Genomic DNA, 57,671 nt, shown 5'->3' with positions numbered 1-57,671 from the left:
CGAACTTTAACTTCCTCCGTATGTTCATTGAAATCAGAAGGGGCATTTTTTGAAAATGTAACAGAGAAATCTGCCACCTCTTCATTGGTCGAAATTTCAAAAACTGTCTTGGCAGTTTGTGTCAGTACACACTTTTCAGAGTGAAAATCAAGGAACGTAGAAAACTCATCACACATATGTTGAATTTGTTTGCGATGATTCCCCTCTACACCTTTAATATACGCAGTTTGTGTGCTTTTTTCACTAAATTCTCCTGCACTGATTTGATGATTGGGATAAGGCAACCTCAAGAGAATTTTCGCACGCCCATTTTGCAGTGCTACACTTTTCATTTTGAAAAACACTGTATCACTTTCACAATCTACAAACGTTTCAACTTGATATTTCTCACCTTTTATCGTATATTCTGAACGAACAATTCCTTGTTCTAATTCTAACATTTGCTCAATGTCAAAAATCTCTTTAGAGGTAATTTTTTCTCCGTCTACTCGTAATTCAAAAATAGCTAAATTGGCTCTGTGAGGATTTTTCCTCAACCATTCGTAAACTTCTTCATTCCCTTTGTGAGCATGAACAGGCAAGTGAACTACTCGTTCCTTGTAAGGATATTCGTCCAAAACTAAGTCCGAATAGCGATACGTTTTCCCGTTTTTATCAGGTGTAGTGTGCCATGCCCAATTGGATAGGGTACAAAGCGGATTGTGATGAACCAAAAATTCTTCATGCAATGTTTGAAAACCTGTCACGTCAACATTTATCGCAAAATCGCCATTCCCCACGCTTAACGGAGAAGTAAAATCTACTTCTGTCAATTTCGGATTCTGCCTTCTCACTCTCTCAATCATCTGCTATACTCCCTCGGAAAAATAGCTTGTTTGCGTTTTGGAATGAAATCGCTCGAACACTTTGTTCTGCTACGCTATAAGGCAATCGTCCACTTTCCACCCATTCTCCAACTAAACCACATAGCACACGTCTAAAATATTCATGTCGTGGATAACTGAGAAAACTTCGTGAATCAGTTAACATACCAACAAAATTCCCAAATAAACTTTGCTCCGCAAGCTCGGTCATTTGCCTTCTCATGCCAGAGTAGGTGTCGTTGAACCACCAGCCACTTCCTAAATGTTGTTTTTGGTACCCATTTCCATTTTGGAAACACCCCATGACGGTCAAAATACTTAGCCAATCGTTTGGATTTAACGAATACCAAATGCTCGTAGGAAGTCCTCCATTTTGTGCTGCAATATCAAGCATTTTTCCCATTGATTGTGTAATTTCACTCGCATCTCCAATCGCATCATAGCCTGTATCTGCTCCAAGTTTTTGATACATTTCTTGATTAAAATCTCGTGGAGAATTGAAATGCCATTGCATCACAATATTGTGTTTGGAATAAAGTGCCATTAATCGTTGGAATAATGAAAAATGGTACGCCTCCACTTCTTCCGCAAGCAATTCTTTTTTTAACAATGCTTTATTGAGTACCACATCTAGCTCAACACTCGACCAAGAACGTTTCAATTGTGGAATAGCACCAAAACCGTGGTCTGACAATTTACAGCCATTTTTTTTGAAAAAAAGCAATCGCTTTTCAAGAGCATTGACAACATCATCAAACGACTGAATTTCTTTTTCCGTTATTGCACTAAGTTTATCAATATAATCCGAGAACGTCTCCTTTTGCAACTGAAACGCTTTATCTGGACGAAAAGTTGGCAACACTTGAAAATTCTTTTCAAGTTCCTTTAATCGTACATGGTCTGCTAAATTATCTATCGGATCATCTGTCGTACAGACGACTTTCACACGGCTTTTCACTACTAAACTTCTCGGTCTAAATTCATCTTTTGCAAGCATTTCATTGCATTTTTCCCAGATTTCTTTTATATTTTCCTCACTTAGCACTTCATGAATACCGAAAAATCGTTTCAATTCTAAATGTGTCCATTCATAAATTGGGTTGCCTGCTGCTTTTTGAAGAGAACGGACGAAATAACGAAATTTCTCAAAATCCTCCGCCTCTCCTGTGATATACCGCTCATTCACACCATTTGCTCGCATTAATCGCCATTTATAGTGATCACCTCCTAGCCAAATATGTGTCAAATTACGATAAGGTTTGTTTTCTACCATTTCTTTTGGGCTTAAATGACAATGATAATCAATAATTGGAATGTTTTTTGCTACTTCGTGAAACAATTTCTTCCCACTTTCGTTATCCAACAAAAAATCTTCGTTTAAAAACATTTTATCCTCCTTCTTTCACTTCTTCTCCATTGATTGTAAGTTTGTTTACATTAATTGTTTTAATTCCCCGATTTTCATCGTGAAATAATCCTTTTGTTGCCTCGCTGTTCCATGTTTCAAGTAAATCTTCACTATTTGCAAGCGACCAGTCAAAATCGGTTATGTTCACTTTAGAAATTGGAGCTTCTGGTAAACCTACGATAAATGCTGCTGTACTACGAACATTACTTGCTTGAATGTTTTCGATCCAAACGTTTTGAATATACGGCGTTGTAGGCGTCTGTGCTTGCCTTTGAGGACTTAAAATCACTTCTTCTTCATGCGGTAACACACCCGGAGCAAAATACATACTCAACACAATTGGACACCAACAAGCGTTCATTTCCAGATTTTTAAGCCGAATATTTTCAATCGTTCCACCACGTCCACGCCTTGATTTTAATCGAACGCCACGCTGAGTTCCCTCAAATAGACAATTGTTCACCTCAACATTCTTTATTCCTCCTGCCGTCTCGCTACCGATTGCAATTCCTCCATGACTGGCAAGGATTTTACAATTTTCCACACGTACATTTTCCGTTGGCAAATTAATTCTAAGTCCGTCCGCACCAGAGCCAGATTTCAGCGTAACCGCATCATCACCCACGTCAAGCAAGCAATTCGTAATCCAAACTTCTCGACTTGAGTCAATGTCTATCGCATCAGTATTGATCGCATCTGCTGGATTATAAATCGTAAGATTGTTCAACTTGATGTTTTCACTATACACCGTATGAACCGTCCAAAATGGCGAATTTTGAATGGTAATCCCTTCAAGTGTAATGTTTTTGCTCTTCCAAAATTGTAGCAATGGCGGTCTGAGAAATTGTGTTGACGGTCTTGCACCACCACCTGTGCGACTAGCATAATCAGGATTTAATTTTGCCAAACGTAACTCATAGTCTTCTCGTGGTGTCGTTCGATCCTCTTGCTCAATCTCTGCAAATTTCTTCCACCAATTTTTTCCATTTCCGTCAATCACACCTTCTCCTATAATCGTGAGATTTTCCGCATTTTCAGCATAAATCAGCGGGTGCATGGCAAAACACTCTACCCCTTCCCAACGAGTCCAAATCGGCTCATAAAGCATTGGGTCATCTTGGAAAATTAGCTTACTTTCTTTTTCCAAAACAATCGTCAAATTGTCACAAAGAGTGATCGCTGTTGTTTGATACTCTCCTTTTGGAAAAATAAGCGTTCCACCGTTGTGTTCTCGAATACTATCAATCGCCTTTTGAATGGTGGGAAATTCTTCCGTATTATAAATGATTTCCACTAAATTCCCCTTTCTAAAAACTCAGTGTTTTTTATATTTTCTCCAAATAATTTTCTCGTGGTGTTACACCAAATGCCTCCGCTAATGCCCAGAGATTTTCGTCTGTAATTGTTTGTTTCACACCACCTTGAGCTTGCACGTAGGTATAAACTTCGGCTGCCTTTTCAGCAGTTTCAATCAAACCGAATACCTCGTCCATATCACGACCACTTCCGTACACTCCGTGATATGCCCAAAGCACTAAACGAGTGTTTTTCATTGCAGTTGCTGTCGCCTCACCAATCTCATTGGTACCGGGGATGAGCCACGGAAGAAGGGAGACACCTTCTGGAAAGACGACCAAACATTCCGTACACATTTGCCAAAGTGTTCTTGTCAATTCTTTTTCACATGGAGTGTGCGTAAATGTCATGGCAAGCAAATGTGTTGCATGGCAGTGCATGACGATTTTGTGTTCTTTATCAACGGACAATCGAGCGATATGACTCATAAAATGACTTGGCAACTCGCTTGTCGGCACTGCTCCGTTTTCTAACCCCCACAACAAATCTAGGTTTTTCCCATTTTCCTGCACACGAATCAACCCAATATTTTCCTCTGGTGCCAAATGTACGTTTTTAAAATATTTGCCACTTCCTGTTACTAAAAAATAACGATTTGCTAGTTTGCTGGCATCAAAAATTGTTGGAATCACACGTTTTACTTCCGTTAGATCCAAATATTTTTCTACGTCTTCTTCGTTCAATAGATAAGTAATGTTGCCTCCATTTCGCTCGTCCCAACCTTTTTGATACATATTTTGTGTCGCTTCTATCATTTCTTTGACAAATGGTGCTGTCAAGATATTTTCCTTAGACATTTAATTTTCTACTTCCTCTCTTGTAGATTGTACTTCTTTTTCATATTTTTTCACAATTTCATACCAATCCAACCCAACTGGCACGTGATTTATTTGACAGAAATAATCCCAAATCGCACCAAACGGTAAGTTTTTATATTCTTCAGTCAGAACGAGTCGACTGGTGAAATCAAACGACAATTCAACAGATTTCAAATCCTCCGTTGGTTCTAGTAATGCTTTTAACAAAGCCTTTTGCGTATTATGCACACCGACCACCCACGCTGCAACACGATTAATCGTGCCGTCAAAGAAATCAAGTCCAATCGCTGTTCTTTCAAGCAAATTGCCACGAACGATTTCCCGCATGATTTCTTGTAATTCATCATCCATAATCACCACGTGATCGCTATCCCAACGAACAGGGCGACTTACATGGAGCATGAGTTTATCTGAAAAAAGCGATAACGCTGAAATCTTATTGGAAATTACTTCTGTCGGGTGATAATGCCCCGCATCCATTAAAATTGTCTTTTTGCGAGTCAAACCATACCCCATGTAAAACTCGTGACTTCCCACCGTATAAGCCTCTCCACCAATTCCAAATACTTTCGACTCAATGGTGTCTACCGTCAAATTTTCGTCATATTCTTCTTCAAAAATCTCATCAAGCGACTCCATTAGCCGTTTTCTCGGTGAAAGCCGGTCAATTGGATTGTCTTTGCTAGAGTCTGGCACCCAAAAATTATTGTACGCAGGTTGCCCTAATTCTTTCCCAAAATAAGCAGCAACTTTCCTTGCTCTTTTCCCATGCTCAATCCAAAACGAACGAACACGATCATCTGGATGAGAAAGCGTAAAGCCGTCCTTATACATTGGATGACTAAAAAATGTAGGATTAAAATCCAATCCAATTCCTTGTTCTTTTGCCCAAGCAACCCATTTTTCAAAATGTCTCGGCTCAATTTCATTCAAATCTACTTCTTCATCCGTATCCACATAAAGTGCGTGTAAATTAAATTTGTGACGTCCCGGGATAAGTGAAAATGCCAATTCTGCATCTTGTCTTAATTGTTCAGGTGTTCTCGCTGCATAAGGATAATCTCCTGTCGACAAAATCCCTCCTGTCAACTCACCGTCTGGATTGAGAAACCCTTTTACATCATCTCCTTGCCAGCAATGAATGGAAATTTTGATTGCACTCAATCGCTCTAAAGCATTTTCCACATTCACTCCTATTTTTTCATACTGCTCTTTTGCATCTAAATATCTCTCCATTATTTTTTCTTGTGTCATTCCTTTTCTCACTTTCTTACATAATTTGGCTCAAAAACTTGAAGTTCTTGCGAATGAGCAATGAGCTTGCGAGCCTCATCTTTATCCTTGATTTCGCCCGTTGCTATCATCTGAACAGCTAAATTGCCAATTGCAGTAGCCTCGCTTGGTCCAGCGTAAACTGACAGGTCGAGCGTATCTGCTATCAATTGATTCAGCAATCGCACATTGCTACCCCCACCTACGATATAAAGAGCGTTGATTTTTTTTCCTAACACTTCCTCGATATGCCCGAGTTCTTTCTGGTAGCACTTTACAAGACTAGAATACACACAATTGGTCAGCTCGCCAATTGTTTTTGGCACTACTTGCCCAGTTTTTCGACATTGCTCCTGAATCGTTTCAATCGTATTTTCTGGATTGGTAAAAATTGGGTCATTGACATCAATGATTGAGGTAAAAAACGGTGTTTCTTTGGCAAATGTTGCCATTTGAGCAAAGGTGTATTTTCCATTTTCATACAATCGCTGAATTTCTTGCACAATCCAAAGCCCCATAATATTTTTCAGCACACGATACGTTCCATATGCTCCCCATTCATTTGTGAAATTGTAGTCATACCCTAATTCCGTCACGATTGGTGTGTTTGTTTCAATACCAATTAACGACCATGTCCCGCTTGAAAGATATGCCCAATTTTTCTCTGGGAAAATAGCTGGCACACCGACTACCGCACTTGCCGTGTCATGTGTTGCTACCGTTATCACTTTTGCTTTTGGTAAATCATACTCTTCTTGCCATTTGTCCAAAACTTCACCTAATAGCTCACCCGCACTTACTAGCGGAGGAAATAAATTTTCCTCTACTCCCACTTTCTCTAAAAGATGTGAGTCAAGTCGTCTTTCGTGAATGTTTAACAATTGCGTTGTCGAAGCATTCGTTTCTTCCAAAACCATTTTTCCACTCAAGACATAAGCGATATAATCTGGAATCAATAATAACTTATCCGCTTTTTCTAAAAGCTCACGTTCTTCGGTAAATAATTGATAGAGCGTGTTAAACTCCAAAAATTGAATCCCCGTCCGCTTATAAATTTCTTCTTTTGAAATGCTCTGGCAAAATTCTTCTATTTTATTTTGCGTACGTTTGTCACGATAGCTAATCGAATCCGCAAGACGCTCACCAATTTTATCGAGCAAGACATAATCAATTGCCCACGTATCAATTCCTATAAAACATTCCTCAATTCCTTGTCTTTTCGCTTTTTCCAATCCAAGAAAAATTTGCTGAATTAGAAAATCAAGTCCCCAACGTTCATGACCATTGACAAAAGAAAAACTATTTTTAAAACGATGAATTTCATTAATTGTAAGTTTTCCGCTTTCCACTTTTCCATGAATTAAGCGACCGCTACTTGCTCCGATATCAATCGCAATATAATCTCGCATAATTTCAACCTTCTTTGCTTTTCTGTTTCTAGCTATGAACGGCACGGCTCACTACCACAGACTTCAAACCGCCCCTCTTTGCTTTTCTTTTCACTCTTTATTTTACCTTTATCGAAATCGTTTACAATATTTTATATTTATGGATTTTGTATCAGATATACAGATGATAGATTTTTTCTTTTTTATTTACATTTGCCTACTTTTCTGTGATAAAATAAAAAAAACGTGAGTTCTATGTATATAAAAAGAGGGAGGAAACTATAATGCCATTACACAAAATTGCCGAAGAATATCTGCTTTCTTTTACCAATATCGAAAAAAAACAACGAGAAACAAAATGCTTAGTGCCAGATTTTGAACGATCCAAACTTGCCGCAAGCAATGAGAAAGATATTCGACTTTTAAATCACTTTTTCCTAAAAAATAACCGAATTTCGATTAGTAAACACAATCGTTTTGCCGATTATCCAGAACATAGTCATGAATTTTTAGAGTTAAACTATCTTTTAAGAGGACATTGCAAGCAAACCATTAACGGCGAGCCATTTGAGCTAAAAAAAGGGGATATTCTTTTATTTGACAAAAATTGTAAACACTCTATTTTCGCACTTGACGAAGAAGATATTTTGATTAATATTATTTTCCCGCAAGATAAATTAGATTTGGACTGGATGTTTAGTTTAAAGAAAGAAAACAATACACTGTTTCATTTTCTTATACAAGATTTTTCTTGTCATGCCAAAGGGAAATTCATTCATTTTAAAGCAAGCGAAAACGAAGATTTACAGGAAATTCTTTGCCAAATGATTAATAAATATTTCACAGATTCTGCTTTTTCCTACGATATTTTAAAATTTTATATCCCTATTTTATTTATGGAATTAATCGGAAACACACGCTACGAAATCGTTGGTGGCTTATGTAAGGAAACAAATAATGAAATCACTTTCCAATGCTTTAAATTTATTGAAGAAAATTATCAAGATTTAACCCTTGAAACACTCGCAAAACTCGTTGGTTACAATAAAAATTATTTGTCCAATTTCTTAAAAGTAAAAACAGGCAAAACATTTACCGAACTAATCAATCAAGAAAAACTTCGTCATGCCGTTTTTCTCCTTGAAACCACCTCACTTTCCGTTCAACACATATGTGACGCAACTGGTTTCAGTAGCAGAAATTACTTCTACCGAGTGTTCTGTGAACAATTCCAAATGACCCCAATGATCTACCGTAAACAAAAAAGAAAAGCGTAGTGGGGCGAGTTGAAGTCTGTGGTCGTGAGCCGTGCCGTTTACTTGAGACTAGGACAAAATTCAAAATTTAACCTAAATGAAACAATCTAACAATAGAAAAATCGCATGAAATCCACATTTGAGAAAATGAAATTTCTGCGATTTTTCTATTGTTGCTAGTTTTGTTCCAACGTACGCACTTTTAGAGCTTTTAAAGATACCATGAAGTATTCTATGGCATTTCAATCACTTCATCAAAAAGTTGCTTGTCTTTTTCCGTCAAATGATGTAAAACAGCTACGACTGTTTTATTCGTTTTGGATAAAATTTCAAGTATCTTTTGCGTGTTTTCATCATCCATTGCTGAAGTTGGCTCATCAACTATCAATAGTTCTCTATCAGAATATAACGCTCTGGCAATCGTGGTCAACATAGATTCGCCACCACTCAATTCTTGTGCTTGTTTACTTCTTAATTGTTCAAATTTCTCGCCAAAACATAGCTCACCAACTTTTTCCAAATGATCGTCGTTCTTTTTGTCAAATGAAATTATGTTTTCTTCCACACTTCCTTTGTATAACTTCACTTTTTGAGAAACATAGCCTGTTATTCCATTGAGGTTATTTGTGGCAAGTGAAACATCATCTACCTTAATATCTCCCTCAAAGCTTGCAATTTCACTTATGAGCAATTTCAATAACGTTGATTTCCCACTTCCATTTTTTCCTGTAATCAAATATTTTTTTCCTTTTTCCATCACAGAAGAAAGTTCGCCAATCGTTTTTTCTTGAAAATTGACCGATACATTTTCTAAAGTTATCTTTTCAAACGATTCTGCTTGTGTATTCTTCGTATTTTTCGAGAAAAGCAAAACGTCATTTTCTTTTCGGATTTCTTTTGTCGCATAAAGCTCCGTCAAAATATCTGACAACCAAAAAATCGGCGTTGTAATCGTTTCAACAGACTGCGTAATTGCCAAAAGTTCTGCAAAATCAAGCTCTTTTCTGCTAATTAACAGAAACCCTATCAACAAAAGTCCAACCTGAATACTCCAAAGACACGCATCATTTACCACTTCAATCACGCTTTGATAATGACGATTTTTGAAAAAATGATGACTCATTTCTTCATTTTCTGTGTGAAATCTTTTTGACAACCGTTTGCCAATACCAAAAATTTTCATCACTGCAACTTGCTCAAACACATCTTGCAACACATGGATAATTCCCTCTTGCGAATCATTGTAACGCTTTTGTGTCTGTGCAATTTTCTCCGCAAAAAACTTCGTTACCCCAAATGAAATACAGGTAATCACCACCAAAAACACCCAAATTCGCCAGTCAATATTCAAAATAACAATCGAACCAAGAAAAAAAGAACAGACAAAATAAAGCAAGCTCTCTATGGAACCTAAATAGTTACTGACGACAAGTGGGTTGTCTGTTGTAAAAATTTTGATGATTTTGCTTGTTGGGTACTTTTCCACTAATTCACTTAGCGAAAAACGTTGAAATGTTTTATACATTTGCTCATTCATCTTTTCAAGCGAAGTCGCAAAAAAGCGATTTTTTATAAATTGCGAAATGAAATTCATCCCCACAATACTCCCCAACACCAATAGATTCACAAAGAACAAATAGAAAAATGTTCCATTTTCATTTTTGATATAATCTGAGTCAAATAAGACAAGAAGTGAAAATACTGGGCGATAGCTAGCAAAGAGAATCGTAGCTATTAACCAGAGGAAGAGATATTTTTTGTTATTTTTTCGTAAGAATTTTAGCATTTTTTTACCCTTTCTTTAAAAATTGTTTCTATCATGAAATACGGATTGAAATTTTATCAAATTTTGTTTGTTGCTGTTTTTTATAAGGAAATCAAATTGCCTATTGAATGGGTGTTATCAAGAAAAATTCAAAGCAAAAAACGTTAGCAAGCAACGTAGAATCCTTCAAGTTTCTAATAGAGTTCTTTAGCCATGACAACAATATTTTCATGATGTCTAAAGGATCGAAACCCTTGCTTTTCCCAAAATTTTAATGCTTTTAAATTGTTTGTAATCACTCCTAATTGTACCGTTTTATAACCACTCAATTTTGCACTAGATAGGATTCCAGTCACAATTTTTGTCCCAATGTTTTTCCCTTGTTGTTCTTTGTCAATTAGCAAAAGTCCAATCCAAATAGTGTTTGGATCTGGATAGGATTCAATAACATCTACTACTGCCACTATCTTATTTTTTTGAGAAAGACAGAAGTATTGTTTTTGCTTAAGATCACAATTAGGTGGTAAAGCAGTTATATCTTTTATACTTTCTTCATAAGTTGCCTCACTGCCTTGTGTCAATAGAAAATAATCATGATTTTGACTATATATCTCAAATACTTTAGAAAAATTGTCATTAGTTATTTTTTCTATTTTGTATTCACTTAAAAAATGCCTTATTTTATGTAGCAACATCTGCAACGCTCCTTATACTAATTTAAAATAAGAACCTAACCATTTGTGATAAATGTGAATTTTTATCCTTTTTTGCAAAGAGCTTTACATCATTCGATACCCTCTATCATCTGCAATTTCAATCATTTTTCTTCCATCAATAGAGACAACTGAAAAAAAATTAATTTCCCTAAAATTGTTGGAATCCCTATATTCTGGAAAATCTGATGTTATCACGGATTGAAGAAGTTCCAAAAAATTTACTTGATAAAAAGAGGCTTTAAAAAATGTGCGATAAAATAGAAAGTTTTCTCCTTCTTCATCTACTTCTTTGTATATTGAAGTCTCATATGGCTGAATATTCTTTTTGAAAAAAATACTCAAATCCACCTCGCTTTTTTCTGTTGAAAAAATAATTTGAACTTCTTCATCAGAACGAAATAATTGATTCAATGATTCTTCAAGTAGATTTTTTCGTCTAATTAATTCAACCATATCTATTTCGTCTACCGGATCTGAAAAAGTTATAAGTGAACTTTTTCCAGATAAGTTCGATGAAAGTAAATTATAATTATTAGAATAAAGCTCCACTACATTCATTTTCCTACCACCGTTGCATTTCATCGTTCTTATATTATATTTACGAAAGATTTATCCCCCACTTAATGTATATAAATATAACAATAGCCAATATCAAAAGTGCAAAGAGCCAGATTCCAAGCCATTCTAATTTCGTGTGTTTTTTTCTCTTGTTTTGTTTACCGATTTAAAAATATCAATTATCCACACTCTCAACCACAAATAAAGTGAACCAATTAAAATAAGCAATATCAATCCTACCAATATCCACGCTAATATCATATCATAATCTCAATTCTATACAATCATTATTTTTTCACTAGATCTTTTTCTTCACTAATTGCCAATTAAATATTCCTGACAAGTACTTACTCTTAGAACGTGTTTACGGTTATCGAATCATAAAATTAAAAATGGAAGCTGTTGGTTGCCTTCTCGAAAGTTCTGTATAGAAAGCAACGACCTCTTTAGAAAGTTCTCCTTTCAAAGCTAATGGCGACAGTTCAAATTTTAATTGAAAAACAACTTTATCAAAATAAACATCCTTTTCTAAATCTAACAGATACTTATGAAGTAGCTTTTTTTCTACAACAGTTATACTTGGTTGAAGCGACAACGTCTTTATTTCTTCTTTTAATTGAGTATATTTATCTCTTTTTTTCATCATTTTTGATACAAGTCTCATTTTATTACTTCTTCCTCAAAAGATATCCCGTCCTCTACTGCAGTTCACTTAATTGATTCAATAATGTATTTCATCATCTTTTAACTGCTCTGCCCTTGCAACTAAAGAAGAATCGCCTCGAGGTAATTCCCCATATTTATTGTGCGATAAACCAATTATCGGCAATATAGCATTACTTCCAATAATAATCATGGCTATCTTAACTACAAATTTCTTTTTGTTCATAAAAAAATCCCCCCTAAATTTTATGAACAAATACTAACACGATTTCTCCGTAAATGAATAATAGAATGCTCAAATTTAAACTTACAATTTTGTAAGTTTCTAATTTCTTTTGGAACTTCATTTATGGGCATCTCTAAAAACTCTGGTTAAGCCAAAACTAGCACTTTTGGATAAGCGAGAGTTTTCAGAGTTCTCCAGATATTACTTTTTTATACACTTACAGTATAAGTCATAAAGATTTCTCTTTTGCGAATGTTCTTGGTACTTCAATTTTACCAGAGAAACTATTTTTTGTGCAAAAAAAATAGAAAAAAGTTGAGAGGAATAGATGAATTTTCTATTCCTCCCAACTTCTTTATTTTTACGCCTTCAAGAAACGTCTCATCGAAATAATTGACCCAAGAGAACCAATCACAATACCAATGATTGCTAGAAGTGGTGCTACTTGGAGGATAAAGCTATTTACAGACATAATTTTGTAGTCACTTTGTGCAAGAGTACGCATTAGAACGCTATATATTTTAGGGTAACCTAACACAACAAGTGCTACGGGGATAATCGCTCCAATCATGCCAATCCATGCTCCTTCAAGAAAGAACGGCCAGCGGATAAATCCATTTTTCGCTCCAACAAGACGCATGATTTGAATTTCTCTTTGACGAGAAATAATCGTAATCCGAATAGTATTGCTAATCAAAAAGACTGCTACAAAGAGTAAAAGTGCTGCTGCTGCAAAGCCCCAAAGTCGCACATTACTTGAAAACTTCAAAAGCTTTTCTGTTTTCATGCCACCATAATCTGCTTTTTGCACGTGTTCTAACGCACTTGCTTTTTTTGCAACCGCATCAATCACTTTCTGCTTATCTTTTTTACTATCCGGCTTCGTTGAAAGAATGAATACATCATAAAGCGGGTTAGCGTCCCCTTCAATCATTTTCCACTCTTTCCCCATTGCTTTCAATATCTTTTTGTATTGTTCATCTTTACTTGAAAATGTGACCTTTTCCACATTTGGAATTTCTTTCAATTCCTTTTCCAAGCTATCCATTTCCTTTTGCTTTGTTCCTGTAACAACATAGACATTCACATTCACGTCATTTTCTATGTCTTGGGCAAGGTTTTGCACATTTAATATTACACCCAAGAAAATCCCAACAAGTATTAGCGTAATCGTAACAGCACTCGTCGAGGCAAGTGTCATCCACCCATTACGCTTCAGGCTTTTTAAGGATTCACCTAAATGTCTGAAAAATGTTCTAATCATCGTAGCCATACTCTCCTTCGTGGTCATCGCGGACAATTCGTCCATTTTCTACTGCAAGCACACGGTGACGCAATGTATTTACTATTTGAGAATTATGTGTCGCCATCACTACCGTTGTACCTTGTAAGTTGATACGCTCCAATAAATTCATGATTTCCCATGAGTTCTCAGGGTCAAGATTTCCAGTTGGTTCGTCTGCAATCAACACTTTTGGTGTGTTCACAATCGCACGAGCAATCGCCACACGTTGCTGTTCCCCACCTGAAAGTTCGCTCGGAAACATCCGCACTTTGTGTTTCAACCCTACAAGGTCTAACACTTCCATTACACGTCGCTTGATTTCACGAGGCTTTTTACCAATTACTTGCATTGCATACGCAACATTTTCATAAACAGTTTTCTTTGGAAGTAATTTATAATCTTGAAACACCACGCCAATTTCACGGCGAAGTAGGGGAACATCACGATTTTTCACTTTAATTAAATCCCAGCCTGCAACGTTAATTTTCCCTTTGCTTGCCTTTTCTTCTCGGTACATCAATTTAATAAATGTAGATTTCCCCGCACCACTCGGGCCAACTACATAGACAAATTCTCCTTGTCTGATATTGACAGAAAGATTTCTAAGAGCTGTTGTGCCGTTAGAATATTTCTTTGCAACATCTTTCATTTCAATCATTGCCATGAGAGTAATTCTCCTTCTTGTAACATTGTTTTTATTTTTCCATTGAACCATTTTTCTGGCAAAACGTGTGCGTCTCACTCCGCATTTTCAAAGTCCTTACGATTATAGCACGAGTTTATATGTCTTGCACACTAGACAGATTACAGTTACATTTCAATTTCGTGAAAACTTCACTACCTTACAGTTGCATTTTCAAATACGCATCAATAAATCCGTCTAAATCTCCGTCCATTACAGAGTTCACATTGCCTGTCTCATAGTTGGTTCTATGGTCTTTTACCATAGAGTATGGATGAAACACATAGGAACGGATTTGAGAACCCCAGCCAATTTCAAGCTGTTCCCCTTTTAGACTTGCCGCTTCCTGTGCTTTTTTTTCCATTTCAAGCTGATAAAGTTTTGCTTTTAACATACTCATCGCTTGGTCTCGGTTTTTAAATTGCGAACGTTGTGCTTGTGATTGTGTTACAATCCCTGTCGGAATGTGGGTAATTCTGACCGCCGAACTTGTTTTATTAATATGTTGCCCACCAGCACCACTTGCCCGAAAAACATCCACTTTCAAATCGTCCGGATTGATGTCGATTTCCACATTGTCATCTAACTCTGGCATAATGTCCACCGAGCAAAACGAAGTGTGCCGTCTACTTGCTGAGTCAAACGGTGAAATACGCACCAACCGATGCACTCCTTTTTCACTACGAAGATAACCATAAGCATTATGCCCTTTTATCAAAAGCGTCACGCTCTTAATCCCCGCCTCGTCTCCTGCAAGATAATCGAGTGTCTCAACTGTAAAACCATGTTTTTCTGCCCAACGTGTATACATTCTAAGCAACATACTTCCCCAATCTTGACTTTCCGTTCCACCAGCACCCGGATGAAGTTCCAAAATCGCATTATTTTTATCGTACGGCTCATTCAAAAGCAAATCAAGCTCATAGCTTGTGATTTTCTCTTGCAAATGCTCCATGCGTTCTTCCAATTCCGTTTGTAAATCCTCATCATCATCTTCTTCTTGCATTTCAAGCATTAAAAAAAGTTCCTCTAGCTCATTTTGCATTGCCAAAAATGTGTCATACGTCATTTTCAACACATTGGTCGCATCAATTAATTTTTGAGCTGCCTCATTATCATTCCAAAAATCAGGATGACTCATTTCATGCTCATTGGTTGCAATTTCTTCTTCCAAATGGTCGAAGTCAAAGAGACCTCCTAAAACTTGTTATCGTCGAAGAAAATTCTCCTAGTTTTGATTTTATTTCTGAAAGTTCCATAATACAAATCCTCCGTTATTTTATTGCTTAATATTACCAACACTTCACTATACCATACTTTAAGGGATTCTTCATCAAAAAAAAGCCAACTCTCAAAATAAAATGAAAGTTAGCTTTTGCTTTATTTGTGATTGTTTAGTTGACTTCTTCTGTTTTTGATATATAATAAAAATAGAAAGAACGACCGATTAAAAGTCGGTGGCTTGGTATTTAGTCAATATAGACCGTTTAACCTGCCAAAGTTAAGAACGGTCTATTTTTTATTGCCTAATTTGATTAAGGCAACGACTAGGTTTAGCAACCCAACAATAAATGTTCCAAAAAGAAACATTAATTGAAAGGTCTCAACCACTGTCATAAATTGCTTTTCCTTTCTGTAAGTTCTGAGTGTTAGAGATTTCTCCCATAGGCACCACATCCTTTCAGATTGTACTAAGCCACCATTATTAAACTTTCGTTCTTCTACTAATCATTTTAATGTAAAAACTTTGATAAAACAAGCGTTTTCTTTTTGTCTAGCTGCGAGGGGCAGGTGTTGGGTCGCTGTTCGCAACAGCACTGGAAACTTCGTTTCCAGTAAATAAATGCTGTGGCTCACTACGACAAACTCCTGTTCGCCCCTCTCCGCTTTTCTTTTTGTCCAGCTACGAGGGGCTGAAGTCTGGCAACTGCTCACAATGTCGCTAGAAACTTACGTTTCTAGTAAATGAACGACAGTGTTCGCTGTTGCAGACTTCAAATCGCCCCTCTCGCTTTTCTATGTCTAGCTACGAGGGGCAGGAGTTTGGTCGCTGTTCGCAACAGCACTGGAAACTTCGTTTCCAGCAAGTAAATGCTGTGGCTCACTGCGACAAACTCCTGTTCGCCCCTCTTCGCTTTTCTTGACAATTGCCCTTTATTGTTTTTCAAGATAAAGTTTGTGCAAAGACGTGTAAAGCCAATACATCTCTTTTTCACCATAACCAATGTCCCAGAGAAAAGAATGTTGAATATTCGGCAATTCTTCTGTTACTATGCTACTTGAGTGAATGACCACATCATATTCTTCTGCTTTCTCAATTTGGAATGGTTCCAATTCTACAAAATTCAAGCGATTTAAAAAAACTTTCAAGTTGTTTTGCAAAATTGGATTGTTCTCTAATGCAATGCCTAGTTGCAATTTATTGATTGAGTCAAAATGAATCAAATACGGCAAAGTCATGTTTGTAAATCTACGAACAAAATGCCCTTGAGCAACCTGAAATTTTTCAAATTGTGGTTCTTTCAATGTTCGCTCGAAAAACTCCTTGTTTTTTTCAACTAATCGAATATATTCCTTGTTCTCTAAATTTACAGGAATCGTAAGCGACTCTAAATCTGGCAATGGATGTTCATAAACGTAATAGCTATACGCAATCGCAAGTAAATTCGCAGTTAAAACACGAAATTGATCTGGCGTCATTTGAAGTTTATTTTTATCAAAACTTTGTAAATATCTTTCGACTAGCTGAGTGACAACATGATTCTTTTGCTTTTTCAGGAAAATATCAATGATTTTTCCAATCATCACATCATTTACATCTGAATAACTATGCAAAATATAGACAAAGAAATAATAAAAATAAAGCTCATCCTCCATTTTTCCTTTCGGAATAAAAGGTAAATTGCCCAATATTTTACTTTCAAATAGCGGTGTTTCACTAAAAACACTAGAAAGTGCTACTTTTTTTTCTACAAAATGTCCCGTTTCCAAGCGAGCATTGGCAACGTAAAGACTCATCAAAAGTTGTTTGTGACCAATATAACTTTCTGTTTCATACCCAATTTCAATATTTCGCTGAAGCATTTGGTTCGCCAGCTCTTTATTGGCGAATTCTGGCGTGTCAATTCCACGTGAACCAATCCAAAAAAGGTAGCTAAAAATAATGCGAATCAACGCCTCTTCACCAATAAAATCAATCGGATTATAGTTGACTTTAATATCAAATTCCTTTAAAAAATCAATCAAATTTAGTAATTTACGATAAAGTGTCGACCGCCCAATGCCTTTTTCCTTACAAAAATCAATCACGTTGATTTCTCGACCTAAAAATACCGCCTCAATAAACTGATATGGCACCGTTTGTCGCCAAAGGTGAAAACGATATTTGTCTAGTTTCATTCTTTTTTCAGGAATCCTCACTTTTCCATTTCCAATTAATAATTTTTTCCATTGAGGATACATTTGCTCAATATCCTTATCAATTTCCCCGATTAATTTAGAAATTTGATGATAGGTCAGTGCGTGCTGCTCCGCAAAATAGTAAAGCTGATACTCGCCCGGCATAACCGTTGACAAAGAATGGAATACTTCCAATTTCATCTGCTCTGAATGCTCAAACATTAATTCATCAAAAAACATATTAGCCTCCAATCCTTTCTCTATTCTCGTTATCTCTATTATAAACAATTAAATTTTTTTTAACAATAGGGGATTTTAGAAGGTACTACCAAAATGGCAAAGGCAAGAAATATTCTGTTAAAAAACGAACGTTGTCATTTTGTTTTTCCTATCTTTTTGTATACTGTTCGCAAAAAAATCATAGAAAAGTTAATTTCTACGATTTTTTTCTTCGATTACTCTTGCGTTCTGCGATTGCGGTAAAGACTTGAGGAAACATAAAGATACCCCCAAATCGCACCGAAAACTTGTGGCACAAGCCAACAAACGACAAAAATAAAAACAAGCAAGTTAATCGTTGACCAACTATGTTCAAATAAATAATTTTTGTCTACTGTTGTTTCAAATATTACCGTTGTCACAAGTGTCAAACCATTTCCTAGTATCCAAGATTTTCTAGCTCTGATGATTTGAGCGAAAAACGCAAGGAAGAAGGTAATAAGTACAGATAAAACGAATCCTATCTCTAAAAAGTATGTATGTTCTATGTAAATGGCTAGCACTTCTGTTGGTAAAGAAAAACCTAACATCAACAAAAGTTTTAAAAGTATATGTTTCATATTTTGCACCTTTCTTCATTATAAAATTTAGTAGTTGTTTTTTTATGTGCTTGTTTCTTTTTTCTTTACGTTTTTTATAATATACCTATGTAAGCCAGAATACAAGTGTATCGCTCATTTGTTACTAAAAAGTAATAATTTCATTGTTATTTTACTGTTCATTTACCCCTCTATATTTGTTCTGTTACTTTTATCATTTATAGACAAACAAAAAGAAAACAGACCTCTTGTGAAATCTGCTTTCTTTTGAAATTCATTATATTCTTCTTTTTCAACGAAACTTCAATTACAAAATGAATATTTTCACAAAAACTTCATTTTTTCCACTCGCACTACCTTGTTCAAAGGAATCATAACGATACTTGTTACAAATGTCAAAAGAACTCCTTGAATTAAATTGAATGGGAGAACCATACCGATAATCCAATCTTTTAGTGTCATGCCGATTTTTGAAAGAGAAAAATTCGCAAAAACTTCGTACATTGGAATGGCATAGACATAGTTTAAAATTGCCATGGCAATCGTTAGAAGAACAGTGCCGAGGAAACCTCCGAGAATAAATCGTTTCATTGAGAAATACTCCTCGTTTTTTAGAAGGAACCAAATGGCTATCACGAAAATCCCCATTGCAATAATGTTCATCGGCAAACCGATCATTGTACCGACTCCTTCATTGAAAATTAGGAGTTTTAACACTGAACGGAGAATTAAAATCGCCATTGCAGAGGGAAGTCCTAGTATAAAGAGTCCAATTAAAATTGGAATAATGGATAAATCAATTTTCATAAAATCCCCTGTAAACCATAAGGGAAGCTGTAAAAACTGCATGAGCAATACAGAGATTGCAGAGAGAATAGCGATAAAAACAATACGTTTTGTTTGATTTTGGCTCATAGTAGAGTCCTCCTTAAATTTTAATCTCGTAAAAACGAGGGATGATTGTATTGTTCGCTCAGAATAATGGATACAAAAAAACCGTTCAACATAAAGAAGAACGGCTGAATGTACGTCAAAAAACGTAGAATTTGCAAAATACAAACTCTTAGCCATCTTCTTCCATCCAGACTATACTGTCGGTATCGGAATTGCACCGATTCAAACCAAACGGTTTCGCAGACTTTACTGCCGGTCGGGAATTACACCCTGCCCTGAAGACGAACATATTAAAATACAGATTTATTATAACACACTATCAACATCCGTCAAGTAAAAATTTCTTATAAGGAAAGCGAAGGTATGGCATTTAAATCTAAATTAGCAAAATTTCCTTTTTCTGCCTCGATAAATGCTGCTACACCAATCATTCCAGCATTGTCACCGCAAAGACGAATTGGCGGAATGATGAGTTTTACTTCTTCTTGCAATTGGGAAACTTCTTGCTCTAAGCGTTCACGCAAGCCCTGATTGGCTGCTACGCCTCCTGCTACGACTAGCGATTTTGCTGGGAATTTTTGCAAACATCTCATCGTTTTTTCTGCTAAAACATCAACTACTGCCGCTTGAAACGAGGCAGATAAATCAACTTTACTTAAAATTTCTTCACGTTGCTCAGCATTATGCACAGTATTGATAAATGCTGATTTTAAACCAGAAAAACTAAAATCAAAATTATCTTCGTTCATCATTGCACGTGGGAAATGAAAAGTGTCGTCTCCAATATGTGCCAGTTCATCAATTTCCTTGCCACTTGGGTATTTTATTCCCATTACACGTCCTACTTTGTCATACGCCTCACCTGCTGCATCATCTCGTGTTTCGCCAACAATTTCATATTTCCCGTCATTTTCCATGTAAACAAGCTCAGTATGTCCACCACTAACCAAAAGTGCCAAAAGTGGAAATGCCAATTTCGCCTCAACTTTTGCTGCATAAATATGCCCTGCCATGTGATTGACTGGAATAAGCGGTATTTGGTTTGCCCACGCAAATGCTTTTGCCGCACACACTCCAATCAATAATGCTCCAACAAGCCCCGGACCATACGTTACCGCAACCGCAGAAAGCTCCTCCGCACGAACATCCGCCTCCGAAAGTGCCTCATCAAGCAACAGCGTAATCTGCTCCACATGATGACGACTAGCAACTTCTGGAACAATCCCGCCAAAACGTTGATGACTCTTCACTTGACTCGCCACAACATTGCTTAGCAATTTCTCCCCATTTTCCACAACTGCCACACTTGTTTCATCGCAGCTTGTTTCAATAGCTAAAATCAATTTTCTCTCTTTATTCTCAAAAATATTCATTTACTTCTTCCATTCTTTGTTTAATTAAAAATTTTTTTTGGGATTTATAGCAATTTTTTCTGCATCACGATTGCGTTTTCTACTGGAGAATGGTAATAATTTTTTCGCTCAGATATTTTTATAAACCCTTCTTTTTCATAAAAAACACGAGCGATTTCGTTGCTTTCTCGCACTTCCAAAAATAATAAGACGGCTTGTTCATTTTTTAGTTCATTATATAAAACGTGTAATAATTGCTTGCCAATTCCTTTGGATTTTGCTTGATTTAAAACAGCAATATTGACAACTTCTGCCTCGTCCAGCACTTTTGTATAGCTCAAAAAACCTAGAATCTCCTCTTTATCCATATATAAAAGGTAGGTTTCATATTTAAAACTGTGCAAAAATTGTTCCTTTGTGTAAGGCGATGCCGTAGCAAAACTTTCGTTGGCTAAATTATATATTTTTTCAGCAAGAAATTCTTTTGTCAAATTGCTTTCATCAAGTGAGATAATCATGACAAATTCTCCAATGGATAAACCATTACCAAGCCATCTTCTTGACTTTCGTAATAATTTTTCATTATTTTTTGTGATTCAAAACCAAATTTTCGATAAATCATCTGTGCGTGCTTGTTTTCAAAACGAACTTCCAAGCTCATTTGACTCGCATGACTTCGTTTGGCAAAACGTTTCATCTCGTTTAAAAGAAAAGTTGCAATCCCCTTGCCTTGAAATTCCCGCTCTACTGCCAAATTCGTGATATGGGCATCCTTATTTTTTATTCGACAACCGATAAACGCAATTACTTTTTCTTCATGCTCCACAACTAAATATAAATGCGGAAGACGATTTTTCATTTCAAAAGCAAATGCTGAATGTGTCCAAGGAACATCACCGTCATAAACACTCCGCTCTACCGCAAGCATTGAGCGAATATCTCCATGTTCTGCCTTGCGAATCGTGCAAGTAAGATGTTTAAACTCACGTATTTGTTTCGTAAAAATTGTCTCCTTTGAAAATTGGATTGGAAAGAAAGATTTAAATTTTCTCCACATAATTTTCGTCCTCAAACGTCCCTTTCTGTCCGTTTTTCTCTAGCCATTTCTCCTCTGCCTCAACACGTTTCAAATAATTTGGCAAAAAGTTATGCACATCACTTGGAGTTTTTTCTGCCCCAAGTTTCGCCAAAATCGCTGCATGAGGAATATTTTGATACTCATCTTCCATTATTTCTGCATGAGGAAAATGTGCTAAAATTTCCTCTTTAAATCGGAAACTATCCCCTAAAAAGTACAATTGTTCATTTCCCCATTTGGCTAATTCATTCAAAAATTGTTCGACGGAAATATGTCTATCTTCCATTGGTTGCAGAACATTTATACCGTCTGTGTTGAAAACTCCAACATAAACGTTGTTCCTTCGAGCATCAATCATTGGGATTGCCAGTCCGTGAATGCTCAGCACATTGCACGCTAAAACTTCTAGTGTTGAAACCCCTACAAGTTCAATATTTAACGCATAGGCAAGTGTTTTTGCTGTCGTTACTGCAATCCGTATACCTGTATAACTTCCCGGGCCTACTGACGTGACAATACGTGTCAAATCTTTCGGTACCCAGCCAACCGACTGCAAGAGACGGTCAATTTCTGGCATAAGCGTAAGACTGTGATTTTTCTTGATATTCAATATACTCTCAGCCAACACGTGACCGTCTTCCCACAGAGCAACGCTCAAAGATTGATTGCTTGTATCCATTGACAAAATTTTCATAATGCACCTTTTTCTAAAATGTATGTTCTTAATCTCTATTTTACCAAAAAAAATTGGGAAAAGCAGTAGTTTTTAAGAAAACTATGCTTTCATACAAAAAAACTAAAGAAAATCAACCGTTCGCCGATTCTCTTTAGCTCTTTTCAAATTTCAGAGGTGCCCTTAACTAATCAATCGCACCTTCTTCAAGAGGTGTGGAAATTTCAATATCATTTACTTCGTCCACTTTAGGCTCGACAATTGTGTTAAAGCCGTCATGCGACAAGCGGTTGAAGAATGATTTACTTTCCATAATGACAACAGGACTTAATACTGCTAGAGCAAGCAAGTTTGGAAATGCCATGAGTCCGTTAAATATATCTGCCAATGTCCAAACTTGACTTACCGTAAGATAGGGACCGACAAAAACGGCGGCAATCCAGCAATAACGGAAAATTTTCGATGCTTTTTCGTTATTATTTGTCAAATATGCCAAACAACGCTCAGCGTAATAATTCCACCCAAGAATCGTAGAATAAGCGAAAAGTGCCAAGCAAAGAATTAAAAGGAATCCTGCTAACACGTGATTGATTGGCAAAGCATTTTGAAAAGCATAAATGGTCACTGCTGACCCTTGAAGTCCTTCTACTTTCCATGCTCCTGTCAATACAATTGAAAGTCCTGTCATGGTGCAGACAATAATCGTATCAATGAAAACTGCTGTCATTGACACAAGACCTTGACGCACGGGTTCATTCGTTTTCGCTGCTGCTGCTGCAATCGGTGCTGAACCGAGTCCTGCCTCGTTAGAGAAAATCCCACGTGCCACACCTTTTTGCATTGCAACAAACATCGCTCCTATCGCTCCACCTGTTGTCGCTTTTAAACCAAATGCAGAAGAAAAGATTTCTGCAAACGCACTTGGGATAGCTTTTATATTGAAAAGTATTACAAATAGACATAAAGCGATATACATTACCACCATAGCTGGAATCATTTTTTCAGATACTGAGGCAATTCTTTTTACTCCGCCAATCAAAACAAATGCTACACTTGCTGTAACGACAAGTCCTACAATAACAGTAATCCAACCTGTTTTCATTCCAAATAAATCAAAAGAATACGTCAATTCTTTGTCAAACAATCCTTGGAAACCTGTTGTAATCCCTGTAATTTGTGTAATCGTTCCAATTCCGAGCAATCCTGCTAAACAAGCGAAGAATGCAAATAATTTGGCTAGCCATTTATATTTTTCACCCATTCCTTTTTGAATGTAATAAAATGGACCACCAAGTGCTTTGCCGTTTTCAGTAAACACACGATATTTTATCGCCAATACACCCTCTGCAAATTTCGTACACATACCGACAAGTGCTGCCAGCCACATCCAAAACAATGCACCGGGACCTCCGACACAAATCGCAGTCGCCACTCCTACAATGTTCCCTGTTCCAATTGTTGCGGAAAGTGAAGTACATAATGCTCCAAAAGAAGAAATCTCTCCTTCACCGTCCTCCTCATTTGCCAACATATATCGCATCGCTAAAGGTAAACGGCGAAGTTGTAATCCTTTTAAGCGAATGCTTAAATACAGACCCAAGCCAATAATAATGAAAATCATTGGCAATCCCCAGACTTTTTCGTCGAACCATTCTAACCATTGTGTAATATTCATCGCATTCACCTTTTCTTTGATTTTTTATTTTTTATAATACCACGTTTTGCAAATTTAAACAATGAATTTTCTGAATGTTTTTGGTAAAAATAAATTTCGTTCGGTTTTTCGTGCAATGAAAAAAAGGAAACAACAGGGATGTCTGTTATTTCCTTTTCACGCTAGATACCTCTAGTCTTTTCTCAAATTTCTCAACAACTCATCAATTTTATTGCCATATTGAACGGATTCATCACGTTCAAAGATTAAGTCTGGAATTTTGTAAAGCGTTAAACGTAAACCTAATTCACGCTTGATTGTGCCTTTAGCTTTTTCAAGTCCTAACTGAGCTTTTTCGCTCTCGCTTGCAAGGTCTGAAAGAACGCTATAAAACACTGTTGCCTGTGATAAATCTCCTGTCACACGCACGTCTGTAATTGTGACTTCTCTCACGCGAGGATCACGCACACGCTTTTGAAGAATATCATTTACTTCACGTTGAATTTCTTGTGCTACACGTAAGGCACGAAAATTTGACATTTTCTTCTCCTTGTCTATTTTTATTTGCTTAGGGGTACCTCTAAAAACTCGCACTTATCCTAAATTGCTAGTTTTCCGATTTTCTTCGTCAGTCTCCTCAACCTTGTCTAGCTCCGAGGGGCAGAAGTCTGGCAACTGCTCACAATGTCGCTAGAAACTTACGTTTCTAGTAAATGAACGACAGTGTTCGCTGTTGCAGACTTCAAAACGCACCTCTCCGCTTTTCTTGTCACCACATAGTTTTCGTCGATTTCCTCGAAAATCAAAAAACTAGCTAATTTAGTCTTAAGCGGAGTTTTTAGAGGTGCCCTTAGAAAAAACATTCGCAAGGCTTTTTGCCTTTTACCTTGCGAATGTCACTTGTGAGAAATTAATCTTTTCTCTTGATTTCTTCCATAACAAATCCTTCAACTACATCGTCTACTTTCAAATCATTGAAGTTTTCGATCATAAGTCCGCCTTCAAAGCCTTTTTTCACTTCTTTTACATCGTCTTTGAAGTGTTTCAAACTTGCAAGATTTCCTTCGTAAATAACGACACCGTCACGAATGACACGCACGCCTGAATTTCTTTGGATATACCCGTTTATCACGTAGAATCCACCAATCGTGCCGACTTTCGATACTTTAAAGGTTTCACGAATTTGAGCTTCACCTGTAATTTTCTCTTCAAATTCAGGGTCAAGCATTCCCTTCATCGCATCTTCGATTTCTTCGATTACTTTGTAAATAATGCGGTGCAAACGAATGTCTACTTCATCCGTTTCAGCTTGCTGTTTCGCTTGTGGTGTAGGACGTGTGTTGAAACCAATGATAATCGCATTACTTGCCTCAGCAAGTGTTACGTCGCTTTCATTAATCGCTCCAACTGCCGAGTGAACAATTTTCACACGCACGCCTTCCACTTCGATTTTTTGCAGACTTGCAGAAAGTGCCTCTGCACTCCCTTGCACATCCGCTTTGATAATTACATTGACGTCTTTGATTTCTCCGTCTTTCAATGTATCAAAGAGGTTTTCAAGAGACACATGGCTTGCCACTTTGCGTTGTTCCATTACGGCACGTTTTGCACGTTCTTCCCCTGCTTGACGAGCTGATTTTTCATCTTCAAAGACAACAAAGTGATCTCCTGCTTGTGGTACATCGTTTAACCCTGTAATTTCAACTGGCGTCGCAGGTCCTGCCGTCTTGTCACGACGTCCACGATCATTCACCATTGTACGCACACGTCCGAAAGTATCTCCAACTACGATAGGGTCTTGCACACGAAGCGTTCCTTGTTGTACCAAAAGAGTCGCAACTGTTCCTTTTCCTTTATCCAAACGTGCTTCGATAACTGTACCAATTGCACGCATTGTAGGGTCAGCTTTCAATTCTTCTACTTCTGCTACAAGCAAAATATTTTCAAGCAATTCTTCGATATTTTGACCAAATTTTGCTGAGATGTTAACAAAAATCGTATCTCCACCCCATGCTTCTGGAATAAGCTCATACTCAGAAAGCTCTTGGATTACACGGTCTGGATTTGCTCCCGGTTTGTCGATTTTATTGACCGCTACAATAATCGGCACACCTGCTGCTTTGGCATGGTTAATCGCCTCAACCGTTTGTGGCATAACTCCGTCATCTGCAGCTACAACCAAAATCGTAATATCCGTAATACTTGCTCCTCTCGCACGCATTGAAGTAAACGCTGCGTGTCCCGGTGTATCAAGGAATGTGATTGGTTTGCCGTGAACATTGATTTGGTAAGCACCAATATGCTGAGTAATTCCTCCAGCCTCGCCACTTGTTACGCTAGATTTACGCAAGGTATCCAAAAGCGTTGTTTTCCCGTGGTCAACGTGTCCCATAATCGTCACAACTGGTGGACGCTCTGTCAATTTGTCTGGATCGACTGCCTCTGGTTCAAAGAATTTGTCAATATCCGCAATATCCACTTCAATTTTTTCTTCTGATTTCATGCCATAATCAATCGCAAGTAATTCTAGGGTATCTTTATCAAGTGATTGATTTTGTGTTGCCATAATCCCCATTAAAAAGAGTTTTTTCACGATTTCAGCAGGTTCACGTTTGATTTTCTTCGCCATTTCTGCGACTGTCATCCCGTCAGAGTAGACAAAGACCTCTGGCAATTCATGGAATTTACGTGCAGGAGGAGCAGGTTTTTGCACTTGTTGGTGTTGACCTTTCTTCCCTTTTTTCGCTTTTCTTCCTTTGAAGTTACTGTTTCTGTTGTCGTCCCAACGTCCGCCTTTATCATTCGTGCGATCGTTGCTACGATTATCACGACGACGATTGGTACGGCTGTCTTTTGTTTCTACTACTGGCACATCACTTTTACGTGCCTCACGTGGTGCATTTCCTCCACCTTGTGGACGATTGCCGTTTCCTTGAGGACGATTGTTGTTAAAACGTCCTCCGCCTCCTTGAGCTTGAGGACGATTGCTGTTGTAACCTCCTTGACGGTTGCCGCCTTGTTGGTTCGTGCGGCGGTCGCCTTGACCTTGTTGGTCACGTCTTGGTCTGTCATTACGACGTTCGCCTTGTTGTGTGCGAGCTTGACCGTCATTGCGACGTTCGCCTTGTTGCGTACGACCTTGAGTGCCTCCTTGTCCTTGAGGACGATTGCCATTGTAGCCTCCTTGGCGATTGCCGCCTTGTTGGTTCGTGCGGCGGTCGCCTTGACCTTGTTGGTCACGTCTTGGTCTGTCATTACGACGTTCGCCTTGTTGCGTGCGACCTTGACCGTCATTGCGACGTTCACCTTGTTGAGCGTTTGGATTGCGATCACGACGTTCAAAATTACGTTTTTCGCCACCACCTTGACGAGAGTCTCCTTGTGGTTTTCTGTTTTCACGCACTCCCTGCTCTTTCCCTTGCGAATGAGGGGCAGCTGGTTTTGGCTTTGTTTGCTGATTCAACTGTTTTTCTTCCTTTCGCATAGGCTTTTGCTCTACTTTTTTCGGTGCAGGTTTTGGAGAAAAGCTAGATTTGATTTTCGCTTCCTCTGAGCTGTCTACTGTGCTAGAATGACTTTTCACGTCAATTCCTAATTTATGTGCAGCCTCTACTACATCCTTGCTCGCTTGATTCATTTCCTTTGCTATTTCATAAATTCTTTTTTTACTCAATAAATTCACCTTCCACACTGACTAGAAGTTCTATCATTCTCTTCGCAAATCCTTTGTCCGTTACTGCAATGACTTTCCTGCTCGCACCAATCGCATTGCTTAATTCTTGGTGGGAAAAGAATAGATTATAGTTGACTTCATATGTCTTGCTTTTATCTGTTATTTTTTTTTTCGTGTTTTCACTTGCATCATTTGCTATAAAAACTAGTTTTGCCTTTTGTCTCCGAATTTCCTCTAGGACTAACTCCTCGCCTGTCACTAAATTGCGACTGCGTTGTGCCAAACCTAACAAATTCAGAACACGCTCCTTATTCATCATCCTTAAACAATTCCTTACGTGCTTTTTGATGCACTACATAATCATAAAGCTCTTGATAAAATTCTTGCGTAAGTTCTACTTCTAGCACTCTATCAAGGATTTTCTTTTTCTCTGACAATTTTACTTCGTCAGGCTCTAAGGCAATGTATGCTCCTCTGCCAGCCGATTTTCCAGTTGGGTCAATACTTACCACTCCTTCTTTCGTGCGGGCAATTCGTAACAATTCTTTTTTAGGAAAACTCTCGCCTGATACAACGGATTTTCTCATAGGGATTTTTCTTTGCTTTACCATTGGTCATTCCCCCTTAATTTACAAGCAACAATCCATTACTCCGTTTCAACTACATCATCAGCAGCTACTTCTTCATAAACTGTTTCATCCGTTGTTTCTTCGGCAAACAATTCTTCTGTTGCTTTTTTTGCATCATAAGCTGCTACACGCTCGTCATAACCTACTAAAAAGTCGTCCATGTCGCTTTCTTTTTTAATGTCAATTTTATATCCTGTCAAACGAGCTGCTAAGCGAACATTTTGCCCACGTTTCCCGATTGCAAGAGAAAGTTGGTGGTCAGCTACAAACGCTGTTGCCACACGATTGTTATCTGGTTCAAAGAAAATATCAATCACTTCTGCTGGATTAAGTGCGTTTGAAATGTAGACAAACGGGTCATCACTATATGCTGCAATATCCATATTTTCACCAGAAAGTTCATTGACAATTGCTTGCACACGACTTCCACGAGGGCCTACGACTGTACCAATTGGGTCAACATTTTCATCATGACTTCTCACTGAAACTTTCGCTCTATCTCCCGCCTCACGTGCAATGCTTACGATTTCTACCGTTCCGTCATAAATCTCTGGCACTTCCGCTTCAAACAATCGACGTAATAAATCAGGATGTGTACGACTTACATTGATTTGAGGACCTTTCGTTGTTTTGTTCACCTTGTAGACAAACACTTTAATGCGGTCATGCGGGTGGTAAACTTCTGTTGGAATCTGGTCTTTTTTCGTCATTACCGCTTCGATTTTCCCAAGATTGACATAGATAAAACGATTATCCATACGCTCAACCGTTCCTGTCATGACATCATTTTCATATTGTGAGTATTCATTGTAAATAATTGCACGTTCTTCCTCACGAACAGTTTGCACAATGACTTGCTTGGCTGTTTGAGCGGCGATACGCCCAAAATCTTTCGGTGTTTGCTCTAACTTAATCTTATCGCCCACTTCATAATGAGGATTTAACTCATGTGCCTGTTCAAGACTCATTTCTAGTTGGCTATCAAAGACCATATCGACGACTTCTTTTACTTGATAAACCTTAAAATCGCCTTTTTTCTCATTAAATGCTACCTGAACGTTTTGAGCTTGACCGTAATAACGCTTGTAGGCTGCAACAAGTGCTTTTTCAAGAGCCTCAATAACAAGCTCTTTTTTCACACCTTTTTCTTCTTCAATCGCATCTAATGCACGTAACATTTCTTTCGACATTGCTGTTTTACTCCAATCTGTTTTAGAATTTTATCGCTAAGCGTGCTTTGGCAATATTTTTTCTGTCAAATGTCAATTCTTTTTCTCTGGTTTTTATTTTGAATTTCAAGGTTAATTGTGTATCGGTAAACGAGATTAAATCGCCTTCGTACACTTTTTCGCCCTCAACAGCTTGATAAAGTGAAAGGTGAATGTAATTTCCAATCGCTTTTTCATAATCTGCCTCTTTTTTCAAAGGACGCTCTGCTCCGGGGGAAGAAACCTCCAGAAAATAAGCCTGCGGGAACGGGTCAGGGTCTAGCAAATCAAGTTTTCCACTCAACGCTTCGCTCACAAGTGCCGTCTCTTCAATATCAATGCCACCTACTTTGTCAATAAACACTCGAAGAAAATAATTTTTTCCCTCCTTGACATATTCCAAGTCCACAAGCTCGAAATCCTTCTCTTCTAAAATTGGCGTAACAAGCTCTGTTACTGTTTCAACAATTGTAGACAAATTTTTTACCCCCTTGCTCTCTACTAGATACACTACCGAAATATTCCTGTAAAAAGAGTGAGCAGAATTACCTGCTCACTCCGACTTAGTATCTTTACAATGCTTACTTTAACATAGAATACTTTGTTTTACAAGGAAATGGTTCTTATTTCTAAACAACTTAAAAAAATCATCTGTTTTTCGCCTTTAACGCTCGGTCTATTTCTCGTTTTTGGTCACGTTTTTTGAGTGTTTCTCGTTTGTCGTATTGTTTTTTCCCTTTGGCTACACCAATCAAAACTTTGGCAAAACCGTCTTTTAAATACACTTTTAACGGCACAAGAGTGACCCCGCTTGTTTTGACTTCGCCGATAAGTTTCGCAATTTGCTTTTTGTGCAAAAGTAATTTTCTCGTGCGAAGCGGGTCGTGATTGAAAATATTTCCTTGTTCGTATGGTGAGATATGCACATTCCACAGCCACACTTCTCCATTTCGTATGCGAGCAAACCCGTCTTTTAAGTTAATTCTTCCTGCACGAATGGACTTTATTTCCGTTCCTTTTAGAACAATTCCCGCCTCAAGTGTATCTAAAATCTCATAATCATGACGTGCCTTTTTATTTTGGGCAACGACTTTTCCTTCTCCTTTTGGCAATTTTTTCACCTCTTCTTATTTCTTCTTCCCTTTTTTCGCTACTTTTTTATAAAAGGGTTGATTTTTCTTTCCTTTTTTCTTTTGGAAATTTTTACCAAATTTCTTTGATTTTTTATGAAATGCTTTGAATTGAGCATTTTCTTTTTTTGTTTTTTCTTTGAGTTTTCGCTTTTTCCCCTCACGTCTCACTTGAGTTTTATTTTGATATTCAACAGGAGAAACCTCTTCACTTGATACAAACTCAAAATCAATTTCTCTGGTTGCCACATCAGCTTTTACCACACGTACCACGATTTTTTGACCGATTTTGAACACACGCCCTGTACGCTCACCCACAAGTGCCAAATGCTTTTCAATAAAATTGAAATAATCATCCTTTAATGCAGAAATATGAATCATTCCCTCAATCGTGTTTGGCAATTCAACAAAGAAACCAAATTTCGCTACGTTTGAGATAATTCCTTCAAATTCTTCGCCAATATGTGCCTGCATGTATTCTGCTTTTTTCATCGCATCCACTTCACGCTCGCACTCCACTGCTCTGCGTTCCATTTGGCTAGAATGTGTCGCAATTTCTGGCAACAATGCACTCCATTTATCCTGACGTTTCTTCTCTGTCGTTTCATTATAACTACGAATTAAGCGATGAACAAGTAAATCTGGATAACGTCTGATTGGGCTGGTGAAATGCGTATAAAATTCCGCCGCAAGTCCATAATGACCGTAATTGTACTCAGAATAACGTGCCTGCTGCAAACTGCGGAGCAACATGGTGTTAATCACAGCCTCTTCTGGCTTGTCTGCAACAGCTTGTAACACTTTTTGCAATTCTATTTGCTCCAAATGGTCGACCGTTCCATGAATCGCCACACCAAAAACACTTGCAAAATCAAAGAAACGCTCTAGTTTTTCCGCTTTTGGATGTTCATGCACACGATAAATAAACGGGAGATGATTTTCTGCAAAATGACGAGCAACTGTTTCATTGGCAATCAACATAAAGGACTCAATCAAACGCTCACCTGTTGCACGAGATCGAAGTAAAATATCTTGTGCTTTTCCATTTTCATCAACCAAAATTTTCGCCTCATGGTCATCAAAATTAATCGCCCCACGCTGTTGTCGCATCTCTTCCAAAATATGATGAAGATGTGCCATTTCCTCAAACATTGGCACAAGTGAGGCATATTTTGCACATTCTTCCTCATCTTTTTCATCAATAATTTTATTGACCGCCTCATACGTCATTCTCTCACTTGTCTGAATGACAGAAGGAAAAATTTCGTAGTTTACGACTTCTCCTTGTGCATTAATTTCCATTTCACAACTCATCGTCAACCGTGGAACTTTAGGATTGAGTGAACAAATCCCATTAGACAAACGGTGTGGAATCATTGGAATTACACGGTCGGTCAAGTAAACACTCGTTCCTCTGTCGCTTGCCGAAAGATCAATCGCTGAATTTTCCGTTACATAGTAACTCACATCTGCAATATGCACACCTAAGTGATAATTGCCATTCTCTTTTTTCCAAACCGTCACGGCATCATCAAGGTCTTTTGCATCCGCTCCGTCAATTGTCACAATCGTTTGACTGCGTAAATCACGTCTATCTTTCAAATCACTTTCGGCAATTTCATCAGGGATTTCATTTGCCATTTTCATCGTTTCTTCATCAAATTCAATCGCAATCCCATGAGAATGGATAATCTCTAAAATATCAATTCCCGGGTCATCAATATGCCCGATTACTTTCTTGACAATGCCCTCAAGTGCTGTGGAATACGCTTTTTCTGGATAATGTGTAATTTCAACAATCACCACTTCTCCCTCAACTGCACGAATCCCTTCAGCTGCTACATAGCAAGTGTATTTTGAGAGTTTTTTATCTTTTGGTTCGATATAACCATAAAGATCCGTTTCTCGCACTTCTTCATCGGTATAAGCGTGAAAAGCTCCCACCATTTGCGTTAACGCACGATGCTTTATAGCTACTACTCGCCCTTCTGCTCCTCGATCAGAAAACGGATCGCCGGGTTTGGTAATGTCAATTTCTACCACATCTCCGTCAAGAGCAAAATTGGTCTCGCCACCTGCAATAAAAACATCAGGTTCTTCTGGGTCAATTGTCACAAATCCAAAACCACGCTCATTTGCACGGAAAACTCCCTCAACAGTTACCGTTGGCTGTGGCAAATAGATTTTGCCTTTTTTATTGAATAGCACCACACCCTCACGTTCCATTTGGGCAACCGTTTGAACCAATTCTTTAAAATCACTCGCCTTATTCAACTGTAATGCCTGTGCCAATTCTTCCATGGACAAGCGTTTATTTACTTGTTCTAAATACTCTTTAATTTTTTTTCTTATCACGTTTTTCCTCCGTAAAGATTCTTTCTTTACTATATTCTATCATAACTAAAAAAGCTTGGGGAAACCCCAAGCCATTAATGTGCATCAATATACATCAATACAAATGCTAAAATTAACCAAATTGCTCCAAGAATCGCCGTTGTTCTTTGCATAACTGCCTCGAATCCACGAGCTTTCTGTTTGCCAAATAATTGGTCTGCTCCACCTGTAAAGGCACTCGCCGCTGAATTTTGCTTGCTTGGTTGTAGCATAATGGTAATCACAATAATGACTGAAATTACTAATAAACATCCTAAAATAATTGATTTCACTGTTTTAAATCCTTTCCCTGCTTTTCATTTACTTGTCCACATAAAGCAGCCTATTCTCAAATCACTCATTCTTTATCATAACATAAAATTGTCTATTTGACGAGGGAAACTGTTTTGATTTTGGAAAAAATTATTCTCCTCGCCAAAACTCCTCCAATACTTCACGCAGTCGCTCAGGTGTGCCTACTACTTCGTGCGGAAACCAGTGTTGTGGGAATAACTCTTGCACGTCACGTCTGGCAAAACGTTCGTCTATGAGCAAGACTACTCCTTTGTCTTTCATTGTGCGAATGACACGACCAGATGCTTGGATGACTTTATTCATCCCCGGGATTTGATAGGCATACAGAAAGCCTTGCTTGTTTTCTTTATCAAAATATTCTTTGAGTAAGGAAAGTTTCTCGTTAATTTGTGGCAAACCAATTGAAATAATCGCTGTGCCGATTAATCTATCGCCTTTTAAATCAATGCCCTCTGAAAAAACGCCACCAAGCACACAAAAAGCAACCGTTGTTTCACTAGGATTTTCTTGGAATTTGGCAAGAAATTGCTCACGTGCTTGTTCTGTCATCGCCACATCTTGTATGAAACTCTTCACCTCAGGATAACGTTCTTTGAACAACAGGAATGTCTTATCCATATACTGATAAGACGGGAAAAAGAATAGGTAATTCCCTTTCTTTGCATGAACAAATAAATACAAATGTTCTACCAAATCCTTCATCGAATTTTCACGATTGCGATACGTCGTAGAAATCATGCGGTCAATCATTACTTGTTGTCGCTCTTTTTCAAATGGACTTGGCAAAAGTAGCGTATAATCGCTTTTTCTACCACCCAAAAGTTTTTTATAGTAAAAAAGTGGAGTGAATGTTGCTGAAAATAAAATGCTCCCTTTTCCTTTTTCTAAAATTGACTGCAAAATTTCACTTGGATTTAAGCATAATTCGCTTATCAAAAGATCATCATTTACTTTTTCTACTGTTGTGACAAAATGCTCGTCATAAAATTCGCCAATTCTTTGATAGCGTAGACAGTCAAAAAATACTTGTAAAAATTCTTCTTGATGTTCAAATTCCTTTTTTTCACCAAGATATTCCCGACCTTTTTCAATAAATTCATAAATTGGATGAATCATCGACTCTGCTGGGAGCGATTGCGAATAAAAATCACTTGTCATTCTTTCATGAAATGAATCAAATACTCGCTCAATTTTTCCCAAAGGTTTCGACAAATGTTTCTCGTCAACAAACAATTTTCTCACTTTCCGAATGGCATTTTTACTCAACGTTGCTGAATACATTGACCTTGCTCGATCAATGAGATTGTGCGACTCATCTATTAAAAAAATACTTTCCGTCGTCTCGCCAGAAAAAAAGCGTTCTAAGGCAACTCGCGGATCAAATAAATAGTTGTAATCGCAAATAATGGCATCCACCCAAAGCGAAGTGTCAAGACTCAGTTCAAACGGACAAACCGAGTGTTTGCGAGCAATTTTTTCGACAACTTCTCTTTTTAATTCGTTGTTTTCCGTCAAAAGTTCCCAAACTGCACCGTTTCTCCGCTCGTAATAGCCATTGGCAAACGGACACGCCTCAGGAGTGCATTTGACTTCTTCCATAAAACAAATTTTTTCTTTTGCCGTAAGCGTGATACTTTTCATCTCTAAGCCTTTTTCTCTCAAGAGTGAAAACGTGTTTTCTGCCACCGTTCGTGTGATTGTTTTGGCAGTCAAGTAAAACAATCGCTCAATAGCAGACTCACTTTCAGCAAACCATTTTATCGCAGGAAACAAAGTGGAAATCGTCTTCCCCGTTCCTGTCGGAGCTTCTGCGTACAATTTTTTCTCCTCACGCAACACTTGAAAAACCGCTTTTGATAAATTCCGTTGTCCGCTACGCCACTCGCCAAATGGAAATGCCAAGGATTGTATCGACTGATTGCGTTCACTCTCCCAATCAACACGAAATTTCAACCATTTTTCATATTCGGAAAAACATTCTTGGAAAAATGAGGTTAATTCTGCCAATCCAAATGTCTGTTGCGTTCTTGTGATTTCTTCACTTGTCGTCTGAAAATAGGTCAACTGCAACGTAATTTCGCTTAAATTTTCCTCCAAGCAATAAAAATACCCATACACTTTGACTTGCCCCCAATAAAGTGCAAGTTTACTTTCTTCGATTTCAGAAAAAACGGTTTCACTCGTTTTGATTTCGTCAATAAAAATCTCTGTTTCGCTATGAACAATTCCGTCTGCCCGTCCTTCGATTTGCAGGGTGAAATCTTCTTGGTGAAACGCTCTTTTCAGCACTACTTCGCTTGCATAATTCTTTCCATACTGAGCAGTCATCTCTTTTTGAATTTCACGATGAATACGACTGCCCTCAAGTGCAGAATGAGTGCTAGTAGAACTTGTGCTATCTAGCGAACCTTTTTTCAAAACAAATTCTACAAATTCACGTACAGATATTTTTTTCATCTTCTCATCTCCAAATTTTGACTCAAGGTAGATTACCTCTAAAAATAAGGCTGGGACTTTTCACACTCATTTAGCAACAGTGGGAAGTTTCCACTATCGCAAATGAGTGTTTGTCCCAACCTCGTTTTTATAACACTTTTACAATCAACCAATAGGCAATTACAATTGCTCCGAGTGCAATACGATATTTACCAAACACAGAAAAATTGTGTCGTTTCAAGTAATCGACTAAGAACTTAATCGCAATAATCGAAATGAAAAATGCGACTGCACTCGCAATAAATAACACGAGTGTCTGTTCAACACTGAAAGAATTGCCTTTCAGTAAAAATTTAAAAATTTTAAGCCCGCTGGCACCAAACATAATCGGAATCCCTAGGAAAAATGAAAATTCCGTTGCTACGTAGCGAGAACAGCCAATCAGAATCGCTCCTAAAATAGTTGCACCACTTCGGCTAGTTCCCGGAATGAGTGATAGCACTTGGAACGAACCGATAATAAGTGCAGTTTGATAGGTGAGGCTATTCAATGATTTTATCAATGGCTCGTGTGTTTCATTACGTTTTTCAATGACAATAAATGCAATCCCATAAATAATCAAAGTAAATGCCACAACGACAAAATTATACAAATGTTCGTCTAACCAATCATCAAATAAAAGTCCTAAAATTGCCGCAGGAGCCGCAGCTACCACCACCTTAAACCATAATTGCCAAGTGTCATGTTTTTCACGCTCATTTTTTTGTGGGCTAAACGGATTAAGTTTGTGAAAAAATAGCACAACTACCGCCAAAATGGCACCAAGTTGAATGACAACGTTGAACATTGACATAAAGTCTTCACTTTCCTGCATTTTGATAAATTCGTTCACTAAAATCAAATGTCCCGTACTCGAAATCGGAAGCCACTCGGTAATTCCTTCGATAATGCCTAAAATAATGGCTTTCCATAGGTTTGCTATTAGCATTTTACTCTCCTTTACTTTGGTTAACTACGAGTTCCTCTGACGCTACGCTGAGGGGTGATTTCCAAATCCTTAAAAGTTTTCAAGAGTTCCTGATTGTCGCTAGTGTTTTTCAACAAACGAAGGAATTGTTCAGTATAATCTAGTGCATCACCTGTCATAGAATTTCTGAGTTTCCACGTTTCTTCGAGTTGCTCCTCACTCATGAGTAGCTCCTCTTTTCGTGTGCCAGATTTTTTGACATCAATTGCTGGGAAAATGCGACGTTCAGACAATTCACGTGAAAGTTGCAATTCCATGTTTCCTGTTCCTTTAAATTCCTCGTAAATCACGTCATCCATGCGACTTCCCGTTTCAACAAGTGCCGTTGCTAAAATCGTCAAGCTACCGCCTTCTTCAACATTTCTTGCGGCACCGAAGAATTTTTTCGGTTTGTAAAATGCTGCTGGGTCAATCCCTCCAGAAAGTGTACGTCCACTCGGTGGAATCACAAGATTATACGCACGAGCGAGACGTGTGATAGAATCCATTAAAATCACAACATCACGCTTATCCTCCACTAAACGCATCGCTCTTTCTAAAACCAGTTCAGCAACTTTTATGTGATGAATCGGTTCTTTATCAAACGTTGAAGAAACAATCTCACCTTTAATTGAACGCTCCAAATCTGTTACTTCTTCTGGTCTTTCATCAATGAGCAAAACAATTAATTCCACATCTGGATAATTTTCCGTAATGCCGTTGGCGATTTCTTTTAAAATGCTTGTTTTCCCAGCTTTTGGCGGTGCGACAATTAAGCCACGTTGCCCAAAACCAACAGGAGAAAATAGGTCAACCATACGTGTAGAAAGTCTGTTTTTCGCCGTTTCCAAACGCAATTGTCTCTCTGGGTAAAGAGCGGTAAGTGCAGGGAAGTGGTCACGATTTTTCGCTTCTTCTGGGTCACGACCGTTGACACTTTCTACTTGCATTAATCCATAATTCTTCTCTCTCTCCCTTGGCGGACGGACTTTTCCGCTTACCAAATCTCCCTCACGCAAACCAAAACGTAACATTTGGGAATTGGAAACATAGACATCTTCTTCTGATTGAGAATAATTAATTGGTCGAAGTAAACCAAATGATTCATAACGTCCTGTCTCTTTATTGCGTATTGTAATAACATCTAATACGCCTTCCATGACAAAAAAACCTTGTTCTTTCGCCTGTTCACGCAAAACAGCCAAACTCAATTCTTTTTTGTTCATCTTAGAATAATTGGTAATTTTAAATTCTCGAGCATAATTGTAAATTTCTTTTAGCGTTAGTTGCTCAAGCTCTGCCATTGTAATAAAATCAGCCATTTTCCACCTCTTTTTCTACTAAGCGAATATCTGCACCTAGTTTCGTTAATTTTTCAATAATATGGTCATAACCACGTAAAATAAATTCCACATTGTGAATGGTTGTCACGCCTTCTGCCATTAGTCCTGCGGTAACGAGTGCTGCTCCTGCTCTAAGGTCGCTTGCCACTACATCTGTTCCTTGCAGTTTATTCGGTCCCTCAATCATAATGTGATTGCTCTCCACCCGAATATTTGCACCCATTCTAGCAAGTTCTGGCACGTGATTGATGCGTTTTTCATAAATCGTATCCATTACCTCGCCCAATCCTTCTGCTTTTAGCAAAAGCGGGGTAATCGGCTGTTGCAAGTCTGTTGGAAATCCCGGATAAGGATAAGTTTTCACTTTAATCATTTTCAGTTTTTCAGCAGGTTTCACCGTGATTGAATCTTCACGAATGACCATTTCCACACCCATTTCTTCGAGCTTGGCGATGTAACTTTCCAAATGCTCGTAAAGAACGTTGTTGACGGTAATCCCGTTTTTCGTTCCTTGTGCTGCTGCAAGTGCGAGGTACGTTCCTGCCTCAATTCTATCTGGGACAACCGAATGACGTGTACCGTGAAGAGTTTCCACACCAGTAATGCGAATTTCATCTGTCCCTGCACCACGTACTTTTGCTCCCATGTTGTTCAAAAGTGTGGCTACATCAATAATTTCTGGCTCTCTCGCTGCATTTTCAATAATCGTACGCCCTTTGGCACGAACAGCTGCAAGCATGATATTAATCGTTGCTCCAACTGATACATTGTCCATGAAAATATGCGTTCCCACTAAACCGTTAGAATCCGTCCGCAAATACATTGCACCAAATTCATTATGCACATCTGCCCCTAGTGCTGTAAAACCTTTGATATGCAAATCAATCGGTCTAGGACCTAAATCACAACCGCCGGGAAGTCCTACAACTGCCTCGCCAAATTTCCCAAGCAATGCCCCCATAAAATAATACGAGGCACGAAGAGAATTAATTTTCCCGCTAGGCATTGGAATACTGACGACATTGGTTGGATCAATCGTTAAAACATCTCCCTCATGTGTGACACTTGCCCCCATAATCTCAATAATTTCTTTTAGACTATCTACATCTGATATATCAGGCACTCCCTCTAGTATAACAGGAGAGTCAGCTAATATCGCCGCAGGAATTAACGCTACCACAGAGTTCTTCGCTCCGCTCACCGTCACTTCCCCCTCCAGAGGTTTGTTGCCATGAATAATAATTTTTTTCATTGAAATTTCACTCTTTCAGAATTGTTGTTTATGTGAATAATTAAGGATACCCTAATACAAGTATTTGAAGAAAATCTTACTATCTATGATTAACTCTAAAAATTCTCGATTATTTCAAGTTAATAGAGCAACTATAAGAAAAAATTTCTAAACACTCCGATTTATCTTACCATATATTGAGCGGAAAGGGTACTATATTCTATAAAAAAGAATACCTAGCACCTAAACTAGGTATTCTGTTCTAACGTTTACACTTCTCTTTGTTTCAATCCTTTGACATACGTGATTAAACCGAACGACACCATGTAAAGTGCTAAAATCACCATGACAACCGTGTTGTAGCTGAGGTGGAGCTTATGCACGATGAAAGATGAAAGCTGATTGCCACTAAGTCCTGCAAATGCCCAAGCTGAAAGCACTAAACCGTGTACTGTTGAGATTGTACTCATACCGTAGTGCTGGTCAAGTAGCACTGGGAGAGTAGAAAAGCCTCCACCATACCCTGCATTGACAAGGAATAAAAGCATAAAAATACTCCAAAGTTCATATGGTGAAATCATGTGCATAATCAAATAGGCACCACAGGCAAAAATTGACATACTGAACAAAATTTTGTAGCTTGTTTCTCTAAATTTAAAGCGATCAGATACGCTTGAGAAGAAAAGACGTCCACCTGTGTTAAATGCCGCATCAACTGCCATAACTGTCGCAATCACACCAATAATGCTTGCCTCTGTAAAACCTTTTTCATGCAAAACAATTTTCAAGAAATCTTTTTCTTGTGAAATAAGTGCTAAACCACAGGTAATATTGAGGTAGAACATGAACCAAATTGGCAGAAATTCTTTTCGTTTCATCAAATCAAAGCGTTTCACTGCTGATTTTTTAGCGGAATAGACATATCCTTTCGGACGTTTGATAAGCACAAATGCAAGGAACATCATGCCTGCATAGAAGCACGCAAGAATGTAAAACATATTGACCAATCCAACTTTTGGAATCAAAATTTCCATTGCTGGTGTTGCAATTACTTTTGCCAGTCCAAATCCTGCAACCGCAATCCCTGTTGCTAATCCTTTATTGCCTGAAAACCAAAGCATTAAATTTTTCACAGGAGTCAAATAACCAACACCTAAACCGATACCCATTAAGACACCGAAAGAAAGATAAATACCTAGTAAAAAGTGTGTGGAAATGGAAAGTCCTGTCAAAGCAAATCCTAAAGTAAAGCAGAAAAGTGCAACAAGCGAAGAACGTTTGATGTCCTTTTCAACGAGTGGTCCCAAAAAGGCGGCACTCATTCCTAAAAAGAAAATAGCGAGCGAAAAGCCCCATTCGACCGTTGCCGCAGAGGTGTTGAACTCATCAGCGATTAGCTGTTTGTAAACACTCCAACAATACACACTTCCAATTGATACATGAATTAATAGTGCAGGTATCGCTGCACGAACCCATTTGTTTTCCATATAAAACGCTCCTTCTCTTTTTTCCTCTTGTCATTTCCAAGAGCAACCAAATGTTTTCTTACATTCTTCTTGACCCCAAAACGATAAAACCGTTTCAAATGTAATCGTTCACATTGTTATTATACTGTTTTTTTATTTATTTTTCAAAGAAAATATAAAATACATTTGAAGTATATAAGAATAAAGGTACCTCAAAAAAAATAAAAAACGCAGAAAGTCAACGTATTAAAACGGACGTCATGCGTTTTTAGGTTGAGATGAGGGCTGAGTTTTGGTCGCAGTTCGCAATGCCGTTTGTGACAGACTTCAGAACGCCCCGCTCGCTTTTCTTTGTCTAGCTACGAGGGGTTGAAGTCTGGCAACTGCTCACAATGTCGCTCGAAACTAATGTTTCGAGTGAATAAACGACATGGCTCACTGTTGCAAACTTCAAAACGCCCCTCTCCGCTTTTCTAATTCCCCACGGAGATGCCGGTTGTGCTGAAAATGGTATTTGTTATGGCATTTACTTGTTCTATGGCAGTGCCGTCTGCTATTTCTAGTTTGACAATCCATGCTGGAACGAAAACTTGTTTGTTGTTAACGGATAAAATGTTGACATACCCTAATTCACAAGAGGAGATTTTGGATTTGTTTGGGATTTTACTATTATTGTACAGGGTCGTAATCGCCTCTCTCATACTAATAAGCTCTTGCTTTTCACGTAGTGGTTCAATTTGTGACAAGTGCGTTTGAGTGTAGTGATTAAATTCCCAAGACTTGTCATTTTTTTTCAGCAATATGGTCATTTTACTTGCCTCGTCCATAAAAGGAAGTCCTTCATAACTTTGGGACAATAAAAGGCTTTGCTGAGTCCCTGTTTTCTCCTTTGTCTTTTTCAAAATGGTATAATCTTTTCCGTACAAAACAGCGTCCGTTGAGGAAAGAAAGCTCCCTAGAGCGTTACCTTCTAAATTTTCTTTTACCGTATATTTTTTATTCGATGTCACAGAAAATGTGTAATTTGTTGGAAAACTAACGGTTTTCCCGCTAAAAAAAGGATTCTCTCCGTCTGTTTCCTCTAACAATTGAAAATTTGTTGGCTCTGCTGAGAGATAGTAGCCCTTTTGTTTTTTTTCTAAAAGTGTCGGAAACCCAATCCCGTCTTTTTTCATACGTGCCTCTACCGATAGTGTCGCATTCATCTCCGTATTGTCACCTCCATTTTCCTTGTAAAGCAAGTAAAGGAAAATATCTAAAGCAAAAAAGGCGATTAAAAAGATTTGAATGATTCGTCTAAAATCCATTTACTTCTCCCCCTTTTGCAAATTTTCGAGTAAAACCGAAAGTGGCAACCATTCTTGCTTATAGTGGATAAACCAATTTGGAAGTAAGTCTACAATAGAATTGTTTTTGTTCAGCTCCCCCCAAGAATAGCCAATAACAAGGCTTTTTATTTCAGATTGCTTTGCTCCAGCGTTTTGAAGTTGTTTAATAACGTCCATTGTTTTCGGCAAGCGAATCATCTCATTCGTAGGAATTGGCACTTGCAATGTATCGACATTCGAGCGTAGAGTAATGGTTCTCCCCTCACCTGTTTCAAGTCCAAACGAAACAATCACTTTCCCTTGGTCAATTTGGGAAAACACGGGGTACCCTTCTACAAACGTGCGATAAATTGTTCCTTTTTCTTCTTTCGCAAAAAAGCGTAATTGCGGGAAGATATTCCCTAAATTTTGCACATATTGGAAACTTCCTTCGATTTCATTTTCTGAACGCTCCGTTCCTATAAATCCTTGAAAAGATAACTGACCGTTCGTTTCTTTTACGTCAAAGTTCTCATTGCTATCATTGACATAAGGCACTTCGACATCAAAAGTTGTATGCTTTACATTTTGGAAAAAAGCGTCACGAAACACGGTGTATGGCTGACTTGCGACGATATAGCTATATTTTTTCAGTTCAATTTGCTCGTCAATCGCATAGCGAACACCTAGAATTTCATGATTTTCACTTACTGGCAAACTTTTCAACTCTTTTGATTGAATAAGCGACTCAAAACTTTTTTGATTGATATTTCCTGCCACTTCTATATATTGCTTGGTTTCATCATTGACAAAGTAGACCATTCCATTTGAAAAATTGACCAGCACACGACGAAACCAAAAGGATTGCTCGCTATCGCTGATTTTTTTGATTTTCAGATTAAATGCCTCTTGATATTCGCCAAACAAAAATTTGTCCTCATAACGCAATTCCAATCCGTTCTCCACGTTCATCGTCTTTTGAAAATCATCATTGGTAGCTTTGTGAAATTTTATTTTCCCAAATTTGACATTGCTCAAAATCTTTTGAGCGTCACTCAACACATTTTCTCCTTGTATCCAACGCATTTTTCCGTCCGTACGTGAAATTAAATAAATCGGCAGAAACACCGTTTTTTCTGACAAAATCGAGTTTTCATCCTTTAGGTTTTCACTTATCGTTTCATCTGTCAAACTTTTTTCAGGATTGAACCAAATAAAATAGCTCAATACTAAAGAAATCACAATCAGGACAATTAAAAGTGCTTGTGAAATTCTTTCTGTTAGCTTACTCAAATTCATCCCCCCACTCTTCTTCGTATGGTTCGTAAGGAAGTGCAATGTAGAAAGTAGACCCTACGTGCAATTTCGAGTCCGCCCATATTTGCCCGCCATGACTTGTAACAACTTCTTTGGCAATGGCAAGACCGAGTCCTGTTCCTCCTTGCTTTCTCGCACGTGCTTTGTCAACACGATAAAAACGCTCAAAAATTTTCCCCACATCTTTTTTTGGAATCCCAAGTCCTTGGTCATGAATACTCAACAGCACATTATTCTGGGATTCAGTCAAACGAACGGTAATCATACCTCCGTCTGGCGAATATTTCAACGCATTGTTCATGATGTTATCAATCACCTGCATCATGCGGTCGGTGTCAATTTCCACCCACAAATCTTTCGGTGTAAACTCTCGCTTAATCACATACTTTTTCCCTGTTTCTTCTGAGTTTTTCATCATGTCAAAGCGATCCAAAACATAAGAGACAAAGTCATTAAAATTAATAAATTCTTTCTTCAATGTCGTATGTCCCGAGTCCATTCGAGAAAGATTGAGCAAATCGGTAATCATACGCATCATGCGGTTAGCTTCTTCTAGGCTAGTAGAAAGAAAACTTTCGGCGACTTCTTCATCTTTGTACGCTCCGTCACTAAGTGCTTCGAGGTAGCTTTTCATACTTGTCAAAGGCGTACGTAGTTCATGGGAAACATTGGAGACGAACTCTTGACGTTCACGCTCAATTTTCGTCTGCTCAGTCACGTCATGCAACACGACAACCAAACCTGAGATAAAGCCACTCTCACGGCGAATAATCGCAAATTCAACGTGCAAAGTGGAATATTCCTCATCACGACCAGCTACTTCTACTAAAATTTCAGGATTTTCTTCGAGAATTTGTCGCAAACTATATTTATCATCCAGTTTTAGCAAATCTAAAATACTCGTACCAATCACGGTATCTTTTTGCACATTTAGCAAACTCATCGCCATTTCGTTAATCATCATCACCTTGCCACGTCTATCCGTTGAAATAACGCCGTCGGTCATATGAGAAAGGACGGAATTGAGACGATTTCGGTCGCTTTCAATCGTTTCTTGTGTCATTTCAATTCGCTCGGATAACTGATTGAACGTATTCCCCAGCTGAGAAAGTTCGTCCTTCCCACGAATAAGCAATTTCCCAGAGTAATCCCCTCGTGTAATTCGCCCTGCCGCCTCACGAATTTCTTCGATTGGCTTAGTAATCGACTTACTGATGAGAAACGCCACCAAACAAGAAATAAGGCTACCAATCAAACTTGAAGTCAAGAAAATAACCGAAATTCCACGAATTTCCTTGTAAACCACTTCTATATCACTTTTCACATAAACAGCACCGACAATGGCATTTCCTGTTGAGGTAGTGACAGGCTGAACATTAATATACACACGACCTGCACCTTCTACGCTATCAATATGCTTAATCGCAAAATCGTTTAAATCACGATAATCATTTTTTTTGCCAATAATCGCTTGAGCGTTGTTCCCTGTTGCTGCACGAATAATCCCACGTTCATCTACCACACGCACTTCAAGCGTATTGCTCATCGGAAAAGAAGAAAGTTGCTTTTGAATTTGAGCGTCTACCTCATCTGTATGATTTTGCACGGAAAGATCATTGCTAATATTTCCTGCAAGTTGCTCCACTCGTGGATCAATTCCTTGCTTAAAACTTTCGATATTCTCTTTTTCCAATGTGTGAATAAAATAATTTCCGATTAATTCAATAGAAATAAGTAGTAGCAAAATGAATGCTACTACTATTTTGAAATTAACAGATTGGTAAAAGCGAATGGTTGATTTCATTTGGTGATTGCTCCTAATTCTTTGCCTGCTTTTAAGTCACTCTAAAAACTCGCACTTATCCAAAATTTTTTAGAAGTGTTCTTAATCATTCTCTGGGTTTCTCAAATAATACCCTACCCCACGTCTTGTCACAAGGTAGGCTGGTCTACTTGGGGTGTCTTCTATTTTTTCACGAAGTCTCCTCACCGTTACATCAACAGTTCGCACATCGCCAAAATAATCATATCCCCAAACGGTCTGAAGTAAATGCTCACGTGTCATCACTTGACCAAGGTGTTTCGCTAGGTAGTGCAACAATTCAAACTCACGATGTGTCAGCTCAATTTTTTCACCACGCTTAGAAACAATATACGCACTTGGATGAATGACCAATTCTCCTATCGTCAAGTCTCCTTGTGCTTCGTTTTCACTTTCCGCCTTGGTAATCGTATTGCGGCGGAGATTTGCTTTCACACGTGCCACTAACTCACGGTTGGAAAAAGGTTTGGTTACATAATCGTCCGCACCCAATTCAAGCCCTAGCACTTTGTCAATTTCCGAATCTTTAGCTGTCACCATGATAATTGGCATATCATAACTTTTACGCACTTCACGTGCCACTTCAAGACCGTCCATTTTCGGCAACATCAAGTCTAGCAAAATCAAATCTGGTTCTTCTTCTTTGACTTTCTCCACTGCCTCTTCTCCGTCAAAGGCAGTTACCACTTCGTACCCTTCCTTAGTCAAATTGTACTTCACAATATCACTAATCGGCTTTTCATCGTCTACTACTAAAATTTTTTTCATACGGCACCTCACTTGATTTTCTATGTCTAATTATACCCTAATCCCATGACTTATGGTATAGAGAAACTTCTAAAGTTAAGTATAACGTAACAAACAAAGAATGTCAGCCATTTTTCTTGATACCACAACATTTAGTTTGAGAAAAGACAATCAACCACAATATCTTGTGCTATCTCTTTGACAAACCGAGAAAATTTCTCTAAACTATATTTTGTATTCAAAGTAAAATTTTAGAAATGAGGAAAAAAGAATGGTAAAGGTATTTTCAAAAAATAATTGTATGCAATGTAAAATGGTCAAACGTTTTTTAGATGAGCGTGGTGTGGCATTTGTTGAGCATAATATTGATGAAGAACCTGAATATATCAACTATCTCAAAGAAAAAGGTTTCCAAGCAGTGCCTGTGGTTGAAACGAAAGAAACTACTTTTTCTGGTTTCCGTCCCGATCAACTAAAAGCATTGAGTGTTTAATGATGAAAATTGTCTATTTTTCTCTAACAGGTCAAACGAGACGATTTGTCAAAAAAACGGGACTTGACGCTTTTGAAATTACAGCAAGCAATTCTTTTACGGATTTTGATGAGCCGTATGTATTGATTGTGCCAACCTATGAAAAAGACGTGGTCACCCCCGTCTTTGATTTTTTGGAAAATGGTCGAAACGCTGAATTTTGTGCAGGCGTTGCTGGCGGTGGCAATCGAAATTTTGCAGAACTGTTTGTGTTCACTGCAAAAGACATTGCCAAAGATTACCACGTTCCACTTTTGTACACATTTGAATTTAATGGTACAGAAGAAGACGTGAAATACATTCAGAAAGTAGTGAAATCACTTGAGTCTTAATGAAATAAAAGAAGTAACTTATTTTAAGTTAAACAATGAAATTAACCGTCCTATAAATGGTCAAATTCCACTGCATAAGGACAAAGAGGCACTTGAGGCATTTTATAAAGAAAATGTAGAGCCAAATACAAAAAAATTCGCCTCTATTTCTGAGAAAATGGAATGGTTAATTGAACAAGATTATATAGAAAAACCGTTCATTCGCAAATATTCATCTACTTTTATTGAAAAATTGTATAGCTTTTTAGCTGAGCAAAATTTTCAATTCAAAAGTTTTATGGCAGCCTATAAATTTTACAGCCAATACGCACTGAAAACCAATGACGGTGCATATTATTTGGAAACAATCGAAGACAGAGTCGCATTCAATGCTCTTTATTTTGCGGACGGAAATGAAGAACTTGCACTTGATATTGCCAATGAAATGATTCATCAGCGTTATCAACCTGCTACTCCTTCTTTTTTAAATGCGGGTCGCAAACGTCGTGGAGAGCTTGTGAGTTGTTTCCTTATCCAAGTAACAGATGATATGAACTCTATCGGTCGCTCCATTAACTCTGCTTTGCAACTTTCACGTATTGGTGGCGGTGTAGGTATTTCTCTTTCCAACTTGCGTGAGGCGGGAAGTGCGATTAAAGGATACGAGGGTGCTGCAAGTGGTGTAGTTCCTGTGATGAAACTCTTTGAGGACAGTTTTTCTTACTCCAATCAATTGGGACAACGTCAAGGGGCAGGTGTGGTTTATTTGAGCGTGTTTCACCCTGATATTATCCACTTCCTCTCTGCGAAAAAGGAAAATGCCGATGAGAAAATTCGTGTCAAAACTCTTTCACTTGGGGTAACTGTACCTGATAAATTTTACGAGCTTGTACGAAAAAATGAATATATGTACTTGTTCTCGCCTTATTCGGTAGAACGTGAGTATGGCGTGCCATTCAATTACCTTGACATCACAAAAGAATACGACAACCTCGTTTTGAACCCTAACATTCGCAAAACGAAAATTCTTGCTCGTGATTTGGAAAATGAGATCTCTAAATTGCAACAAGAAAGTGGTTACCCTTATATTGTCAACATTGATACAGCAAACCGTGCCAATGCGATTGACGGGAAAATTGTAATGAGCAATCTTTGTAGCGAAATTTTACAAGTGCAAAAAACTTCCGTTTTAAATGACGCTCAAGAATATGTAGAAATGGGAACAGATGTCAGCTGTAATCTCGGTTCTACCAATGTGGTAAATTTAATGGACAGTAGTGATTTTGGTAAAAGTGTTCGCACAATGGTAAGAGCTTTGACATTTGTCACCGACTCCTCACAAATTGAGGCAGTGCCTAGCATTAAAAAAGGAAATAACGAGGCTCATACGTTCGGACTTGGAGCAATGGGACTTCACACGTATTTTGCAAAAAATCATATGTTCTACGGTTCTCCTGAATCTGTCGAATTTACAAGCATTTACTTTATGCTTTTAAACTACTGGACATTGGTTGAAAGCAAGAATATTGCCAAAGAGCGAAACCAAACCTTTGTAGGATTTGAACAATCTAAGTATGCGACTGGAGAATATTTTGACAAATATTTAACTGATGAATTTTCCCCTAAATCAAATAAGGTAAAAGAAATATTCAAAGATATTTTCGTGCCAACGGCTGAGGATTGGGCTGAGTTGAAAAAAGAAATTCAAACGCACGGTTTGTATCATCAAAATCGCTTAGCAGTCGCACCAAACGGTTCGATTTCTTATATTAATGATACTTCCGCAAGTATTCACCCGATTACGCAACGTGTGGAAGAACGTCAAGAGAAGAAAATCGGAAAAATCTATTATCCAGCGGCATATCTCGCAAATGATACAATGGCTTATTATACGAGTGCTTATGATATGGATATGCGAAAAGTGATTGACGTGTACGCTGCCGCAACGGAACACGTTGACCAAGGACTTTCTCTTACATTGTTTATGCGTAGCGAAATTCCTCGTGGGATTTATGAATGGAAAAGCGACACCAAGCAAACAACGAGAGATTTGAATATTTTGCGAAACTATGCGTTTTATAAAGGTGTCAAATCTATTTATTATGTACGCACTTTTACTGATGACGGCGATGAAGTTGGTGCAAATCAGTGTGAGAGTTGTGTGATTTAATCAAAACTAAGGAGACAAACAATGAGCAAAACTTACTATAAAGCAATCAACTGGAATGAACTGGAAGATGCGATTGATAAATCTACTTGGGAAAAATTAACGGAACAATTTTGGTTAGATACACGTATCCCACTTTCCAACGACTTGGACGACTGGCGAAAATTGAGCGAGGAAGAAAAAACTCTTGTCGGACACGTCTTTGGTGGCTTGACTTTGCTTGATACTGTGCAAAGTGAAACAGGAATGGAGAGCTTGCGACAGGACGTGCGAACTCCTCACGAGGAAGCTGTGCTAAATAATATTCAATTTATGGAAAGTGTTCATGCGAAAAGTTATTCTTCTATTTTTTCTACGTTAAATACCAAAAAAGAAATCGAAGAAATTTTTGATTGGGTACATGAAAATGAATATTTGCAAACAAAAGCAAAAATCGTAAACGAGATTTACAAAAATGGAACACCACTAGAGAAAAAAGTGGCGAGTGTCTTTTTGGAAACTTTCTTGTTCTACTCTGGTTTTTTTACACCTCTTTACTATCTTGGAAACAACAAACTTGCCAATGTTGCAGAAATCATCAAGCTCATCATTCGTGATGAATCTGTGCATGGCACGTATATTGGCTACAAATTCCAACTTGGATTTAATGAGTTACCAGAAGAGGAACAAACAACGTTAAAAGATTGGATGTATGATTTGCTTTATACTTTATACGAAAACGAAGAACGTTATACTGAGGAACTTTATGACGGTGTTGGCTGGAGTGAGGAAGTCAAAACATTTCTACGTTACAATGCAAACAAAGCTCTGATGAATTTAGGACAAGACCCACTTTTCCCAGATACTGCCAATGACGTAAATCCAATCGTCATGAACGGTATCTCAACAGGCACAAGCAATCACGACTTCTTTAGCCAAGTAGGAAACGGCTATCTTTTAGGCGAAGTTGAGGCGATGAAAGATGAAGATTATTTGATTGGACTTGAGTATATGAAGTAAAATCGTGAAGAACCATAGAACTCTCTATTTTGTAGAGTTGTATGGTTCTTCGTTTACATTCCCGTTTATTTTCCCAGTGTAAATAAAAGATGTGTAGGCTGCTCGCTTACACATCTTCATCATTATTTCTCCGTTACCACGCCGTTGGCATCACGTTCCACTTTCATATCCGCAACAGGCAAGTATCCAAGTTCTTTCACTGGACCATTTTGCACTTCATCACTCAAAATGTAATCAATGAATTTTTCAGCACTATCATTTTTTCCATTTGTATACATATGCTCATATGACCAGATTTTCCATTTATTATCTTGTACATTTTCTTCTTTTGGCTCTACACCGTCAACAGAAAGAGCAGTGATTGTTTTATCAAAGTAACTAAACGCAAGATAAGAAATTGCTCCCGGCGTTGTCGTAACAATTTGTTTCACTGTTCCAGATGAGTCTTGTTCTTGACTTTTCACTACTTGAATATTATCAAGTGCATATTTTTCAAAATTGAAACGAGTACCTGAACCTTCTGCACGATTGATCACTTGAATTTCTTGGTCTTTTCCACCAACTTCTTTCCAGTTTTTCACTTTACCAGCAAAAATATCTTTCAGCTGTTCTTTAGTTAAATTACTCACGCCAGCATCTTTGTTCACAACTGGTGCCACACCGACAACGGCTACTTTGTGGTCAAGTAAATTTTTGTCCTCGATTTTCTTTTCTTCTGCAAATAAGTCAGAATTTCCGATTGTAATTGCCTTACTTTGCACCTGCGACAACCCTAAACCACTACCGCCGCCTTGAACAGTAATATTTTCACCTTCTTTATACGTTTCTTTCGCCGCATCTACCAGTGGCTGAAGTGCAGTAGAACCTGCTGCGATAATTTTTTCGTTTGTAGCACTTGACGAACTTGACGTTGCCCCTTTCGGTGCATTGTTCACACAACCTGCCAATAACAAACTTCCTAACAAAACGGTTCCTAAGACTAATTTCTTCATCAGAATAATTCTCCTCTAATCGCTCTAAGCGTTTTTTATTTTTGTAATGATGTTTACAAAAACTATTCTAACGAATGAATATTAAAACCTTTAGGATTTTCGGTAAACTTTCGGTAAAACTTTGTAAAGTTTTGGTAAAGAGACAGCTAAAAACTTACACTTATCGTCAATTGATAGATTTCTGTTTTTTCTTTGTCACTCTCCTGCTCCTCGTTCTGGCAACTGCTCACAATTATATGCACTCCTTATCTATCCCAAAAAAACTGAAAATGCGGTTATTTCCAGTTTTTTAGGATAGAAACTTCATGCCTTCACATAAATTACGACATGAACGTTTTAGAAATACCATTAAATTTCCAATTTATTCATCTTTCTTACAGTCAAAGCATAAAAAAATACTGAAAGCGTAAGAAGGTAGATAATCCCTATCAAGAAAGAGGCTCTCGGAAAATATAAGTCTGTTTGCGTAATAACTCCGTAAACATCCAAATAACTATATGGGATAAAAGGACTAAACGTTTTCATCATCTCTGAATCCTTGATTAACGTGAAACCATAATAGGACACCAAGAATACTCCTAAACTTAATAATGTTTTTTTCAAGTAAGCACCTAGGAAAAGAAATAAGATACCTAAAAATAGTAGTACCACAAAATAGTAAGGAACATAAGAAATAACCAACTCTGGTGCTGAAATATATGAAAAATCAAGTCGGTAAATATCATTCCCTATGACTACTGGAAATTTCGACGTACCAAATCCATTTATCATTGCTTTACTTACGATAAGTAAACCTAAAGAAAAAATCAAAAATATCGCAGTACTAAAAAATTGAACAAACAACTTAGAATCTATAATTGTTCTTTTTTTCTTTCTTGTAAATGAGTAAAGATAAATAGTCGATTTCTCAAAATTATTTGTCAAAAAATCACAAAATAGAATCGAAAAAAGCATGATGACTATGAAATTGGAAGCGAATTTCAAAGTATCTTCTAAAGTTCCCCATGCAGTCAACGGGTGCATTATATCTTCGGTAATCGGAATCTTTTTTTCCACAAAACGAGCGATTAAAGCGTCATCTTTTTTTAGTTGCAAATATAATTTAGGATCCCTTTCCCTCAATTCTTCCAAGTTCTTTTTCACACCATTATTAGATGAAAGATTGTTCTTTTTATATTGCAAAATATAATACTCATTCCAATCCCCACGTCGTAGTGCTGTAATTTGATGATTCATTAAATCAAGTGTTTCGTCTTTCCATTTCAAATTCTCAAGACCTACTTCATTTCCTGACTCTTTTGCCAACTTTTTCTCTTTTTCTAAATTAATGGAGTAAATTCTTATCTCTTGGTCTAAAGAACCAATATAATTACTCATCATATCTTCTTGAGTAAATGACAAAGTGCTAAAATTAAATAAAAACAGAACAAGTAATAGACAGAGAAGGAGTGCATTTTTCATTACAAGAAAAGATTTCCATTCAAATTTCAATCTCTGTATCATCAAATTCCCCCATTGTTTTCTCTAGATAAAGATTTTCCAAAGAACGTGCTTGTGACATATCTTCTACTTTTTCTAAGGTGTTGTCATATAAAAAATAAACATCATCAGCTATCTCAGATATTTCTGTTAATTGATGAGAGGAAAGGAGAATGATTTTCTCTTTCTTTAATTTCATCAGTAGATTCATCGCTTTTCTTCTATTTTTTGGGTCTAGTCCATTTAAAATTTCATCAAAGATTAAAATCGGCACATCAAAACTGCACGTAAGAATAATAAGTAAAATTTGTCTCATTCCTAGAGAATAACTTTTCACTTTTTTCTTCATTAATTCTTCTGCTTGAAAATAATTGATTAATTTTTCCGTTCTTTCTTTCTGGCTTTCTAACAACAATAACAAATGTTCTCTACCTGTCAAATTTTCTATGAGAATACTTTCGTTTACAAAAAACGAGACCTTTCCAAATGAATCGTTTGTTGAAAAAATTTCCTTCTCATCAATGAAGATGTGTCCCTCATCTTTATGCAAAATTCCAGAAATTACTTTCAAAAGCGTCGTTTTTCCAATTCCATTTGGTCCTATAAAACATGCAATACTCGGTTTTTTTATAGACAGTGATAAATTACTAAACACGACCTGTTTTTTAAAAGATTTTTTGATATTTTTTACTGTAATCATCTGCTTCCTCCATATTCATTATATTTCTAATTTATTCATCTTCCTTACAGTCAAAGCATAAAAAATTACCGAAAGCACTAGAAGGTAAAGAACGCCTATCAAGAATGATTCCTTTGAAAAGGAGAAATCTGTTTGTGTAATGACTCCATAAGTATCTAAATAGTTATATGGGATAAACGGACTAATCACTTTCATGACACCAAAATCTTTGATTAACGTGAAACCATAGTACGATAATAAAAATAAACCTAGACTTACTAAACTTTTTCTCAAATAAGCACCTAAGAAGAGAAAAAACGTAATCAAGAATAGCAAGACTAGAAAGTAATACGGAATGTAGCGAAGCAATAATTCTGGAGATGAAATAAATGAAAAGTTCTTTACATCATTGCCGATTGCTATTGGATATTTCGATGTTCCCATTCCGTATATCGCTCCTTTTACTGTAAAAAGCAACCCGAAACATAAGACAGAAAAAATTACACTTGTAGAAAGTTGAATCAGTAGTTTAGAGATAATAATGCTACTTTTTTTCTTTCTTGTGAAAGAGTATAGATAAATATTCGATTTTTCAAATGAGTTTGTTAAAAAGTCACAAAATAAAATTGCAAAGAGCATGATTACTAAGAAATTCGAGCATTCAGATAGTGTGTTTGATAGCGTCCCCCAGTTACTTGCAGGATTTCCTATATTTTCGGTGATTGGGAGATTTTTCTTGATGAAATAATCTCGTTGAGCTTCAAGTTTTTTTAAATGTAAATAAAGTTTTGGTTCTTTCTCTTTCATAGGACTTATTTCTTTATCATCAGCTATTTCATACAATAATTCTTTTCTCTGATATTCTAGTTTATAATAAGTACTCCAATCCTCTTCTTTTAACACTTTGATTAGCTGTCGAGTAAGATCGTTAGCTCTTTCTGCAATTTCTATTGCTGCTATCCAGTGTTCATCCCCCGATTCGAGAGCTTTTTGTTTTTCGTCTAAACTAATAGGATTAAGTTCTAAGTCTTCTTTCCATCCAGCTATCAAATCTTCTTTAGTATCCAATGAAGGTCTTATCATACCAAATGACAAAAAAAACATCGCTGAAATCAAGAAAATCACTATAATATTCTTTTTTTCTAAAAATAATTTCCATTCAAAATTCAATCTTTTCCTCATTTTCCCCTCCGTTATTTTCATTTCAAAACACCCAATCGATTTGTTGCAAAATATTTATCTACACTATATCATATTTTGTTTATTCGCGGGATAGCAAAATAGCTCATTTTTTCGGTAAATCAGCTCATTTTTTTTACAAATGAACACTGCTCTTGACAAAACGTTTTCATTCTTGGTAATATGGGCACCTCTAAAAACTCACGCTTATCCAAAATTGCTAGTTTTCCGATTTTCTTCGTCAAACTCCTGAACGCCCCTCTTAGCTTTTCATCTGCCTAGCTACTAGGGGCTGGAGTTTTTAGAGGTACCTTATCTTATTTCCTCAGTCGCTACATCTTCACCAAACCATTTGATTGAGATTTTTTCAAATGTGCCGTTTTGAACTAATTCTTTTAAGGCTTCGTTTATTTTGTTGACTAATTGCCTGTCTTGTTTTCTTGCTCCTACTGCAAAATCTTCTGTTTCAAAGTCTCCAGAAAGAATGCGATATTTTTCTTTGTCGCCATCTTTTGATAAATAATAATCTGCGTACACTCTATCAATCAACAATCCTTGAATACGTCCGACACGTAAATCCATTAATGCCTCGTTAAACCCTTCATACAATACAGGCTCACCTTGAATGTATTGCTTCAAAATTTTCGGTTGACCATTTAGTACGTCTAGTCCGCTAGAACCATTTTGAGCTCCTAAAATTTTGCCTTTCATTGCTGAAAAACTTGTAATATCCGCACTTTTCATCGTGACAAGAACTTGCATATTTTTCATATAAGGCTTTGAGAAAGCAACTTTTTTCACACGTTCATCATTCACCGTATAACCGTTCCAAATCAAGTCGATTGTCTGATTGTTTAGCTCATTTTCTTTCATATTCCAATCTATTGCTTGAAAATCAACTTTTATATCATACAAATCAAAAACAGCTCTCGCTAAATCAACGTCAAAACCTGTCAATTTCCCATCTTTTTCCTGAAAGCCCATTGGCACGAACGTATCATCTAAGCCAACAATCACTCGTTTATTTTGTTCAATTCTTGCCCATGAATTTCCTTTTTCCTTTACACGCACTCCTTGACAGGCAGAAAGTACAAGCAATAAGGCAAGAAAAGAGAGCATTTTCCTTAGTTTTTTCATTTTCCACCTCTATTCCTTTAAAGCCTCGACTTTGAGCATTTTATCACTAATCTTTTCAGCAAACTCAAGGTCATGCGTGACAACAATTTGCGTTACACCTGTTGTTTTCAGCTCTAAAATCATTTCTTCTACTTGTCGTCTAAGCTCTGGGTCTAACGCACTTGTTGGTTCATCATAGCCTAAAATCTTTGGTTTCATTGCAAGTGCTCGTGCAAGTGCTACACGTTGTTTTTGCCCTCCAGATAGCTGATACGGATAAAGACGTTCCTTCCCGCTCAATCCTAATTGCTCAAGTAGTCCCATTGCCTCAGTGTTCGCATTTTCACGAGTTATTTTCAAAACATTTATTGGTGCAAGGGTAATATTTTCCAAAACTGACAAATGTGGAAACAGCTGAAAATCCTGAAATACCACGCCCATCACTTGTTCTTTCGTATCCAGCACTTCTGGGTGAATTTCATTACCATCTAGCAAAATCTCTCCACTCGTTTTCGTCTCTAGTCCAGCCAAAATACGCAAAAGTGTCGTTTTTCCACCACCACTTTCTCCAACAACCGTCAAAATATCCCCGTCATCAATTTTCAAATTTAAATGGTCAATAATCAACCGTTCTCCGAACTTTTTCGTCAAATTTTTTATTTCTAGCATACAGCGTTCCTCTCTTATCCGACTATTTATAATAGCTAAAATATTTCTCCACTCTTTTGGCAACCAAAGTCAATATTCCAATGATAAACAGATAAATCAGACCGACAAAAATCATTGGTAAAATACTCACATCACGATTCATCGCAATTTGCCCTGCCCGCAACAAATCACCCAAGCCGATTACATAAATCAAAGAAGAGTCTTTGACAAGCGTAACTACCTCGTTGACAATCGAAGGAAGAACAACTTTGATTACTTGTGGTAGAACAATTTTGGTAATCGTCTGCACTTGATTCAGCCCAAGAACACGTGCCGCCTCTCGCTGACCGTCAGGTACCGATTGAATGCCGCCACGGAAAATTTCAGCGAAATAAGCAGCATAATTCAACACAAATGCTACAATCGCTGCATCGTAGCGTTCAAAGACAATGCCGTTTAGCAATGGTAAACCGTAAAAAACAAAGATAAGTTGAAGTAAAAGCGGTGTACCACGCATAATCCATACATACGTGTTGAGGACATATCGCACAATCCGAAATCTTGACAATAATCCAAAGGCAACTAAAATTCCAAGTGGCATAGCTCCGATTAATGTAACAACAAATACTTTCACCGTCATCATCGCTCCACTAAGCAATGCTGGTAAAATTTCTACAATATAGTTCATAAAAAACCTCCTGATTCTAATATTTTTAGGATATTCCTAAAAAGCACCTCTAAATAAGTTGTTTTCTGAAAACAAAAAATCCTCTAGGCAAAAACCTAAAGGACGAACAATACGTGGTACCACCTTTTTTCATTATATTTTTACAAATATAACCTCAACGAGCCAAAGCTCTAGCTATAACGTCGCCAACGGTATTCTCCTACTGTTTTCAGAAAATCAACTCCCAAGTGTGATTTCATCCTGTTTCAACTCTAAAATGATTTTTACATTAAGTTTAAAATCGAAACAGCATCTCCTTCTTCTCTACCCATTCACAGCAAACAGGGCTCTCTTTGAAAAGAACAAAGGGTTGAAGCTTGGTCTTTGTTTTTTGTGTATAAGAATACTATACAGGGAAAGGGTTGGGTTGTCAATGGGGTGCTTCTCTTAGTGAAATAAATTTTAGCAATAAGTTCATTGTCAAGGAAAAATGGATGAAAAATCCGAAAGATAAAGTACATTTTTAAAAAAAAGAAAAAAACTAGCCAACTGCTAGTCTTTTTAAGCGGGTGACGAGAATCGAACTCGCGACAACAGCTTGGAAGGCTGTAGTTTTACCACTAAACTACACCCGCATATTAGAGCGTGGCGACTCCCTAGTCTCACAGGGGGCAACCCCCAACTACCTTCGGCGTAAACGAGCTTAACTTCTGTGTTCGGCATGGGAACAGGTGTCTCCTCGTTGCTATCGCCACCACACTCGTCGTAAATCCCT

55 protein-coding genes, 1 tRNA gene, 1 rRNA gene and 1 riboswitch (1 of these 58 running past the window's edge) are annotated in these 57,671 nt (G+C 37.6%); of the genes, 5 read left to right on the top strand and 52 right to left on the bottom strand.

What is annotated here, in order from left to right:
* The 6 genes in view from B5D30_RS01705 to rhaB are tightly spaced (at most 31 nt apart) and all read right to left on the bottom strand, a layout consistent with a single transcriptional unit that may run on beyond the window.
* Positions 1 to 845 carry the beginning of a hypothetical protein gene (locus tag B5D30_RS01705; protein ID WP_078806301.1) on the bottom strand. The gene continues 1,129 nt to the left of window position 1, outside the view, so only the first 845 of its 1,974 coding nucleotides appear in the window; the start codon lies at positions 843 to 845; the stop codon falls past the left edge of the window.
* A complete protein-coding gene (uxaC, locus tag B5D30_RS01700; RefSeq protein ID WP_078806300.1) occupies positions 838 to 2,250 on the bottom strand; it encodes a glucuronate isomerase in 1,413 nt (470 codons plus the stop codon). Before uxaC ends, B5D30_RS01705 begins: the two co-directional genes overlap by 8 nt.
* Before the next feature lies 1 nt (position 2,251).
* On the bottom strand, positions 2,252 to 3,565 hold the full coding sequence (locus B5D30_RS01695) for a glycoside hydrolase family 28 protein (protein ID WP_078806299.1): 1,314 nt from the start codon (positions 3,563 to 3,565) through the stop codon (positions 2,252 to 2,254).
* Positions 3,566 to 3,596: 31 nt separating this feature from the next.
* Positions 3,597 to 4,424 (bottom strand): rhamnulose-1-phosphate aldolase, encoded by an 828-nt coding sequence (gene rhaD, locus B5D30_RS01690; RefSeq protein ID WP_078806298.1) that lies wholly within the window; start codon positions 4,422 to 4,424, stop codon positions 3,597 to 3,599.
* Positions 4,425 to 5,699 carry an L-rhamnose isomerase gene (gene rhaA / locus B5D30_RS01685; protein ID WP_078806297.1) on the bottom strand — a complete coding sequence of 425 codons (1,275 nt, stop codon included), beginning with the start codon at positions 5,697 to 5,699 and terminating at the stop codon, positions 4,425 to 4,427.
* A gap of 8 nt (positions 5,700 to 5,707) precedes the next feature.
* The gene (gene rhaB, locus B5D30_RS01680; protein ID WP_078806296.1) at positions 5,708 to 7,126 is read right to left on the bottom strand and encodes a rhamnulokinase; all 1,419 of its coding nucleotides are present in this window, start codon (positions 7,124 to 7,126) and stop codon (positions 5,708 to 5,710) included.
* Positions 7,127 to 7,389: 263 nt separating this feature from the next.
* Between rhaB and B5D30_RS01675 the strand changes: the two genes are divergently transcribed.
* On the top strand, positions 7,390 to 8,382 hold the full coding sequence (locus B5D30_RS01675; protein WP_078806295.1) for an AraC family transcriptional regulator: 993 nt from the start codon (positions 7,390 to 7,392) through the stop codon (positions 8,380 to 8,382).
* Between the two features lie 211 nt (positions 8,383 to 8,593).
* On the opposite strand, the gene B5D30_RS14035 is transcribed toward B5D30_RS01675, so the two are convergent.
* The 37 genes from B5D30_RS14035 to yycF all read right to left on the bottom strand — a co-directional run bounded on the left by B5D30_RS14035 (position 8,594) and on the right by yycF (position 46,148).
* Positions 8,594 to 10,147 carry an ATP-binding cassette domain-containing protein gene (locus B5D30_RS14035; protein ID WP_078806294.1) on the bottom strand — a complete coding sequence of 518 codons (1,554 nt, stop codon included), beginning with the start codon at positions 10,145 to 10,147 and terminating at the stop codon, positions 8,594 to 8,596.
* Positions 10,148 to 10,320: 173 nt separating this feature from the next.
* Positions 10,321 to 10,821 (bottom strand): GNAT family N-acetyltransferase, encoded by a 501-nt coding sequence (locus B5D30_RS01665; protein ID WP_078806293.1) that lies wholly within the window; start codon positions 10,819 to 10,821, stop codon positions 10,321 to 10,323.
* An 84-nt stretch (positions 10,822 to 10,905) separates the two neighbouring features.
* Entirely contained in the window at positions 10,906 to 11,400 is a 495-nt protein-coding gene (locus B5D30_RS01660; protein ID WP_078806292.1) for a hypothetical protein, read from the bottom strand.
* A 370-nt stretch (positions 11,401 to 11,770) separates the two neighbouring features.
* Positions 11,771 to 12,064, bottom strand: a complete 294-nt coding sequence (locus tag B5D30_RS01655) for a bacteriocin immunity family protein (protein ID WP_078806291.1) — start codon at positions 12,062 to 12,064, stop codon at positions 11,771 to 11,773.
* Positions 12,065 to 12,121: 57 nt separating this feature from the next.
* Positions 12,122 to 12,289 (bottom strand): hypothetical protein, encoded by a 168-nt coding sequence (locus B5D30_RS13410; RefSeq protein WP_159443167.1) that lies wholly within the window; start codon positions 12,287 to 12,289, stop codon positions 12,122 to 12,124.
* A gap of 361 nt (positions 12,290 to 12,650) precedes the next feature.
* On the bottom strand, positions 12,651 to 13,553 hold the full coding sequence (gene ftsX, locus B5D30_RS01650) for a permease-like cell division protein FtsX (protein ID WP_200806695.1): 903 nt from the start codon (positions 13,551 to 13,553) through the stop codon (positions 12,651 to 12,653).
* The gene (gene ftsE / locus B5D30_RS01645) at positions 13,546 to 14,238 is read right to left on the bottom strand and encodes a cell division ATP-binding protein FtsE (protein ID WP_327442527.1); all 693 of its coding nucleotides are present in this window, start codon (positions 14,236 to 14,238) and stop codon (positions 13,546 to 13,548) included. The genes ftsX and ftsE overlap by 8 nt, the downstream gene beginning before the upstream one ends.
* A gap of 178 nt (positions 14,239 to 14,416) precedes the next feature.
* Positions 14,417 to 15,515 (bottom strand): peptide chain release factor 2 gene (gene prfB, locus B5D30_RS01640; protein WP_407675485.1). Its coding sequence is split into 2 segments (ribosomal slippage): positions 14,417 to 15,442 and positions 15,444 to 15,515, totalling 1,098 coding nucleotides; the frame shifts between segments, so codons are not numbered across the junction.
* 253 nt (positions 15,516 to 15,768) lie between these two features.
* A complete protein-coding gene (locus B5D30_RS14435; protein WP_159443166.1) occupies positions 15,769 to 15,873 on the bottom strand; it encodes a putative holin-like toxin in 105 nt (34 codons plus the stop codon).
* Between the two features lie 111 nt (positions 15,874 to 15,984).
* On the bottom strand, positions 15,985 to 16,191 hold the full coding sequence (locus tag B5D30_RS13065) for a hypothetical protein (protein WP_144399443.1): 207 nt from the start codon (positions 16,189 to 16,191) through the stop codon (positions 15,985 to 15,987).
* 59 nt (positions 16,192 to 16,250) lie between these two features.
* A complete protein-coding gene (locus B5D30_RS13400; protein ID WP_159443165.1) occupies positions 16,251 to 16,424 on the bottom strand; it encodes a hypothetical protein in 174 nt (57 codons plus the stop codon).
* The gene (locus B5D30_RS01630) at positions 16,411 to 17,895 is read right to left on the bottom strand and encodes a helix-turn-helix domain-containing protein (RefSeq protein ID WP_078806287.1); all 1,485 of its coding nucleotides are present in this window, start codon (positions 17,893 to 17,895) and stop codon (positions 16,411 to 16,413) included. The genes B5D30_RS13400 and B5D30_RS01630 overlap by 14 nt, the downstream gene beginning before the upstream one ends.
* 215 nt (positions 17,896 to 18,110) lie before the next feature.
* Positions 18,111 to 18,494 carry a hypothetical protein gene (locus tag B5D30_RS01625; protein WP_078806286.1) on the bottom strand — a complete coding sequence of 128 codons (384 nt, stop codon included), beginning with the start codon at positions 18,492 to 18,494 and terminating at the stop codon, positions 18,111 to 18,113.
* 303 nt (positions 18,495 to 18,797) lie between these two features.
* Positions 18,798 to 19,388, bottom strand: coding sequence for an ECF transporter S component (locus B5D30_RS01620; RefSeq protein ID WP_078806285.1), 591 nt, complete (start codon positions 19,386 to 19,388; stop codon positions 18,798 to 18,800).
* 150 nt (positions 19,389 to 19,538) lie between these two features.
* A riboswitch (FMN riboswitch) is annotated at positions 19,539 to 19,654 on the bottom strand.
* 57 nt (positions 19,655 to 19,711) lie between these two features.
* Positions 19,712 to 20,740: a tRNA (adenosine(37)-N6)-threonylcarbamoyltransferase complex transferase subunit TsaD gene (tsaD, locus tag B5D30_RS01615; protein ID WP_078806284.1), complete on the bottom strand. Its 1,029-nt coding sequence runs from the start codon at positions 20,738 to 20,740 to the stop codon at positions 19,712 to 19,714.
* Between the two features lie 44 nt (positions 20,741 to 20,784).
* Positions 20,785 to 21,237: a ribosomal protein S18-alanine N-acetyltransferase gene (rimI, locus tag B5D30_RS01610; protein WP_078806283.1), complete on the bottom strand. Its 453-nt coding sequence runs from the start codon at positions 21,235 to 21,237 to the stop codon at positions 20,785 to 20,787.
* On the bottom strand, positions 21,234 to 21,776 hold the full coding sequence (gene rimI, locus B5D30_RS01605; RefSeq protein ID WP_078806282.1) for a ribosomal protein S18-alanine N-acetyltransferase: 543 nt from the start codon (positions 21,774 to 21,776) through the stop codon (positions 21,234 to 21,236). The genes rimI (B5D30_RS01610) and rimI (B5D30_RS01605) overlap by 4 nt, the downstream gene beginning before the upstream one ends.
* On the bottom strand, positions 21,760 to 22,491 hold the full coding sequence (gene tsaB, locus B5D30_RS01600) for a tRNA (adenosine(37)-N6)-threonylcarbamoyltransferase complex dimerization subunit type 1 TsaB (protein ID WP_078806281.1): 732 nt from the start codon (positions 22,489 to 22,491) through the stop codon (positions 21,760 to 21,762). The genes rimI (B5D30_RS01605) and tsaB overlap by 17 nt, the downstream gene beginning before the upstream one ends.
* 166 nt (positions 22,492 to 22,657) lie before the next feature.
* Entirely contained in the window at positions 22,658 to 24,139 is a 1,482-nt protein-coding gene (locus tag B5D30_RS01595) for an alanine/glycine:cation symporter family protein (protein ID WP_407675487.1), read from the bottom strand.
* Positions 24,140 to 24,316: 177 nt separating this feature from the next.
* Positions 24,317 to 24,664, bottom strand: coding sequence for a 30S ribosome-binding factor RbfA (rbfA, locus tag B5D30_RS01590; RefSeq protein WP_078806279.1), 348 nt, complete (start codon positions 24,662 to 24,664; stop codon positions 24,317 to 24,319).
* Between the two features lie 370 nt (positions 24,665 to 25,034).
* Complete coding sequence (gene infB / locus B5D30_RS01585; RefSeq protein WP_078806278.1) at positions 25,035 to 27,797, bottom strand: translation initiation factor IF-2; 2,763 nt, start codon at positions 27,795 to 27,797, stop codon at positions 25,035 to 25,037.
* On the bottom strand, positions 27,790 to 28,113 hold the full coding sequence (locus B5D30_RS01580; protein WP_078806394.1) for a YlxQ-related RNA-binding protein: 324 nt from the start codon (positions 28,111 to 28,113) through the stop codon (positions 27,790 to 27,792). Before B5D30_RS01580 ends, infB begins: the two co-directional genes overlap by 8 nt.
* Entirely contained in the window at positions 28,106 to 28,408 is a 303-nt protein-coding gene (gene rnpM, locus B5D30_RS01575; RefSeq protein ID WP_078806277.1) for an RNase P modulator RnpM, read from the bottom strand. Before rnpM ends, B5D30_RS01580 begins: the two co-directional genes overlap by 8 nt.
* Before the next feature lie 35 nt (positions 28,409 to 28,443).
* Complete coding sequence (gene nusA / locus B5D30_RS01570; RefSeq protein ID WP_078806276.1) at positions 28,444 to 29,616, bottom strand: transcription termination factor NusA; 1,173 nt, start codon at positions 29,614 to 29,616, stop codon at positions 28,444 to 28,446.
* Positions 29,617 to 29,638: 22 nt separating this feature from the next.
* Positions 29,639 to 30,112 (bottom strand): ribosome maturation factor RimP, encoded by a 474-nt coding sequence (gene rimP, locus B5D30_RS01565; RefSeq protein ID WP_078806275.1) that lies wholly within the window; start codon positions 30,110 to 30,112, stop codon positions 29,639 to 29,641.
* A 169-nt stretch (positions 30,113 to 30,281) separates the two neighbouring features.
* A complete protein-coding gene (gene smpB, locus B5D30_RS01560; protein ID WP_078806274.1) occupies positions 30,282 to 30,746 on the bottom strand; it encodes an SsrA-binding protein SmpB in 465 nt (154 codons plus the stop codon).
* A gap of 15 nt (positions 30,747 to 30,761) precedes the next feature.
* Positions 30,762 to 33,119, bottom strand: a complete 2,358-nt coding sequence (rnr, locus tag B5D30_RS01555; protein ID WP_144399441.1) for a ribonuclease R — start codon at positions 33,117 to 33,119, stop codon at positions 30,762 to 30,764.
* A gap of 74 nt (positions 33,120 to 33,193) precedes the next feature.
* Complete coding sequence (secG, locus tag B5D30_RS01550) at positions 33,194 to 33,430, bottom strand: preprotein translocase subunit SecG (RefSeq protein WP_078806272.1); 237 nt, start codon at positions 33,428 to 33,430, stop codon at positions 33,194 to 33,196.
* 130 nt (positions 33,431 to 33,560) lie between these two features.
* The gene (locus B5D30_RS01545; protein WP_078806271.1) at positions 33,561 to 35,909 is read right to left on the bottom strand and encodes an ATP-dependent DNA helicase; all 2,349 of its coding nucleotides are present in this window, start codon (positions 35,907 to 35,909) and stop codon (positions 33,561 to 33,563) included.
* Positions 35,910 to 36,036: 127 nt separating this feature from the next.
* On the bottom strand, positions 36,037 to 36,876 hold the full coding sequence (locus B5D30_RS01540; RefSeq protein WP_078806270.1) for an undecaprenyl-diphosphate phosphatase: 840 nt from the start codon (positions 36,874 to 36,876) through the stop codon (positions 36,037 to 36,039).
* A gap of 20 nt (positions 36,877 to 36,896) precedes the next feature.
* A complete protein-coding gene (gene rho, locus B5D30_RS01535; RefSeq protein ID WP_078806269.1) occupies positions 36,897 to 38,216 on the bottom strand; it encodes a transcription termination factor Rho in 1,320 nt (439 codons plus the stop codon).
* Positions 38,209 to 39,489, bottom strand: coding sequence for a UDP-N-acetylglucosamine 1-carboxyvinyltransferase (locus B5D30_RS01530; protein ID WP_078806268.1), 1,281 nt, complete (start codon positions 39,487 to 39,489; stop codon positions 38,209 to 38,211). Before B5D30_RS01530 ends, rho begins: the two co-directional genes overlap by 8 nt.
* 248 nt (positions 39,490 to 39,737) lie before the next feature.
* A complete protein-coding gene (locus B5D30_RS01525; protein WP_078806267.1) occupies positions 39,738 to 40,955 on the bottom strand; it encodes an OFA family MFS transporter in 1,218 nt (405 codons plus the stop codon).
* Positions 40,956 to 41,407: 452 nt separating this feature from the next.
* A complete protein-coding gene (locus B5D30_RS01520; RefSeq protein WP_078806266.1) occupies positions 41,408 to 42,241 on the bottom strand; it encodes a two-component system regulatory protein YycI in 834 nt (277 codons plus the stop codon).
* Positions 42,242 to 43,534, bottom strand: a complete 1,293-nt coding sequence (locus B5D30_RS01515) for a YycH family regulatory protein (protein ID WP_159443164.1) — start codon at positions 43,532 to 43,534, stop codon at positions 42,242 to 42,244. It abuts the gene before it with no gap.
* Positions 43,527 to 45,362, bottom strand: a complete 1,836-nt coding sequence (walK, locus tag B5D30_RS01510; RefSeq protein WP_078806264.1) for a cell wall metabolism sensor histidine kinase WalK — start codon at positions 45,360 to 45,362, stop codon at positions 43,527 to 43,529. The genes B5D30_RS01515 and walK overlap by 8 nt, the downstream gene beginning before the upstream one ends.
* A gap of 81 nt (positions 45,363 to 45,443) precedes the next feature.
* Complete coding sequence (gene yycF / locus B5D30_RS01505; RefSeq protein WP_078806263.1) at positions 45,444 to 46,148, bottom strand: response regulator YycF; 705 nt, start codon at positions 46,146 to 46,148, stop codon at positions 45,444 to 45,446.
* A gap of 250 nt (positions 46,149 to 46,398) precedes the next feature.
* Between yycF and nrdH the strand changes: the two genes are divergently transcribed.
* Genes nrdH through nrdF form a run of 4 tightly spaced genes read left to right on the top strand, consistent with a single transcriptional unit; the run spans position 46,399 to position 50,136 of the window.
* Positions 46,399 to 46,620: a glutaredoxin-like protein NrdH gene (nrdH, locus tag B5D30_RS01500; RefSeq protein ID WP_078806262.1), complete on the top strand. Its 222-nt coding sequence runs from the start codon at positions 46,399 to 46,401 to the stop codon at positions 46,618 to 46,620.
* Positions 46,621 to 46,622: 2 nt separating this feature from the next.
* Entirely contained in the window at positions 46,623 to 46,991 is a 369-nt protein-coding gene (gene nrdI / locus B5D30_RS01495) for a class Ib ribonucleoside-diphosphate reductase assembly flavoprotein NrdI (protein ID WP_078806393.1), read from the top strand.
* Entirely contained in the window at positions 46,981 to 49,140 is a 2,160-nt protein-coding gene (gene nrdE, locus B5D30_RS01490) for a class 1b ribonucleoside-diphosphate reductase subunit alpha (protein WP_078806261.1), read from the top strand. Before nrdI ends, nrdE begins: the two co-directional genes overlap by 11 nt.
* A gap of 21 nt (positions 49,141 to 49,161) precedes the next feature.
* A complete protein-coding gene (nrdF, locus tag B5D30_RS01485; RefSeq protein ID WP_078806260.1) occupies positions 49,162 to 50,136 on the top strand; it encodes a class 1b ribonucleoside-diphosphate reductase subunit beta in 975 nt (324 codons plus the stop codon).
* Positions 50,137 to 50,258: 122 nt separating this feature from the next.
* On the opposite strand, the gene B5D30_RS01480 is transcribed toward nrdF, so the two are convergent.
* From B5D30_RS01480 to rrf, 9 genes are all read right to left on the bottom strand, one after another.
* Positions 50,259 to 51,128, bottom strand: coding sequence for a phosphate ABC transporter substrate-binding protein PstS family protein (locus B5D30_RS01480; protein WP_078806259.1), 870 nt, complete (start codon positions 51,126 to 51,128; stop codon positions 50,259 to 50,261).
* 348 nt (positions 51,129 to 51,476) lie between these two features.
* Positions 51,477 to 52,631, bottom strand: coding sequence for a hypothetical protein (locus B5D30_RS01475; RefSeq protein WP_078806258.1), 1,155 nt, complete (start codon positions 52,629 to 52,631; stop codon positions 51,477 to 51,479).
* The gene (locus B5D30_RS01470) at positions 52,609 to 53,307 is read right to left on the bottom strand and encodes an ATP-binding cassette domain-containing protein (RefSeq protein WP_078806257.1); all 699 of its coding nucleotides are present in this window, start codon (positions 53,305 to 53,307) and stop codon (positions 52,609 to 52,611) included. The genes B5D30_RS01475 and B5D30_RS01470 overlap by 23 nt, the downstream gene beginning before the upstream one ends.
* Before the next feature lie 18 nt (positions 53,308 to 53,325).
* Positions 53,326 to 54,468 carry a hypothetical protein gene (locus B5D30_RS01465; RefSeq protein WP_078806256.1) on the bottom strand — a complete coding sequence of 381 codons (1,143 nt, stop codon included), beginning with the start codon at positions 54,466 to 54,468 and terminating at the stop codon, positions 53,326 to 53,328.
* Positions 54,469 to 54,777: 309 nt separating this feature from the next.
* Positions 54,778 to 55,602 (bottom strand): amino acid ABC transporter substrate-binding protein, encoded by an 825-nt coding sequence (locus B5D30_RS01460; RefSeq protein WP_078806255.1) that lies wholly within the window; start codon positions 55,600 to 55,602, stop codon positions 54,778 to 54,780.
* Positions 55,603 to 55,611: 9 nt separating this feature from the next.
* Positions 55,612 to 56,250, bottom strand: a complete 639-nt coding sequence (locus tag B5D30_RS01455; RefSeq protein ID WP_078806254.1) for an amino acid ABC transporter ATP-binding protein — start codon at positions 56,248 to 56,250, stop codon at positions 55,612 to 55,614.
* A 22-nt stretch (positions 56,251 to 56,272) separates the two neighbouring features.
* The gene (locus tag B5D30_RS01450; protein ID WP_078806253.1) at positions 56,273 to 56,917 is read right to left on the bottom strand and encodes an amino acid ABC transporter permease; all 645 of its coding nucleotides are present in this window, start codon (positions 56,915 to 56,917) and stop codon (positions 56,273 to 56,275) included.
* 543 nt (positions 56,918 to 57,460) lie between these two features.
* Positions 57,461 to 57,531 (bottom strand) — tRNA-Gly (locus B5D30_RS01445).
* Positions 57,532 to 57,539: 8 nt separating this feature from the next.
* A 5S ribosomal RNA gene (gene rrf / locus B5D30_RS01440) occupies positions 57,540 to 57,655 on the bottom strand.
* Positions 57,656 to 57,671: the final 16 nt, after the last annotated feature.

Source organism: Pilibacter termitis (genome assembly GCF_900167335.1).
In the GTDB taxonomy this organism is placed as follows: Bacteria; Bacillota; Bacilli; order Lactobacillales; family Streptococcaceae; genus Pilibacter; species Pilibacter termitis.
Note: the sequence above shows the minus strand (reverse complement) of the source record. Positions and strands in the feature narration are given on the sequence as shown.

Coding starts and splice junctions, on each gene's coding strand:
- B5D30_RS01580 (WP_078806394.1), bottom strand. CDS start 28,113: ATGAATAAGGAGCGTGTTCTGAATTTGTTAGGTTTGGCACAACGCAGT.
- B5D30_RS01545 (WP_078806271.1), bottom strand. CDS start 35,909: ATGAAAAAAATATCTGTACGTGAATTTGTAGAATTTGTTTTGAAAAAA.
- B5D30_RS01450 (WP_078806253.1), bottom strand. CDS start 56,917: ATGAACTATATTGTAGAAATTTTACCAGCATTGCTTAGTGGAGCGATG.
- walK (WP_078806264.1), bottom strand. CDS start 45,362: ATGAAATCAACCATTCGCTTTTACCAATCTGTTAATTTCAAAATAGTA.
- B5D30_RS14035 (WP_078806294.1), bottom strand. CDS start 10,147: ATGCTAAAATTCTTACGAAAAAATAACAAAAAATATCTCTTCCTCTGG.
- B5D30_RS01525 (WP_078806267.1), bottom strand. CDS start 40,955: ATGGAAAACAAATGGGTTCGTGCAGCGATACCTGCACTATTAATTCAT.
- nrdI (WP_078806393.1), top strand. CDS start 46,623: ATGAAAATTGTCTATTTTTCTCTAACAGGTCAAACGAGACGATTTGTC.
- B5D30_RS01465 (WP_078806256.1), bottom strand. CDS start 54,468: ATGAGGAAAAGATTGAATTTTGAATGGAAATTATTTTTAGAAAAAAAG.
- ftsX (WP_200806695.1), bottom strand. CDS start 13,553: ATGATTAGAACATTTTTCAGACATTTAGGTGAATCCTTAAAAAGCCTG.
- B5D30_RS01520 (WP_078806266.1), bottom strand. CDS start 42,241: ATGGATTTTAGACGAATCATTCAAATCTTTTTAATCGCCTTTTTTGCT.
- B5D30_RS01660 (WP_078806292.1), bottom strand. CDS start 11,400: ATGAATGTAGTGGAGCTTTATTCTAATAATTATAATTTACTTTCATCG.
- tsaB (WP_078806281.1), bottom strand. CDS start 22,491: ATGAAAATTTTGTCAATGGATACAAGCAATCAATCTTTGAGCGTTGCT.
- B5D30_RS01530 (WP_078806268.1), bottom strand. CDS start 39,489: ATGAAAAAAATTATTATTCATGGCAACAAACCTCTGGAGGGGGAAGTG.
- rbfA (WP_078806279.1), bottom strand. CDS start 24,664: ATGTCAAATTTTCGTGCCTTACGTGTAGCACAAGAAATTCAACGTGAA.
- tsaD (WP_078806284.1), bottom strand. CDS start 20,740: ATGAATATTTTTGAGAATAAAGAGAGAAAATTGATTTTAGCTATTGAA.
- nrdF (WP_078806260.1), top strand. CDS start 49,162: ATGAGCAAAACTTACTATAAAGCAATCAACTGGAATGAACTGGAAGAT.
- B5D30_RS01675 (WP_078806295.1), top strand. CDS start 7,390: ATGCCATTACACAAAATTGCCGAAGAATATCTGCTTTCTTTTACCAAT.
- B5D30_RS13410 (WP_159443167.1), bottom strand. CDS start 12,289: ATGAACAAAAAGAAATTTGTAGTTAAGATAGCCATGATTATTATTGGA.
- B5D30_RS01665 (WP_078806293.1), bottom strand. CDS start 10,821: ATGTTGCTACATAAAATAAGGCATTTTTTAAGTGAATACAAAATAGAA.
- B5D30_RS01470 (WP_078806257.1), bottom strand. CDS start 53,307: ATGATTACAGTAAAAAATATCAAAAAATCTTTTAAAAAACAGGTCGTG.
- B5D30_RS01630 (WP_078806287.1), bottom strand. CDS start 17,895: ATGTTTTTTGATGAATTAATGTTTGAGCATTCAGAGCAGATGAAATTG.
- yycF (WP_078806263.1), bottom strand. CDS start 46,148: ATGAAAAAAATTTTAGTAGTAGACGATGAAAAGCCGATTAGTGATATT.
- B5D30_RS01655 (WP_078806291.1), bottom strand. CDS start 12,064: ATGAGACTTGTATCAAAAATGATGAAAAAAAGAGATAAATATACTCAA.
- rho (WP_078806269.1), bottom strand. CDS start 38,216: ATGGCTGATTTTATTACAATGGCAGAGCTTGAGCAACTAACGCTAAAA.
- nrdH (WP_078806262.1), top strand. CDS start 46,399: ATGGTAAAGGTATTTTCAAAAAATAATTGTATGCAATGTAAAATGGTC.
- B5D30_RS14435 (WP_159443166.1), bottom strand. CDS start 15,873: ATGACAGTGGTTGAGACCTTTCAATTAATGTTTCTTTTTGGAACATTT.
- B5D30_RS01480 (WP_078806259.1), bottom strand. CDS start 51,128: ATGAAGAAATTAGTCTTAGGAACCGTTTTGTTAGGAAGTTTGTTATTG.
- ftsE (WP_327442527.1), bottom strand. CDS start 14,238: ATGGCAATGATTGAAATGAAAGATGTTGCAAAGAAATATTCTAACGGC.
- rhaA (WP_078806297.1), bottom strand. CDS start 5,699: ATGACACAAGAAAAAATAATGGAGAGATATTTAGATGCAAAAGAGCAG.
- rimI (WP_078806283.1), bottom strand. CDS start 21,237: ATGATTATCTCACTTGATGAAAGCAATTTGACAAAAGAATTTCTTGCT.
- B5D30_RS01540 (WP_078806270.1), bottom strand. CDS start 36,876: ATGCTAATAGCAAACCTATGGAAAGCCATTATTTTAGGCATTATCGAA.
- B5D30_RS01620 (WP_078806285.1), bottom strand. CDS start 19,388: ATGAGCCAAAATCAAACAAAACGTATTGTTTTTATCGCTATTCTCTCT.
- rhaD (WP_078806298.1), bottom strand. CDS start 4,424: ATGTCTAAGGAAAATATCTTGACAGCACCATTTGTCAAAGAAATGATA.
- B5D30_RS01475 (WP_078806258.1), bottom strand. CDS start 52,631: ATGATACAGAGATTGAAATTTGAATGGAAATCTTTTCTTGTAATGAAA.
- rnpM (WP_078806277.1), bottom strand. CDS start 28,408: ATGGTAAAGCAAAGAAAAATCCCTATGAGAAAATCCGTTGTATCAGGC.
- B5D30_RS01460 (WP_078806255.1), bottom strand. CDS start 55,602: ATGAAAAAACTAAGGAAAATGCTCTCTTTTCTTGCCTTATTGCTTGTA.
- rimI (WP_078806282.1), bottom strand. CDS start 21,776: ATGTGGAGAAAATTTAAATCTTTCTTTCCAATCCAATTTTCAAAGGAG.
- B5D30_RS01455 (WP_078806254.1), bottom strand. CDS start 56,250: ATGCTAGAAATAAAAAATTTGACGAAAAAGTTCGGAGAACGGTTGATT.
- uxaC (WP_078806300.1), bottom strand. CDS start 2,250: ATGTTTTTAAACGAAGATTTTTTGTTGGATAACGAAAGTGGGAAGAAA.
- B5D30_RS01625 (WP_078806286.1), bottom strand. CDS start 18,494: ATGAAACATATACTTTTAAAACTTTTGTTGATGTTAGGTTTTTCTTTA.
- nusA (WP_078806276.1), bottom strand. CDS start 29,616: ATGTCGAAAGAAATGTTACGTGCATTAGATGCGATTGAAGAAGAAAAA.
- rhaB (WP_078806296.1), bottom strand. CDS start 7,126: ATGCGAGATTATATTGCGATTGATATCGGAGCAAGTAGCGGTCGCTTA.